The sequence below is a fragment of the Roseateles sp. P5_D6 genome (assembly GCF_054049415.1).
Genome location: NZ_JBFUMK010000006.1, coordinates 162,491 through 217,113 on the forward strand (window position 1 = coordinate 162,491; position 54,623 = coordinate 217,113).

The 54,623-nt window shown below is 68.7% G+C and carries 52 protein-coding genes (2 of these 52 running past the window's edge); 28 read left to right on the forward strand and 24 right to left on the reverse strand.

The genetic code is table 11. From position 1 onward, the window contains the following. Positions 1 to 444: the 3' portion of a PEP-CTERM sorting domain-containing protein gene (locus ACXJKM_RS10220; protein WP_457352106.1), read on the forward strand. The gene continues 225 nt to the left of window position 1, outside the view; only the last 444 of its 669 coding nucleotides appear in the window; the start codon falls outside the window, past its left edge; the stop codon is at positions 442 to 444. Between the two features lie 116 nt (positions 445 to 560). Here the strand turns inward: ACXJKM_RS10220 and ACXJKM_RS10225 are convergent, their stop codons facing one another. Further along, positions 561 to 2,750: a TonB-dependent receptor gene (locus ACXJKM_RS10225; protein ID WP_457352108.1), complete on the reverse strand. Its 2,190-nt coding sequence runs from the start codon at positions 2,748 to 2,750 to the stop codon at positions 561 to 563. 259 nt (positions 2,751 to 3,009) lie between these two features. On the opposite strand from ACXJKM_RS10225, the gene ACXJKM_RS10230 reads away from it, so the two are divergent. Beyond that, positions 3,010 to 3,948 (forward strand): MBL fold metallo-hydrolase, encoded by a 939-nt coding sequence (locus ACXJKM_RS10230; RefSeq protein WP_056200928.1) that lies wholly within the window; start codon positions 3,010 to 3,012, stop codon positions 3,946 to 3,948. A 222-nt stretch (positions 3,949 to 4,170) separates the two neighbouring features. On the opposite strand, the gene ACXJKM_RS10235 is transcribed toward ACXJKM_RS10230, so the two are convergent. Both ACXJKM_RS10235 and ACXJKM_RS10240 read right to left on the reverse strand, forming a co-directional pair. Then, on the reverse strand, positions 4,171 to 5,166 hold the full coding sequence (locus ACXJKM_RS10235; protein ID WP_457352110.1) for a hypothetical protein: 996 nt from the start codon (positions 5,164 to 5,166) through the stop codon (positions 4,171 to 4,173). An 87-nt stretch (positions 5,167 to 5,253) separates the two neighbouring features. Next, on the reverse strand, positions 5,254 to 6,411 hold the full coding sequence (locus ACXJKM_RS10240; RefSeq protein ID WP_457352112.1) for an AI-2E family transporter: 1,158 nt from the start codon (positions 6,409 to 6,411) through the stop codon (positions 5,254 to 5,256). Positions 6,412 to 6,537: 126 nt separating this feature from the next. Here ACXJKM_RS10240 and ACXJKM_RS10245 point away from each other — a divergent pair, with 126 nt between their 5' ends. Further along, the gene (locus tag ACXJKM_RS10245) at positions 6,538 to 7,413 is read left to right on the forward strand and encodes a YihY/virulence factor BrkB family protein (protein ID WP_056200922.1); all 876 of its coding nucleotides are present in this window, start codon (positions 6,538 to 6,540) and stop codon (positions 7,411 to 7,413) included. On the opposite strand, the gene ACXJKM_RS10250 is transcribed toward ACXJKM_RS10245, so the two are convergent. Further along, entirely contained in the window at positions 7,379 to 7,900 is a 522-nt protein-coding gene (locus tag ACXJKM_RS10250) for a YgjV family protein (protein WP_056200917.1), read from the reverse strand. The genes ACXJKM_RS10245 and ACXJKM_RS10250 overlap by 35 nt on opposite strands. 198 nt (positions 7,901 to 8,098) lie before the next feature. On the opposite strand from ACXJKM_RS10250, the gene ACXJKM_RS10255 reads away from it, so the two are divergent. From ACXJKM_RS10255 to ACXJKM_RS10285, 7 genes are all read left to right on the forward strand, one after another. Beyond that, positions 8,099 to 8,773, forward strand: coding sequence for a PEP-CTERM sorting domain-containing protein (locus ACXJKM_RS10255; protein ID WP_457352114.1), 675 nt, complete (start codon positions 8,099 to 8,101; stop codon positions 8,771 to 8,773). A 10-nt stretch (positions 8,774 to 8,783) separates the two neighbouring features. Further along, complete coding sequence (locus ACXJKM_RS10260) at positions 8,784 to 10,835, forward strand: hypothetical protein (protein ID WP_457352116.1); 2,052 nt, start codon at positions 8,784 to 8,786, stop codon at positions 10,833 to 10,835. A 6-nt stretch (positions 10,836 to 10,841) separates the two neighbouring features. Next, a complete protein-coding gene (locus ACXJKM_RS10265; RefSeq protein WP_457352118.1) occupies positions 10,842 to 11,618 on the forward strand; it encodes a hypothetical protein in 777 nt (258 codons plus the stop codon). 123 nt (positions 11,619 to 11,741) lie between these two features. Beyond that, positions 11,742 to 12,083: a HEAT repeat domain-containing protein gene (locus tag ACXJKM_RS10270; protein ID WP_056200906.1), complete on the forward strand. Its 342-nt coding sequence runs from the start codon at positions 11,742 to 11,744 to the stop codon at positions 12,081 to 12,083. Then, complete coding sequence (locus ACXJKM_RS10275) at positions 12,080 to 12,367, forward strand: DUF971 domain-containing protein (RefSeq protein ID WP_457352120.1); 288 nt, start codon at positions 12,080 to 12,082, stop codon at positions 12,365 to 12,367. The genes ACXJKM_RS10270 and ACXJKM_RS10275 overlap by 4 nt, the downstream gene beginning before the upstream one ends. Positions 12,368 to 12,435: 68 nt before the next feature. Then, positions 12,436 to 13,404 (forward strand): DnaJ C-terminal domain-containing protein, encoded by a 969-nt coding sequence (locus ACXJKM_RS10280; RefSeq protein WP_457352122.1) that lies wholly within the window; start codon positions 12,436 to 12,438, stop codon positions 13,402 to 13,404. Next, positions 13,401 to 13,691, forward strand: coding sequence for a MerR family transcriptional regulator (locus ACXJKM_RS10285; protein WP_457352124.1), 291 nt, complete (start codon positions 13,401 to 13,403; stop codon positions 13,689 to 13,691). The genes ACXJKM_RS10280 and ACXJKM_RS10285 overlap by 4 nt, the downstream gene beginning before the upstream one ends. 5 nt (positions 13,692 to 13,696) lie before the next feature. Here ACXJKM_RS10285 and ACXJKM_RS10290 read toward each other — a convergent pair whose 3' ends face one another. Beyond that, entirely contained in the window at positions 13,697 to 14,761 is a 1,065-nt protein-coding gene (locus ACXJKM_RS10290) for a pirin family protein (protein WP_457352126.1), read from the reverse strand. Between the two features lie 331 nt (positions 14,762 to 15,092). Here ACXJKM_RS10290 and ACXJKM_RS10295 point away from each other — a divergent pair, with 331 nt between their 5' ends. Together ACXJKM_RS10295 and ACXJKM_RS10300 are read left to right on the forward strand one after the other, a co-directional pair. Next, on the forward strand, positions 15,093 to 15,551 hold the full coding sequence (locus ACXJKM_RS10295; RefSeq protein ID WP_457352127.1) for a thiamine-binding protein: 459 nt from the start codon (positions 15,093 to 15,095) through the stop codon (positions 15,549 to 15,551). A gap of 136 nt (positions 15,552 to 15,687) precedes the next feature. Further along, positions 15,688 to 16,551: a hypothetical protein gene (locus ACXJKM_RS10300; RefSeq protein ID WP_457352129.1), complete on the forward strand. Its 864-nt coding sequence runs from the start codon at positions 15,688 to 15,690 to the stop codon at positions 16,549 to 16,551. Positions 16,552 to 17,331: 780 nt separating this feature from the next. Here ACXJKM_RS10300 and ACXJKM_RS10305 read toward each other — a convergent pair. From ACXJKM_RS10305 to ACXJKM_RS10315, 3 genes are all read right to left on the reverse strand, one after another. Beyond that, positions 17,332 to 17,784: a hypothetical protein gene (locus ACXJKM_RS10305; RefSeq protein ID WP_457352131.1), complete on the reverse strand. Its 453-nt coding sequence runs from the start codon at positions 17,782 to 17,784 to the stop codon at positions 17,332 to 17,334. Positions 17,785 to 18,056: 272 nt separating this feature from the next. Continuing rightward, entirely contained in the window at positions 18,057 to 22,157 is a 4,101-nt protein-coding gene (locus ACXJKM_RS10310; protein WP_457352133.1) for a hypothetical protein, read from the reverse strand. Positions 22,158 to 22,264: 107 nt separating this feature from the next. Next, the gene (locus ACXJKM_RS10315; RefSeq protein ID WP_457352135.1) at positions 22,265 to 23,356 is read right to left on the reverse strand and encodes a PQQ-dependent sugar dehydrogenase; all 1,092 of its coding nucleotides are present in this window, start codon (positions 23,354 to 23,356) and stop codon (positions 22,265 to 22,267) included. Between the two features lie 112 nt (positions 23,357 to 23,468). Here ACXJKM_RS10315 and ACXJKM_RS10320 point away from each other — a divergent pair, with 112 nt between their 5' ends. Further along, positions 23,469 to 23,696 carry a hypothetical protein gene (locus ACXJKM_RS10320; protein ID WP_457352136.1) on the forward strand — a complete coding sequence of 76 codons (228 nt, stop codon included), beginning with the start codon at positions 23,469 to 23,471 and terminating at the stop codon, positions 23,694 to 23,696. Between the two features lie 7 nt (positions 23,697 to 23,703). Here the strand turns inward: ACXJKM_RS10320 and ACXJKM_RS10325 are convergent, their stop codons facing one another. Then, the gene (locus ACXJKM_RS10325; protein WP_457352138.1) at positions 23,704 to 24,897 is read right to left on the reverse strand and encodes a tetratricopeptide repeat protein; all 1,194 of its coding nucleotides are present in this window, start codon (positions 24,895 to 24,897) and stop codon (positions 23,704 to 23,706) included. Continuing rightward, a complete protein-coding gene (locus ACXJKM_RS10330) occupies positions 24,890 to 25,621 on the reverse strand; it encodes a zf-TFIIB domain-containing protein (RefSeq protein ID WP_457352140.1) in 732 nt (243 codons plus the stop codon). The genes ACXJKM_RS10325 and ACXJKM_RS10330 overlap by 8 nt, the downstream gene beginning before the upstream one ends. A 151-nt stretch (positions 25,622 to 25,772) precedes the next feature. On the opposite strand from ACXJKM_RS10330, the gene ACXJKM_RS10335 reads away from it, so the two are divergent. Beyond that, positions 25,773 to 26,342, forward strand: a complete 570-nt coding sequence (locus tag ACXJKM_RS10335; RefSeq protein WP_457352142.1) for a DUF3617 domain-containing protein — start codon at positions 25,773 to 25,775, stop codon at positions 26,340 to 26,342. 6 nt (positions 26,343 to 26,348) lie between these two features. Here ACXJKM_RS10335 and ACXJKM_RS10340 read toward each other — a convergent pair whose 3' ends face one another. The 4 genes from ACXJKM_RS10340 to ACXJKM_RS10355 all read right to left on the reverse strand — a co-directional run bounded on the left by ACXJKM_RS10340 (position 26,349) and on the right by ACXJKM_RS10355 (position 30,336). Further along, the gene (locus ACXJKM_RS10340; protein WP_457321253.1) at positions 26,349 to 27,977 is read right to left on the reverse strand and encodes a peptide chain release factor 3; all 1,629 of its coding nucleotides are present in this window, start codon (positions 27,975 to 27,977) and stop codon (positions 26,349 to 26,351) included. Between the two features lie 63 nt (positions 27,978 to 28,040). After that, complete coding sequence (locus ACXJKM_RS10345) at positions 28,041 to 28,733, reverse strand: LytR/AlgR family response regulator transcription factor (protein ID WP_056200869.1); 693 nt, start codon at positions 28,731 to 28,733, stop codon at positions 28,041 to 28,043. After that, entirely contained in the window at positions 28,730 to 29,767 is a 1,038-nt protein-coding gene (locus ACXJKM_RS10350) for a sensor histidine kinase (RefSeq protein ID WP_056200865.1), read from the reverse strand. The genes ACXJKM_RS10345 and ACXJKM_RS10350 overlap by 4 nt, the downstream gene beginning before the upstream one ends. After that, a complete protein-coding gene (locus ACXJKM_RS10355) occupies positions 29,764 to 30,336 on the reverse strand; it encodes a hypothetical protein (protein WP_056200862.1) in 573 nt (190 codons plus the stop codon). Before ACXJKM_RS10355 ends, ACXJKM_RS10350 begins: the two co-directional genes overlap by 4 nt. A gap of 206 nt (positions 30,337 to 30,542) precedes the next feature. On the opposite strand from ACXJKM_RS10355, the gene ACXJKM_RS10360 reads away from it, so the two are divergent. Beyond that, a complete protein-coding gene (locus ACXJKM_RS10360; protein ID WP_162247827.1) occupies positions 30,543 to 31,571 on the forward strand; it encodes a fatty acid desaturase family protein in 1,029 nt (342 codons plus the stop codon). On the opposite strand, the gene ACXJKM_RS10365 is transcribed toward ACXJKM_RS10360, so the two are convergent. From ACXJKM_RS10365 to ACXJKM_RS10385, 5 genes are all read right to left on the reverse strand, one after another. Further along, positions 31,546 to 32,151 (reverse strand): AraC family transcriptional regulator, encoded by a 606-nt coding sequence (locus tag ACXJKM_RS10365; RefSeq protein WP_457352144.1) that lies wholly within the window; start codon positions 32,149 to 32,151, stop codon positions 31,546 to 31,548. The genes ACXJKM_RS10360 and ACXJKM_RS10365 overlap by 26 nt on opposite strands. Beyond that, a complete protein-coding gene (locus ACXJKM_RS10370) occupies positions 32,151 to 32,645 on the reverse strand; it encodes a Dps family protein (protein ID WP_056200854.1) in 495 nt (164 codons plus the stop codon). Before ACXJKM_RS10370 ends, ACXJKM_RS10365 begins: the two co-directional genes overlap by 1 nt. A 220-nt stretch (positions 32,646 to 32,865) precedes the next feature. Beyond that, on the reverse strand, positions 32,866 to 35,028 hold the full coding sequence (katG, locus tag ACXJKM_RS10375; RefSeq protein WP_457352146.1) for a catalase/peroxidase HPI: 2,163 nt from the start codon (positions 35,026 to 35,028) through the stop codon (positions 32,866 to 32,868). A 139-nt stretch (positions 35,029 to 35,167) separates the two neighbouring features. Beyond that, a complete protein-coding gene (locus tag ACXJKM_RS10380; RefSeq protein ID WP_457352148.1) occupies positions 35,168 to 35,890 on the reverse strand; it encodes a mobilization protein in 723 nt (240 codons plus the stop codon). A 68-nt stretch (positions 35,891 to 35,958) separates the two neighbouring features. Next, positions 35,959 to 36,882: a hydrogen peroxide-inducible genes activator gene (locus tag ACXJKM_RS10385; protein ID WP_457352150.1), complete on the reverse strand. Its 924-nt coding sequence runs from the start codon at positions 36,880 to 36,882 to the stop codon at positions 35,959 to 35,961. A gap of 301 nt (positions 36,883 to 37,183) precedes the next feature. Between ACXJKM_RS10385 and panB the strand changes: the two genes are divergently transcribed. From panB to ACXJKM_RS10425, 8 genes are all read left to right on the forward strand, one after another. Beyond that, entirely contained in the window at positions 37,184 to 37,990 is an 807-nt protein-coding gene (gene panB / locus ACXJKM_RS10390; RefSeq protein WP_457352152.1) for a 3-methyl-2-oxobutanoate hydroxymethyltransferase, read from the forward strand. A 2-nt stretch (positions 37,991 to 37,992) separates the two neighbouring features. Beyond that, the gene (panC, locus tag ACXJKM_RS10395) at positions 37,993 to 38,826 is read left to right on the forward strand and encodes a pantoate--beta-alanine ligase (protein WP_457352154.1); all 834 of its coding nucleotides are present in this window, start codon (positions 37,993 to 37,995) and stop codon (positions 38,824 to 38,826) included. Between the two features lies 1 nt (position 38,827). Next, positions 38,828 to 39,472 (forward strand): peptidylprolyl isomerase, encoded by a 645-nt coding sequence (locus ACXJKM_RS10400; protein ID WP_457352156.1) that lies wholly within the window; start codon positions 38,828 to 38,830, stop codon positions 39,470 to 39,472. Between the two features lie 75 nt (positions 39,473 to 39,547). Further along, positions 39,548 to 40,249: a peptidylprolyl isomerase gene (locus tag ACXJKM_RS10405; RefSeq protein WP_056200835.1), complete on the forward strand. Its 702-nt coding sequence runs from the start codon at positions 39,548 to 39,550 to the stop codon at positions 40,247 to 40,249. A gap of 133 nt (positions 40,250 to 40,382) precedes the next feature. After that, positions 40,383 to 41,279: an alpha/beta fold hydrolase gene (locus tag ACXJKM_RS10410; protein ID WP_457352158.1), complete on the forward strand. Its 897-nt coding sequence runs from the start codon at positions 40,383 to 40,385 to the stop codon at positions 41,277 to 41,279. Between the two features lie 19 nt (positions 41,280 to 41,298). Continuing rightward, a complete protein-coding gene (locus ACXJKM_RS10415; protein ID WP_457352160.1) occupies positions 41,299 to 42,339 on the forward strand; it encodes a sensor histidine kinase in 1,041 nt (346 codons plus the stop codon). Beyond that, entirely contained in the window at positions 42,336 to 43,055 is a 720-nt protein-coding gene (locus ACXJKM_RS10420) for a LytR/AlgR family response regulator transcription factor (RefSeq protein ID WP_457352162.1), read from the forward strand. The genes ACXJKM_RS10415 and ACXJKM_RS10420 overlap by 4 nt, the downstream gene beginning before the upstream one ends. A gap of 115 nt (positions 43,056 to 43,170) precedes the next feature. After that, positions 43,171 to 43,365 (forward strand): hypothetical protein, encoded by a 195-nt coding sequence (locus tag ACXJKM_RS10425; RefSeq protein ID WP_056200823.1) that lies wholly within the window; start codon positions 43,171 to 43,173, stop codon positions 43,363 to 43,365. Positions 43,366 to 43,379: 14 nt separating this feature from the next. Here ACXJKM_RS10425 and recG read toward each other — a convergent pair whose 3' ends face one another. Further along, entirely contained in the window at positions 43,380 to 45,413 is a 2,034-nt protein-coding gene (gene recG, locus ACXJKM_RS10430) for an ATP-dependent DNA helicase RecG (protein ID WP_056200820.1), read from the reverse strand. Between the two features lie 157 nt (positions 45,414 to 45,570). Here recG and ACXJKM_RS10435 point away from each other — a divergent pair, with 157 nt between their 5' ends. After that, entirely contained in the window at positions 45,571 to 47,946 is a 2,376-nt protein-coding gene (locus ACXJKM_RS10435) for a YCF48-related protein (RefSeq protein WP_457352164.1), read from the forward strand. A gap of 19 nt (positions 47,947 to 47,965) precedes the next feature. On the opposite strand, the gene ACXJKM_RS10440 is transcribed toward ACXJKM_RS10435, so the two are convergent. Beyond that, on the reverse strand, positions 47,966 to 48,718 hold the full coding sequence (locus ACXJKM_RS10440; RefSeq protein WP_457352166.1) for a substrate-binding periplasmic protein: 753 nt from the start codon (positions 48,716 to 48,718) through the stop codon (positions 47,966 to 47,968). A 137-nt stretch (positions 48,719 to 48,855) separates the two neighbouring features. Here ACXJKM_RS10440 and queA point away from each other — a divergent pair, with 137 nt between their 5' ends. Continuing rightward, positions 48,856 to 49,920 carry a tRNA preQ1(34) S-adenosylmethionine ribosyltransferase-isomerase QueA gene (gene queA, locus ACXJKM_RS10445; protein WP_457352168.1) on the forward strand — a complete coding sequence of 355 codons (1,065 nt, stop codon included), beginning with the start codon at positions 48,856 to 48,858 and terminating at the stop codon, positions 49,918 to 49,920. On the opposite strand, the gene ACXJKM_RS10450 is transcribed toward queA, so the two are convergent. Then, a complete protein-coding gene (locus ACXJKM_RS10450; RefSeq protein WP_457352170.1) occupies positions 49,872 to 50,477 on the reverse strand; it encodes an IMPACT family protein in 606 nt (201 codons plus the stop codon). The genes queA and ACXJKM_RS10450 overlap by 49 nt on opposite strands. A gap of 21 nt (positions 50,478 to 50,498) precedes the next feature. Then, positions 50,499 to 51,302: a substrate-binding periplasmic protein gene (locus tag ACXJKM_RS10455; protein ID WP_457352172.1), complete on the reverse strand. Its 804-nt coding sequence runs from the start codon at positions 51,300 to 51,302 to the stop codon at positions 50,499 to 50,501. 68 nt (positions 51,303 to 51,370) lie between these two features. Between ACXJKM_RS10455 and tgt the strand changes: the two genes are divergently transcribed. From tgt to ACXJKM_RS10470, 3 genes are all read left to right on the forward strand, one after another. Further along, a complete protein-coding gene (tgt, locus tag ACXJKM_RS10460; RefSeq protein WP_457352174.1) occupies positions 51,371 to 52,498 on the forward strand; it encodes a tRNA guanosine(34) transglycosylase Tgt in 1,128 nt (375 codons plus the stop codon). Positions 52,499 to 52,500: 2 nt separating this feature from the next. Beyond that, entirely contained in the window at positions 52,501 to 53,055 is a 555-nt protein-coding gene (gene cysC, locus ACXJKM_RS10465; protein ID WP_056200800.1) for an adenylyl-sulfate kinase, read from the forward strand. A 141-nt stretch (positions 53,056 to 53,196) separates the two neighbouring features. Continuing rightward, a complete protein-coding gene (locus tag ACXJKM_RS10470) occupies positions 53,197 to 53,706 on the forward strand; it encodes a hypothetical protein (RefSeq protein WP_457352176.1) in 510 nt (169 codons plus the stop codon). Here the strand turns inward: ACXJKM_RS10470 and ACXJKM_RS10475 are convergent. Further along, on the reverse strand, positions 53,672 to 54,623 hold the 3' portion of the coding sequence (locus tag ACXJKM_RS10475; RefSeq protein WP_457352178.1) for a radical SAM protein. It continues 518 nt past the right edge of the window; 952 of the gene's 1,470 nt are visible here — the last part of the coding sequence; its start codon lies off the right edge, out of view; the stop codon is at positions 53,672 to 53,674. The genes ACXJKM_RS10470 and ACXJKM_RS10475 overlap by 35 nt on opposite strands.

Consider the following 54,623-nt stretch of genomic DNA (forward strand, 5'->3'; position numbering starts at 1 on the left):
TGCGGACCGACGACGACGGTCGAGTTCTTCATCGTCGGCGATACGGGTGCCGGTCCCTTCGCCGGCCCTGGCCTTTCGACTCTGCCGGCGGGCTGGGTGGCGAATCTGGTCAACCCGAACTACGTGATCGCAAGCGGCCCGTCCGTCAATTTGTCGGGCTGGACCGAAAACTACCTGGGCAATATCGCCGACTCCGTCGAGGTCGACCTGTTCTTCTGGGCCGGCGCGCCCCTGCAGTCGACCATCTCCTTCGCGGCCAACTACACCCGCACCGGTGGTGGCTTGAGCCTGCACTGCCAGAGCTTCGGCGCTGGCTGCAACACGATGGACGATCCCACGGGCGTCAACTACAACCGCAGCGGCGTCCTGCCGGAGCCCGCAACGCTGGCGTTGGTGGGGATGAGCCTGCTGGGTCTGGCGAGCTCGCGCCGCCGTCGCGCCTGAGGAGCCGATCCCGCGCTGACGATCAACCCGCCGTGAGGCGGGTTTTTTCATGCAGGCGCCCAGTGACGCGCGGGGAGGGGCGACAGCATCAGATGGGCCGCGGGGGCCCGGCTGAATCAGAACTTGAACGTCCCGCCAATCGTGAACGTGCGTGGCGGGCCGTAGTAGGCGTTCAGCACGCTCAGCGCGGCGATGTTGTAGCCGTCGGTCTTGTAGGCCTTGTTGGTCAGGTTGCTGCCTTGCAGGAAGAAGCTCAGCTTGGTGTCCTTCTCCCAGATCAGGCCGGCGTTGACCAGCGTGTAGGCATCCTGTGCGAGCGCTTCGGACAGGTCGGTCGTCGGGTAGACCTTGCTGCGGTGGGTGACGCCCAGCCGCGAGCGCAGCGTGCCCATGGCCAGCTTTGCGTTGTGCTCGATGTTCAGGCCGGCCTGGACCTTGGGCGTGTTGGTGAACTTCTTCTGGTCGGCCACGTTGACGCCGCGGTCGATGTATTCGTCGTACTTGGCGTCCAGCGTGGCCAGGTTGCCGCTGATGCGCCAGGCGGGGGTCGGCATCCACAGGAACTCGACCTCGGCGCCCTGCACGGTCGCCTTGCCGGCATTGGTGAAGTCGCCGAAGAAGCCGGGCTGGCCGTTGGCCTGGGTGTAGCTCGTGAATACCGAGAGCTGCACGTTCTTGTACTTGTTGTGGAACACGGCCGTGTTCAGCTCCAGGCGGCCGCCGTCCAGGATCATCTTGGCGCCCAGTTCCAGCGAGTCGAGCTTCTCGTCGGCGAAGGGCCTGCCCGACGACGGGAAGGCCACGGTGTTGGCGCGGATGTTGTAGCCGCCGCTCTTGAAGCCGCGCGAGGCTGTCGTGTAGAGCTTGATCTCCTTGCTGGCCCTGTATTCAAGGGACAGGCGCGGTGAGGTGTTGCTGACCGAGAGGCTCTTGTCGAAATTGGCCGGCACGGCGATGGGCGTGCCGCTGAACTGATCGTTGGCGAAGGCCTGGTTCAGCACGACGGCGCGCTTGTCCTCCTTGGTGTAGCGCAGTCCCGTGCTGACGCTGAAGGCCGGGCTCAGGCGCCAGCTCCAGTCGCCGAAGACGGCCTTGCCCTCGGTGTAGACCAGGCCGTTGGTCGTGCCGAATGAGAGGTTGAAGAAATTGTTGCGCACCGTGCCGCCGGCGCGTCCGTCGAAGTAATAGACACCGACAACGCCCGAGCTGTTCTGGCCTTCGTAGATGGCCTGCAGCTCATGGCTCTGCGAGCTGTCGTGGTACTCGGCGCGCACGTCGGCTGTTCTGTTGGGCAGGCCGTCGAAGTCGATGGAGGTGCTGGTGTCAGAAGCGCGATGCGCCAGGATGTACTTCAGGCTCCAGGCCTCGCTGGCGCCCCAGTTCAACGTCAGTGATTCGCCCTCGCTGCTGGTGCCGTTGGCATTGGGCATGCCTGTCGCGATGTCGTAGCGGCCCGGGGTGGGCGGTGTCTTGGCGGGGTCGAAGGCGCTGACGTTCAGGCGCTGGAAGCCGCGCATGTGCGAGTCGTCGCGTGTGCGGTCCACCGAAACCTGGGCGTTGAAGCTCGAGCCCGTCGGGAACCAACCCAGGGACACGCGGCCGCTGGTCGTGGCCTGGTCGCTGACGGGGCTGCCGTCGGTCAGGTTCTTGCCGTAGCCCTCGCGGTTCAGGCTGGCGCCGGCGACACGGAAACGGATCTGGCCGTCATTGACGGCCGTGCCCACGCCGCCCTTGGCCGTCACCTGGCCGTAGTTGCCGACCGCCAGCGTCACCGAGCCTTCGGTCGTCGTGGGGAGCGGCTTGGACACGTACTTCACCGCGCCGCCAATCGTGTTCTTGCCGTACAGCGTGCCCTGCGGGCCGCGCAGCACCTCCACGCGCTGCACGTCGTACACATCCAGCAGCGCGCCCTGCGGTCGGGCGATGTAGACGTCGTCGAAATAGATGCCCACGCCGGGGTCCACACCCCACAGCGGGTCGGCCTGGCCGACGCCGCGGATGAAGGTCGTGATGGTCGTGTTGCTGCCGCGTGCGGCGTAGATGGTCAGGTTGGGCACCTGGCCCTGCAGGTCGCCTAGATCCTTGATGGCCAGCTTGTCGAGTTGGTCGGCGGTCAGCGCCGTGACCGCCACCGGCACGTCCTGCAGCGACTCCTCCCGCTTGCGCGCCGTGACCTTGACGACCTCCAGCGTCGTCACCGCCGGCTCGACTGCGCTTTGTGCGGCTGCCGGCAGAGCGATCGTGGCGCCCAGCGTGGCGAGGATGGCGAAATGCAGCGGCGAGGGCGCCGGCAGGCGTCGGGTCATGGCTTGTCTCCTGGTTGTTGTGTTCGGAACCAGGAGAGAAAGCGCAAAAGCCATGCCCGCGCCAAGTCGGGGCGAGTTACAGGCAAACCCTTGCGAGCTAACCCGCGAATTTGCCGTCCGTGGCGCTGAGGCCGTCCGGATTCCAGTCGTTTGCCGGCGCGGACGGTGTCCATTTTGCAGACAACGACCCTTGGGGCTGCAAGGGACCAAACCCGCAGCTATCCTGCGCCGCTTGCCCCAAATCCCTCGGAGACGATCCATGCTCAAACGCCTGCTTCCCGCAGCCATCGCCATTGGTTTCAGTGCCACCACAGCCTTCGCCGCCGGCCCGCAGCTCAAGGGCCAGGCGCCGGGCTGGTACCGCATGCAGCTTGGCGATTTCGAGGTCACGGCCCTGTCCGACGGCACGCTGGACCTGCCCGTCGACAAGCTGCTGCAGCAGCCGGTGCCCAACACGGTCAAGGCCCTGCAGCACGCCTACCTCGGCGTGCCGCTGGAGACATCCTTCAACGCCTACCTGATCAACACCGGGGCCAAGATCGTCCTCGTCGATACCGGTGCCGCTGGCCTGTACGGCCCGACGTTGGGCCGGGTATTGGCCAACCTCAAGGCTGCGGGCTATGCGCCGGAGCAGGTCGACGAAGTGGTCATCACGCATATGCACGGCGACCACATCGGCGGCACGGCTGTCGACGGCAAGGCCAACTTTCCCAACGCGACGCTGCGCGTGGACAAGCGCGACGCCGACTTCTGGCTGGCACCCGAACAGGTCGCCAAGGGCGACGGTGCCAAGGCCATCGCGGCCAACGTGAAGGCGTATGCCGACGCGGGCCGCTTCAAGCCCTTCGACGGCAGTGCCGGTGGCGTCGAGATCGTCCCCGGCGTGAAGGCCTACCCGGCCTACGGCCACACGCCCGGCCACAGCAACTATGTCGCCGAGAGCAAGGGCCAGAAGATCATGTTCTGGGGCGACCTGATGCACGTCGCCGCGGTGCAGTTCCCCGAACCGGCCGTGACCATGAGCTTCGACTCCGACCCCAAGGCCGCCGCGCCCGCCCGCGAGAAGGCCTATGCGGCTGCGGCCAAAGACGGCTACTACGTGGCGGTCACGCACGTGTCATTCCCCGGCATCGGCAAGCTGCGCGCCGACGGCAAGGGCTATGACTGGCTGCCGGTGAACTACTCGGCAAATCGTTAGAGCCTGCACCAGCACCGGCGCGCGGGTCAGGTAGTTCTCGCGCCAGCCGGCGGCCCCTCGATCGCGAGCCAGGCCAGCCGCGCCGCATCTCTGGCGGCCAGCGGCTGCTGCAACCCGCCCAACTCCACGCGCTGCGCCGCGTCGGCCAGACGCCGCAGGACTCGATCAGGGCAGGCGCGCGACATGAGCCGCATGGTGCCCCAAATGAAACGGCTTGCGGCCTCAGCGAGGGTGGCGGCGCTTCCCAACGAAGCCCGCCAGCACCAGCAGGCCGGCCGCCATCAGCGCAGGCGACGGCAGCTCGGGCACCGGGGCCGACCAGGCGCTCAGGTAATTGAAGCCCGACGATGACATGACCTGCAGGTCGGCCAGCGCGAGCGGGTTGCCGGCGGCATCGAGGGCCCCTTGGATACCGTTCCAGGCGAAGGTGTGACTGAAGTCGGCGTAGGAGTTTCCCTCGGCATATAGCGCGGCGAAGCCACAACCGCGGCAACTCACGCCACCCTGCGCCGAGGCGCCCACCGAGGCCTCCATGGTCAGCACCGTCGGCACGCCGTTGCCGACCGTCGCCACGAAGCTCCTGAGGCCAGTAGCCACCGCGCTGCGGTCGATCAGGCCGTTGCTGTTGTATTCGCTTTCGCTGCGGCCGTCGGAGAGGTTGCCCAGCGAGACATGCCAGCGCATGTCGGTGACCGTGCCGTAGCCCGACAGGCCCTGGGCGAACTGGCCCATGCTGGAGATGCTGCCGGTGACATTGATCCCGAAGGTCAAGGTCAGCGGTGCGCCGACCGCCAGCCCGGGCACGGAGAAGGTCAGGCCGTCGCTGAAGCTGGCACCGGCGTAAGCGGTGCCGCGGCCGAGGATGCGCGCAAACCAGGCGTCGCCGGGCGACAGGAACAGCCCGTTGCCGGTGCCGGTGGCCTGCAGTTGAATGCCCCCCGCCGCCACCTGCGCCCAGCTGCTGGCGCCCCCGCCGGCATCGGCCGTACCCACCTGGGCATGTCTGCCGACGCCGACGCTGGCAGTGGCCGTTCCGCTGGCCCGCGTGTCGCGCTGCTGGTCGCTCGACCCCAACACGACCGGGGCGAGTTCGTTGACCGAGGCCTGGCCCAGCGCTTGGGCGTTGACCTCGGCGGTGGCGGTGTAGGCGGCCAGGCAGGCCGGTGCGAGTCCGATGCTCAACGTGAGCGCGGCAACCCAGGGCAGGACACGGTTCATGAAAGGCTCCAGCCAGGTGAGGAGAAAGCCAGTCTAGCCGCGGCAGCGTCAGCGGAGCGTTATGCGGCGCGGCCGGCGGCCACCCGTTCAGGTACCCAGCAGCTCGCCGATGGGCTGCAGCCCCTCCACCCGGTCGCACACCGCCTTGACGCTGGCCAGGATGGGCACGGCGAGCAGCAGGCCCCACACGCCCCACAGCCAGCCGAAGGCCAGCACGCCGATGAACACGACGACCGCGTTCATGCGGCTGCTGCGGCTGCTCAAATACGGCATCAGCAGATTGCCCGACAGCGTGTGCACGCCCAGCGCGATGCCCGACACCAGCAGCGCCATGTCCATGTTGCCGAACTGCACGAAGCTCATCAGGCCCGCGCTGGTGGTCAGCACGGCGGCGCCGAGGTAGGGCACGAAGTCCAGCACGAAGGCCACCACGCCCCAGACGGCCGCGTGCTCCAGGCCCACGAGCAGGAAGGCCAGCCAGATGGTCAGGCCCACCACGGCGCTGGTGAATACCTGCACCAGCAGGTAGCGCTGGATCTGCGCACCGATCTCGTCCAGGGTCTGGACCGTCAGGCGCCGTTTGGCGAATGTCGGGCCGGCCAGGTGCACCAGCTTGCGCCGGAAGGTGTCGCCCGATGCCAGCAGGAAGAAGGCGATGAACACCACCACCATGACCGCGCCCACCGAGGCCAGCAGGCCCAGCGTGCCGGTCCAGAGATAGTCATGCAGGTTGAAACGCGGCCGCTCGACGACGACGCGTGTGACGCCGCGCGAGCTTGCTGTTGCCGGTCCCGGCGCGCCGGCCTCGGCCGCCTGCTCCAGCTGGGTGGCCGCCTTCTGCATCTGGACCAGGGCACTGCTCGATCCGGGCCGGTGGGCCGCCACGGCCGCGCGCACTTTCTCGGTGGCTGCGGGCAGTGATTCGAGCAGCTTGCCGGCGTCGTCGGAGAGCGCATACCCCGTCCAACCAACAGCGCCCACCAGGCTCAGCAGCAGCATGGCTGCGGCCACCGCGCGCGGCAGCCGCAGCCGCTGGAGCTGTTCGACCACCGGCGCCAGTGCATAGCTCAACATCAGGCCGAGCAGCAACGGCACGAAGACCGCAGCGGCCACATGCAGGGTGAACAGCACGGCCACCAGCGCCAGCAGCGCCAGCGAGAAGCTGCGCACGTCCACCGGCATGTGCAGGCGCAACGGTTCGCTGGTGGGCGGTGCAGGGTCGGTGCTGTTGGGAAGGGCGCTCATGACGGAGCAGCGTACGCGCTGTTACACCCACCCGTGCTCGCTCTTGCACGCTTCACGGCGCCGTCCGACACGGGGGCGTTGTGGCGGCCGACAAGGCGTTGCGGCGCTGGTGGCCGACCCTGTGACATGCGCCTTTTTACCCAACAGTTTGCGCGCCAGACCGCCCGCGTGCTGCACAACCCCTGGGGCTTCGCCTGGCAGACGCTCAAATCCTTCCGCGCCAACCAGGGCCTGCTGCTGGCCGGTGCGGTGGCCTATTACGCGCTGCTGTCCATCGTGCCGCTGATGATCCTCAGCGTCATCGCGCTGTCGCACTGGGTCGACCCCGCGCGGCTGCTGCAGACGGTGGGCCGCTACCTGGAATGGCTGGTGCCGGGGCAGTCGGCCGCCGTGGTGGCCGAGCTGGCGCGCTTCCTGGCCCACCGCGAGGTGATGGGCTGGGTGCTGCTGGTCAGCATGCTGTTCTTCAGCTCGCTGGCCTTCTCCGTGCTGGAGAGCGCAATGTCGGCCATCTTTCATCACCGGCGCAAGCTCAACCAGCGGCATTTCCTGATCTCGGCGCTGATCCCCTATGTCTATATCCTCTGCCTGAGCGTGGGCCTGCTGCTGGTGACGCTAGTGGCCGGCCGCTTCCAGGCCCTGGGTCAGCGCGAGGTGGAGCTCCTGGGCTTCAGCTGGTCGCTGGACGGGGTGTCCGGCGTCATGCTTTATCTGCTGGGGTTTGCCGGCGAGGTTTTCGTGCTGGCCTCGGTCTACATGGTCATGCCGGGCGGGCGGCCGTCGCTGCCGTTGGCGCTGATCGGTGCACTGGCCGCCGCCCTGCTGTGGGAGCTGTCGCGCCATGTGCTGGTCTGGTACTTCGGCACGCTGTCGCAGATCGGCACCGTCTACGGCTCCCTGACCACGGCCATCGCCGTGCTGTTGAGCCTGGAGGTCGCGGCCACGCTGCTGCTGTATGGAGCCCAGGTCATTGCGGAGTTCGAGCGGCTGGGCGAGACCTGATCATCCTTGCGATGGTGGTCAGGTTGATGACCGCAATAACCACCTCCAGCGCCGTGCCGCCGATGGAGCCTGCGATCAGGTTGTTGGCGATCCACAGCCCGGTGCCACACAGCATCAGCAGCCGCATCGGAATGCCCTGCAGCGTGAAGAGGGCAATCGTGCCCAGGCAGGACGCCGTCAGCGGCAGCCAGTCGCTGGGCCTGTGGGCCAGGCCCAAGCCAAAACCGAGGTTGGCCGCCACGATGACGACGGCCACCCACACCGAACGCGTATGCAGCGACAACAGCGAACGCAGCATGGACAGAGATGAACTCACCACCGCCGTCGGGTTGCCCAGCAGCGCGAAGTGGGCGACATAGGCAATGCACTCGCCCGTCATGAACCACTTGAAGCGGCGGTCATCGGTCTGCAAGAAGCAGCCGACGCCGAGCACAAAGGCGACATAGCCGAAGAGTTGAGCGGGCGAGAACCAGTCGGCGATGGGCATGCGGGCGGGGACGCGGAGGTCGTCGACCCCCCGAGAACTAGGGAGGCGCGGCGGTGGGCCGGAGATTGTCCCGCTGACGCCAGGAAAGCCCATCTTCGTGCATGGCAGGGCGCATTCCAGGCGGTTATGCCGCCCGCTTGAATTGGCAGGGCATTGCCGGACTAACCCGCTGGTCGCTGCACAGTGGTTTTGCAGACCATGCGACCCGCCCTCAGTTCACGCGACGCCGTCGCCCCGCCCATGACCAAGAAGACGCTGCTTGCCGGCCTGGCAATAACTGGTTTGCTGATCGGTGCAACGGCCCGCGCCGAATTGCAGCCGCGTGCCAACGGCGCCATGGTCTACGACACGCAGACCAACCTGACCTGGCTGGCCGATGCCACCACCGGCGGGCTGCGCACGCAGGCCGACGCGCTGCAATGGGCGGCTTCCTTGAGCTTTGGCGGCTTCGACGACTGGCGCCTGCCGGTGGTGGCGCCGGTCAATGGCAGCGCGCTGCAGCTGGACTATTCAGAGGACGGCTCCACCGACATCGGCATCAACAACAACGGTGCAAACAGCGAGCTGGGCCACCTCTTCTACGCCAGCCTGGGCAACACGGCCGCCGGGCCCACGCAGACCGGCTCGTTCAGCGGCCTCGTCGATCCGAACAGCCCGGTCGGGCCGGTGTTCTGGACGGGCACGGCCTCCGAACCCGGCTGGGCCTTGAGCTTCTTCATGGGCATGGGTCTGCAGGACCAGCTCGCCACCGACACCCTGGCCCAGGCCTGGGCGGTGCGCGTCGGCGACGTGGCCGCGGTGCCCGAGCCCGCCAGCGTGCTGCTGATGCTCGCCGGCCTGCTGGCCATCGCGGCACGCCGCCGTCAGGGCTGAGGAGGCCGCCATGAAAGCACTTGCTCTCTTCGCCCTGTGTCTTGGCCTGGCCACCACGGCCCATGCCGGCTACACGCCCACGCCCAACGACTGGGCCTGCACCAACAAGGTCGGTGGCACCTGGACCCATGGCCGCGCCCCTTCGGGCTGCGACGCCAACGCCTTCGGTCCCGACAGCTTCGTGCGCGGCAACTACACCGGCACCATCTTCAATGACGCGTCAGCCAACCTCGTCGACGAGCGCAAGCGCTACATGCAGGCCATGTACCCGGTCATCCGCGACGCCAGCGACCGCTACCTGCGCTCGCGCAAGCCGGCGGTGTCGGCGCGCGAGCTGGAAGCCTTCCAGCGCGGCACCTACGCAACGCTGCGCCAGGAGACCTTCTGGTCGCACTACCGCGACGCGCAGACCGCCGCCGGCCAGCCCTATGCGCTGAAGATGATGCGCGGCGACAGCGGCCACGGCCACGGAATGATGCAGGTCGACGACCGCTATCACTTCGTCCAGCTCCAGGAAGGCAAGGGCTGGAACATGATGCAGAACTTCACCTACGCGATCGACATCTACTACGCGGCGTGGGAGGCCGCACCGGCTTCCTGCATGGGTGGCGTGACGACGCCGACGGGCACGACGGCACAGGTCGACGAGTACTGGCGCGGCCGCGCGCGCTCGGCCTGGTCGGCCTACAACGGCGGCCCCACCAAGGTCTGCCGCTGGCAGAACGGGTCGGATGTCAACGTGGCCAAGGACAACGGCTACCGCGATAACTACGACGCGAAGCTCTGGCTGGTCGACATCACCGACCTCAGCAAGGCCGCCGGCATCGACGTGGCCTGCCTGATGGACAACGGCCCCAGCTGCCCCGTGCCGGTGGGCGGCAACGTCGAGCCCGGCAAGCTACTGCAGGTCGGCGCCGCCGCCTGCGTGCTGGCCGGCAACAACACGCTTGAGTGCGTGGACGACGTGCGCGACGCCGCCTGCCTGGCCGGCCGAGCCAGCTTCGACGAAGGCAGCATCACGCAGGTGTATGTCGCGCAGACGGCCAGCTACGCCCGCATCGACCACAACCGCCACCAGCTCTGCCGCGCCCAGGTGCCCGGCCTGCAGTCGCTGGCCAGCGCGATCGCCACGCTGCAGCCGCTGGACCTGCGCTCGGCGCCGGGCGGCATGGTGCTGGGCCAGGCGGCGGCGGGCACCTACCAGGTGCTGGACTTCATGGTCAGCGGCGCGCAGCAGCAGAAGCGCCTGTATCGCATCCGTGCCGACATCAATGGCGCGCTGACCGATGGCTGGGTCGACGCAGGAGATGCCGGCACGCATGCCACGCTGGCGGTAGGTGCCGCGCCAGCCGGCCCCGGCGCCATCGCCTATGCGGGCGACTGGGTCAAGGTCGTGCCCAACCTCAACATGCGCGCCACACCGGGCGGCGCCCTGCTCGTCGCCATCCCGGCCAACACCGCCGTGCAGGTCAAGGAGGTGTTCGGCACCGCGTCGGCCAACAACCTCTACTACCGCGTCGAGTACACGCACAACGACGGCGTGCTGCGCGAGGGCTGGATCTTTGCCGGCAACCTCTACCCGGCGTCCACGCTGGCCAGTTGGGCGCTGCCGACCGCTACGCCGTCGGCACAGAAGCACGCCCATTGCCCCAATGGCACGCGCTACGACAACCATCTGCGCCAGTGCATGAGCACCAGCTCCACCTACGGCCCCTTCACGGCCGCAGCGGTGCAGGCCTGCGTGGATGGCGCAGGCGGCGCGGTCTGCACGGCCAACCGTGCGACGGTCGTCGACGGCGTGGCGCTGGCGATGCCGATCTGGAGCAAGGCTCTGGCCGCCGCAGCCGCCGGCAATGGCGACTGCCCGCGGGGCGCGGCGCGCTCCATGGCGCACCGCTTCCATTGCACCGAGACCGTGACCCGCAACGGCGCCGCCGAGACCGACGTCTACGGCCCCTTCGGCACGGCCCTCGTCAACGCCTGCCTGGTGCGTTCCGGCAACGCCGCCTATTGCCGGACCAACCGCTGGCCGGCCGCGGCCTTCCTCGCGCTGCAGCCCTGAGTGGCGATGAAGGCACTGCTTGCGCTGGCCGCCGCCGCGGCCGTGGTGGCCGGGCTGTGGTGGACGCAGCGGGGCGACGCCGTGCCGGTCGCCGCCACCGCCCGGCCCGCTTCGCCTGGGGCGCTGGCGCAAGCCCCTTCCGCCAGCGCCTCGTCGCCAGCCGGGCCGCTGCCGGCTGCCACAGCCGCTGTCGAGCCCGCCGCGGTTGCATCGCTCGGCAGCGCGCCGCCGGCGCAGGCGCTGCGCACCTTGATTCGCTGCCACGCCGCCGACAGCTGCCGCCTGACCCGCGGCGAAGGCCTGGACGAGCACTTCGAGGTAGTGCGCCTGCTGCTGGAGCAGCTGGACCGCCTCACCGCCCATGGCAGCCCCGCCGACCAGGCCGCGTGGGCGCGCGAGCTGCTGGCCTTCCCCGACGGCCATGTGCAAGCCGCGGCCCTGGCGATGGCCGCCCGGCTGCCCCCGTCGGCCGAGACGGCGGCGGCGGCCGTCTCGGCACTGAGCCGCACCTATGACGCCGTGCTGCTTGCCAAGGCCTATCCGGTCCTGCAGCAGTGGCAGCAGCTCGGCCTGTCCAGCGGCTACGACGACATGTTCGTCGGCCTCGTCCACACCGGCGGCTGGCAGGCCGCGCAGTCGGTGGCCGAGAACGTCGGACCCTTCCTGAACGCCGGCAACGTGGGGCGCTTCGAGCAAGTGGCGCGGCAGCTGCAGCCCGGTACCCGCCAGCAGGCGCTGCTGCGCTCGCTGCGCGACTATCAGCTGCAGCATGCGGGTGGCTGAGCGAACCCGTCGTCGTTGACGCGCTGGCCGCTGCGCTGAGCGACACACCCGAAGTCGCCACTGCCGCCGCCCAGTCCCTCACGGAGCTGAAGGACCCGCGCTCCGGCGAACGTCTGCTAGCCCATGCCGCCTCGCCCCGCCTCCACGCTCGGCAAGCTGCGCGCCACGGCCGCCGCCACCGCGCTGCGCGAGGCCATGGCCGACGACTACTGGCAGGTCCGCCTGCGCGCCGCCCGTGCACTCGGCCGCATCGGCGACGTGCGAGCCGTACCCGAGCTGAGCGAGGCCCTCATCCACCCCGCCGGCAACTTGCGCAAGGAAGCGGCCATCGCGCTGGGCGACATCGGCGACGTGACTGCCGTTCCCGCCCTGCAAGCCGCCGCTGCCGACCCCGACCCGGAAGTCCGCAAGGCGGTGCGCCTGTCGCTGCAACGCCTGGGCGCACCGGCCGGGGTGGACCGATGAGTGATTTCCCGCAAGCCGTCGAGCTGACGCCCGCCGCGCTGAACCTGCGCTGGCCCGACGGCGCGGCCGAGCTGCCAGCCGCCCGGCTGCGCGCCGTCTGCCGCTGCGGCGGCTGCCGTGCTCGCGCCGAGCGCGGCGAGCCCGCACCCGCACCGGCCGAGCTGGTCGATGCCGTGCCGGTGGGCCGCTACGCCCTGAACCTCATCTTCAGCGACGGCCACGACCGCGGCATCTACCCCTGGACCTGGCTGAGGGAGCTGGGGCCTGTCAACGCCGCGACGTAGGAACCCGTCCGCCGCGGAAGGCGGCCCCGTCCGACAGTCCCTGCGCGCCGCAATTCCATACTCGGACCATGCGTTTTGAAGACTATTACCGGATCATGGGTGTCGCCGCCGATGCCGATGCGGCTGCCATCAAGCAGGCCTACCGGCGTCAGGCGCGGCTGCTTCACCCCGACGTGAACCAGTCCGCCGATGCGCATGCGTCCATGGCCCGCATCAACGAGGCCTACGACGTGCTGGCCGACCCGCAGCGCCGCGTCGCCTATGACGGCGTGCGCCGGCGCCATCAGGCGCTGCAGCAGGCGACCACTGGCGCCGGCAAACCCGCCGAGCCCGAGCTCCCCAGCGACTGGCAGCAGGGCTTCACCTATGAAGGCGGAGCGACCGCGGGGCGCGCTGGCCAGGGCTTCAGCGACTTCTTCACCAGCATGTTCGGCCGCGATGCCAAGCCCGAGCCGCCGGACGCCAAGCCCGAACGCGGGACCGATGAGCACGTCAAGCTGGTCATCGACGCCTCAGACGCCATCGACGGCGCCGTGCGCTCGGTCAACGTGCGTGGCCTGGCGCCGGACGAGCAGGGCCACCGTGCCGTCGTCGTGCGCAACGTGCAGGTCCGCATCCCCAAGGGCATACGCGCGGGCCAGCACATCCGCCTGCCGGCACAGGGCTCGGCGGGCCGTGGCGGCGGCGCGAGCGGCGACCTGTACCTGGAGATCCAGTTCAAGGACGTCGCCCGTGAGAAGAGCCGTGACGTACATGAACAGCTGCCGCTGACGCCCTGGGAGGCCGCGCTGGGCGGCGACGTGAGCGCCGCCACGCCTGCCGGCACGGTCAGCGTGACCGTGCCACCGGACACACCGCATGGCAAGCGCCTGCGCTTGAAGGGCCGCGGTCTGGCAGGTGAGCCGGCAGGCGACATGGTGTTGGAGGTCGAGGTCGTGCTGCCGCCCTCCACGCTGCCGGGCGCGCGTGCCGCCTACGAGGTCATGGCCGCTGCCGTCGGTCGTGACTTCCACCCCCGCGCAGAAGGCGAGCCATGAACGACGGTGATGTGCTGGTCGGCGTGGTCATCGACGAGCAGACGCTGACGCTCGAAGAGCTGGCCTGCGCCTGCGGCGTCAGCGTCGACTGGCTGAGCCAGCGGCTGGATGCCGGCCTGCTGGGCTGCCACAGTGGCGACGGCGAAAGCCGGCGCTTCGCCAGCCCGCATCTGCACCGCGCCGGCCGGCTGCTGGCCGTCGAACAGGACTTCGACGCCAACCAGGAACTCGCGGCGCTGGTGGTGGACCTGATCGACGAGATCCACCGGCTCAGGGCGGGCGGATAGAACGATCAATCCTCCTGCGACGGGAACAGTTCCGTCCGGCCGTCGGCATGCCGTGCGAAGCGGCCGGCCTCGTCACCATGCACCGGCGCCGGGTCGCTCCAGGGCCAGCCGCCGAACTGGGTGCGGCGGTAGTCCTCGAAGGCCTGGTGCAGCTCCTGCTGCGTGTTCATGACGAAGGGGCCGTATTGGGCGACGGGCTCGCCGATGGGGCGGCCCTGCAGCATCAGCAACTCGGCTGCTGTTTCTCCGCCATTGACGAGCGTGACCGCGGCGCCGGCTCGCAGCTCGATCGCGTGCCGCGTGGCCACGGCATGGCCATCGACGGTGATCCGTGCGCCGGCAAAGAAGTAGAGCTTGCGGTGCGTGTCCGCGCCCGTCGCTGGCGGCAGCACCCACTGCGCACCCGGCGCCAGGCGCAGGGTCCAGATGGCCACGTCTGCCTGCTCGCGCGAGGCCCAGGAATCAGGCGGCGGCGCCAGCGGCTGGGTCACCCCGGCGGGCGTTGGCAGGGCACCGGCGATGCAGACGACGTCGGTCGCGTGCCCGGCATCGTCGACGAAGCGGTGCCGCGGGATCTCCTGCGACCAGAACATCGTGAAGTGCGGCGCCACCATCTTGCTGGCGGCCGGCAGGTTGAGCCAGATCTGGAACAGCTCCAGCGGGTTGGGCTTGTCCGTGTGCAGCAGCGGGAACATCTCCGCGTGCACGATGCCCTGGCCAGCGGTGAGCCACTGCACGTCGCCGCCCCCGAAGCGCGCGCCGGCGCCCAGCGAGTCGGCATGATCGATGCGACCCTGGCGCACGATGGTCACCGTCTCGAAGCCGCGATGCGGGTGGGCCGGGAAGCCGGGCACCTGCTGGCCGTGATACATGCTCCAGCCGGCCTGCCCCGAGAAGTCCGAGCCGATCTGGCGGCCCTTCAGCAGTGCTTCGTCCGGCCCGTAGCGGCCATTGCCGGGCGGGTAGGCGTCGTCGTGGTGGACGCAGAACAGGAAGGGGTCGAGCGTCTCCCAGGGCATGCCCAGGGGCGAGATGGAGATGATGGTGGGTGGCGAGGCGGCTGTGGTCATGGCGACATCCTGAAGAGGCGTCAGCCTAGCGTGTGTCGGGTGACCTTGCTGCGGATGCCCTTGTTGGGCAGCCTGTCGATTTCGGCCATGCCGGCAGGCTTCTCTACACTGGCGGTCGGCCACGCCGGCAGCCACCAGGCTTTCGATGCGGCCAACCGCTGGGGGTGTTGGCGCGACCGCAAGGCGCGCGCTGACTGAGAGAGTCCCTTTGAACCTGATTGAGGTAATCCTCGCGCAGGGAAGCACGTTCAGGGGCCCGCCGGCTTTCACTTTCTTGCGCCGGCATTGCGGCCCCGAACGCTTGCCGACCTGCCATCTGCATGAGTTGCACATGGCACATCCATCGTTCTCGCATTTGCGTCGTTTCCGGCTTTCGTTCCTGTCGCTGTCGCTCCTGGCCAGCGGCGCGGCGTGGGCGCAACAGGCACAACCTGCTCCGCAGCAGGCGCCATCCGCCGCCTCCACGCCGGCCACCACACCAGCCACCAGCCGGCACATGATTGCCGAGATCCAGGTCATCCCTCGGCCGGCCGGCACGGCGGACGACCGCTACAAGCATGTCGACGCCGCCATCGCCGTCATTCAGGCCTCCGGCCTGCACTACGAGGTACACGCCATGGGCACCGTCGTCGAAGGCCCGCCCGAGAAGATCTGGCCGCTGCTGCAAGCCGTCCACGAGGCCACCCTCGAAGCCGGCGCCGAGCGCACGCTGAGCATCATCAAGGTCTCCGGCGCGGCCCAGGCCGGCGGGCCTCGCGTCGACGACCTGGTTCGCAAGTTCCGCAAGTAAGGCAACCCGAGCGCGCGGTACCGCCGCGCGCTCGGAGGAGACGCCAGGGCGTGAGCCGGAACCCGTTCAGGCTCGCCAAGAACACCTGATTCGTGGCGTTAGCATCCGCTCCCGGAAGCACCCGGGAGGTGAATCGATGCTCAAAGGACTATTGGCTGCTGCGGTCATCGCGCTGCCCTTGGCCGTGCCAGCCCAGGAAGCCGCCAAACCTGCGCAGACCATCGCGCTCATCTCCACGCTCGGCGACCAACTCAGCATCGTCAAGCAGCGCGGCAAGCGCGCCAGCAGCATGGACGACTTCTCGCGCCGCACGGTGCAGGTGGATCCGCAGTTGCTGAACATGGCCGTGCTGCGCGGCCTGGACAGCGCCCTGGCCGCCGAGGAGCCCGCCTCGCGCCGCATCATGCTGCGCTGGAGCGCCAACCCCGGGCTCGCGGAGCAGCTGAAGAACGCCTCGTTCGAGGCCCGCGATGCGCTGGTGCTCGATGCCCTGCGCGAGCGCCTGGCCCAGATACCACGGCGCGTGGAGTGGGACCGCATCGAGGCCATCCTGCCGCGCTACGTCTGGGAGTCGCGCGAGGGCATGCCCAGCCGGCTCGGCGGCATCGGCATCTACGTCAAGCCCACCGGCAACCAGTGGGAGCTGCTCGACGAGGACGGCATCGATCGCAAGCAGGCCTACGCGGACCGGGACCAGACCACCATCAACCCGCGCACCGGCGAGCAGCAGAAAGACAAGGCCTACGTGGCCCCCTTCATCTCCTTCGAGCGGGTGACGTTGGATGCCAAGACCTTGGCCATCGTCGCGCGCAAGCCGCAGTTCACGCACACCAAGTACAGCGACCCGAAGTCCAACTCCATCGACGTGATCGAGCAGTTCTCGCCGGCCGAGATCGTGACGCAACTCAACCAGCTCGTGGAGCAGGCCGCCTACCGCTCGGTGCGCGGTTCGGTGGAGGTCGGCCCGGTCAAGCCAGTGTCAAGGGGCGCAGGCGAGTAAAACCGTATCGGGTTTCGGTATTGACGTGCTGCCGGGATCGGGCAGTGAAACGGCAGTCACCTCCCAAAAGCCACCTCTAGCGGGGCGGGCGTGAGGGCGGCGGCTATCGACCCAGAGCGGAAATCGACCGAGCCGAACTAGACCGCCCTAGAGCAGACGTTCAACGCTTCACTCAAGCGGCGCCGCCAGGCGTCCGCTTCCAGGAATGGTTAGGCGTCGCCCGATGGCTGCTGTTCAAAGCGCCGTGCATACGCGCGAAAACATAGCCAAATTGACAGGGGAACCGCCAGCCATGAAAGCAACTGGCACCAGAACAATCCGATGCCGAGGAACATCTGGATATTGACTCCGCCGACGTAACAGGGTTGCAAGCCCTTCAAGTTGCCTGAGCAGTCATAGTGACCGTATGCCCACTGCGCGAGCTGCCACCAACCGACGGTAGCGATAGCTGGTATCAGAGCGACAGCGTAGCGAAGCACAGTTCTCACGCGAGCACCTGATCGGCTGTGGGGTCGATGGACGGATCGAAATTGGCGGGAGGGAAGTTCATGGCTCGGCCCTGTCTGATGCTGCGCGGGGCATGCGCGAGCCGCATTTTCGGTGCGAGCAGGGTCGCAGCGGTTTTCTGGGCTGCCTGTAAGCGGCCTCGCACCGACGACCGGAGTTGGCCGGGATCCGCCGACTCGATTTGACCCCTGACGAAGGAGAGGACGGAGCCAAGCAAAGGCCCGCGGCTGGGCGTCCGTATCGAGCGCCCTGTTAGCCAGCACCGGCGAGGGCTCAATTGGCAAGCTGTTCCCAGCCTTCGGCATCGTCATCGGAGAAGCTACCACCGGTCGATCGACCGGTGGCCAACTCGACTTCGAATGGGACCCACTCGCTGTCTAGGGACCAAGCAAAGCCTGAGACACGCTCTGAATCGATGCGCAGCCTGTCGAAGCCGTCCCACGAGAGGCGTTTCGTGTGCCATCGAATGCCATCCGGCCCCAGGCGCACCAATGCAATGCCCTGTCTGGTGAAGACCCAACCGCCGGGGTTCTGCACTTCGAATGCGGAATCAATCACCGGTAGCACGTACTCGGCGGTCTTGCGCACGGGGTTCACTACCCAGAGGTCACCCGATGCAATCACCAATGCGTCACGCCCGTTCGGGTGCACATCGGCCATGTGAATGCCTGCCAATCCGGGCCTGAAATTGGCCACCCAGGGCCCGCTCTCCGTCACGAACTCCACGACGGTGCCCTCGCGCCCAGTAGTACCCCACTCCGCTGGGAATGCCGTTGGCAAGGGCCCGTATGGCGGAAGCCCGGGCAGAAGGTTCACATGGACAGTCATCTGGCTGGCGATCGTGTTGTCGGTGGTCCCTTGCCGCCCGGAACAGCATAGCCCGCGAGCACGCGGTTGGTGGATGCCTGCGACCGGTCGTTCGTGACCGACCGCTCCTGGCACGCAGGCGTCGCCCAAGCGGCGGATGGCCGCTCAAACCTTGAGCCGGCCATCCCCAATCACTTGCTCCCCTTCGCTGAATTCTCCTCGCTGGCCACAGCCTTCGCCGGCCACGCCCCACCCACGCTGAACGCAGCCCAGGCCCAGCCCACCCAGCGCAGCAGCGACACGGCCAGCCACAGCGCCCAGGCCAGCATGGCCGCGCGGTACAGCCACACCGGCGCACTCAGTACCCACGCACCGGCCGTGTGCTCGGTGAAGCGGTCGCTCGTCCAGTTCAGCAGCGTGCTGCTCGACCCCGGCCCGGCGACGAGTAGCTCCGGGTAGCCCAGCAGGCCGGTGCGCAGCACCTCCAGCAGCGCGCCCACGGCTGCCAGCGTCAGCAGTACGAGCAGGATCTGCACGGCGATGCGCATGCCGCGCCGGCCGAGCTGGCCCCAGCGGCGGCGGGCCTCCAGCGCGCCGAACCAGCCGGCCAGTACGGCCAGCGCGCTCAGCGACACCGGCGCCACGCCCAGCGCCAGCACTATCCAGGCCGGCCGGCCCATCAGCCCTGGCAAGCCGCGCGGCGCCAGCCAGGCCAGCACGAGGACGACGCCGAGGGCGCCCCAGATCAGCACGGCCGGCCCGATCAGCGGGCCGCCCACGGCGAGCACGATGCGGTCCTCGGGTACGTGCAATGTCAGCGCGTCATTGACGCCGGGCAGGCCCAGGGCGAGGCCCTCGTGGCGCCACAGCACCCCCATGCCGGCGGGCTCGCGCCAGTGGATGTCGACAATCTGCGGGCCCGGCGTCAGCGGCAGGCTGAGCACGTTGTCGCGTGGCTGCAGGGCCAGCTTCTGGCCATTGATCTGCACGTCCAGCAGTTCGGCGCCGGCCGGCAGCTTCAGCGCGTGCGTGCCGCCGAGGCTGGCGCGCAGGCGCATCGACAGCTCCACATCGCTGCTGCGCTCGCCGGGTTTGATGGTGGTGCGCACATCGTCCAGCGTCAACGTCTGGCCGCCCACGCCGGCGGGCTTGGCGATAGCCAGTTTCAGTGTCTCGCCGGGCCAGGGTCGCCATTCGGGCAGCCAGTCGCCGCCCTGCTGCAGCGCCGTCGCCGGCAGGCCGCTGGCGTCCACGTGCCATTGCGCCGATGCGGCCAGCGTCCAGCGCTCGACCTGATGGGGCTCCTTGCCTGCCACCAGCGTCAGCGCGTCGCCCGGTGGCAGGCTGCTGGCCACCTCGACGGTGTCCTCGCCGCCGAGCTGCAGGCTGGCCACGCCGCCGTCCACCGTCACGCGTGCGTCACTGACCGCCTCGCCCGGCAGCAGCGCCCAGCGCACGCGCAGCGGTGCCCGGCTCGCGGCCAGGCGCTCGATGCGCGTGTGCACCTGCCAGCGCAGGCCCAGCGTCAGGCGACGGTCCACGCGTACCAGCGGCGGCAGCGCGTCGCGCTGGGTGCCGGCGTCCTCGGCACGCCGGCTGCCGGCCACGGCCTCGCGGCTCAGCGTGATCGCGCCCGTGCTCTGGCCGTTCGGATCCAGGCCGGCCAGCGTCCAGCCCTTGAGTTCGGTCTGCAGCGTGCGCGGCGGCAGCGGCAGCGCGATGTCCAGGCCGCTGGCGCTGCCGACATCGGCGGCGAGCAAGACCTGGTGCACGCCGGCCGGCACGGCGATCAGCAGGCGGCCCTCGTCGTCGCGTCGCGTTGCGGCGGGCTGGCCGTCCAGCAGCACGCTGCCCGGCTGCCAGCCCGTGCCCTGGCCGGGCAGCGGCACGGCCACCAGCGCCAGCGCGTGGATATCGGCGCGCAGCTGCACCGCCGAGCCCGACGCACTGATGAGCAACCGCGCCAGCTCGGCGCAGCGCGGCAGGCAGTCGGGCGGCGCGGCGAGCTTGCCGCGCAGCGCCTGCAGCTGCTCGTCGCTGGGCCACGGTGCCGAGGTAGAAGCCTGGGCTTCGCTCGGTTGGGGCGCTAGCGCCAGCGCCAGCAACAGGGCTGCGGCCGCCACACCGCCGGCCCGCTGCAAGGATGGCAGGCGCGGCAGCTTCCAGCCCGCCACGGCGGCCAGCGCCAGCGCGAGCAGCGCCACGCCGGCGAGCTTGAGCAGCGCCGTCGCCCAGGGCGGCAGCAGCCACAGGTTCAGCGTCTCCTCGGGCGTGACAGGGCCGCTCCAGCTGAGCCGATGGGCGCGCCAGCTCCAGGTCGGCAGGCCAGGGCCGGTCTGCACGCGGGCGCCGGGGTCGACGCGGCTGAGGTCGCTGCTGGCGTACGCGTCCTTGCGGACCTTGCTGCCCGAGACGACGACAGACTCCAGCCGCTGTTCGGCAGCGGGCATTCTTCGATCAGGCGGCGCAGGGGCGGCCACCTGGAATTCGGGCGGCGGCACCACCTTCTCCTCGATGATCTGCACCTCGCTTGGTGCTGCCACCTCCTTGGCCATGCCCCAGGCCATGCCGTTGTGCTCCAGGCTCGGATAGATTGCCTGGCGCAGCTCGGCCACCGCGAACACCAGCAACACCAGCGCCAGCATGGCGGCCACCGCCAATTGGCCACGCGCGAACGCGGCCCGCGCCCGCCCCGCCGGCAGCACGCGCGCCAGCGCCGTCAGCGCCAGCAGGCCGAACCACAGCGCCGCCGGCGGGCTGCCGGGCGTGTGCCAGGTCAGCGCAAGCGCGGCGCCCAGCAGCAGGCCCGTGCGCCAGCCCAGCAGCCGGTAGGCGGCCAGCGCCGCCAGCAGCACGAAGAAGAAATCCCACAGCGTCCACATCGACACCCAGGCACCGTCGGCGCGGCTGGGGCCTTGCGCGTGCAGCAGGCGCCAGCCGGGCGGCAGCTGCAGCGTGGCGCTCAGGCTGTCCACGCTGGCGCTCCAGCCGCTGGCGGGCAGGGCGCCGTTGCGCGGCCAGCGGCTGTCGGCCTCGATGCGGGCGTTGCGCTGGCGCACTTCGAAGCCGGCGGGGCCGTCGGCGGCCAGGCGGGTGATGGGCTGGTCCTGCCCGCCCAGCGCCGCGCGGCCGAGCTGGCCGGGCGCGGGCATGGCCAGGCGCGAGCTGGCCGACAGCTGGCCCTCGAACCTGTCACTGGCCGTCAGGCCTTGGCCGTCGAAGTCCAGCCACAGCCGGCGCGCCAGCGTCAGCGTGTCGGGCGCGGGCTTGGCGTTGCCGCGCTGCAGCTCGGTCAGTTTCAGCGTCTCGCCGGGCTTCAAGCGAAAGGCCGGCAGCGCGCGCCAGGCCTCGGGCATCTCGACCTGGCGCGGGTCCACGCTGGCCGGGCCTTCGGGGCGGATCAGCCGCAGCGCGGGTTGGGCCTTGACGACCCAGACCTCTTCGTCCGCTGCCGTGCCGGGCAGCGTCAGCGCCTGCACCGGCGCGCTCAGCCGCGCGCGCAACTCGACATGCCAGTTGCCGGGCCGCGCCTGCACGACGAGGCGGCCGTCATCCGCCAGGCGGGCCGGCAACGGGCTGTCCAGCTGCATGGCGCGCAGTCCCGGCAGCAGGGCCAGCGGCAGCTCCACGGCGCGGGCACGGCCGGCCACGCGCAGCTCGAAGACGGTCGTCACCGTCAGCGGCAGGTCGTCGTCGACGAGACGCGTGGTCTGCACGCTGACGCTGTCGCTGGCCTCGGCCGGGCTGGCGACGGCGCGCAGCCACAGCCGGCCTTCGCCGTCCGGCGCGCGGGCCTGCGTGGCGCCATCGCTGGTCACGACGATGGCCGCCAGGCCGGCCGGCACGGCGAGGTTCTGCGGCATCTCCGTCCAGACGATGCGGCCTTCGACGACATGCACGCCCGGCGCCAGCCAGACGGCGGGGTGCTCGTCGGCCTCGACGACGGCCAGCGCCGTGCCGCCAGCCTTCACGTCTTGCGGCCACGCGCCGGCCTCGCCGGGCAGGGCCACGCGTGCCGGAGCGCCGAAGACCCGCACCTCCAGCCTGAACGTCGCGTCACGCGGCCCGGCACCGAGCTGCAGCCGGCCCGGCCAGACGCAGACGGCCGGCTCGGCGGCATCCATGGGTGTCGGGCAGCCCAGTGGCGGCTGGCCTTGCTGAGCCCAGGGCAGCCAGTCGCGCGTGGTGGCGGGCAGCTCGGCGGTGGTGAGCGGGGCGGCCTGGGCCGAGATGGCGGCGAGCGCCAGCAGCGCGGCGCGGATCGAACGTGCGAACGGAGCATTCGGCGGCATGAGCCCTCCCTGGGTTCAGGGCCGCATGCTCGCAGAAGTACCGGTGTGTTCGACCTAGGGTGTGCGAGGCCTTGGCCGCAGCATCATGGCCTGGTTGCGGGCGCGGCTCAGGGCTTCACCCGCACGATGCGGCCGTGTGCTTCCAGCACCAGATAGAGCAGCCCGTCCGGCCCCTCGCGCACGTCGCGCATGCGGCCGGCGTCGGGGAAGAGGCGTTCCTGCTCGGCGGGGCGGTTGTCGGCATCGAGCTTGACGCGTTCCAGGTGGCCGAACTTCAGCGAGCCGATGAAGAAGCTGTTCTGCCAGGCCGGGCCGTACTTGGCGCTCTTGAGCCGCACGAGGCCGGCGGGCGCGATGGACGGCACCCACTTCACGATGGGCTGCTCCATGCCGGCCTTGGCGGCGATGCCGTCGCCGATCTTGCCGCCGCCGTAGTTCTCGCCGTAGGTGATGACGGGCCAGCCGTAGTTGAGCTTGGGCGTGATGAGGTTGAGCTCGTCGCCTCCTTGCGGGCCATGCTCGTGTTCCCACAGCCGGCCTTGCGCGTCCAGCGTCAGGCCCTGCGAGTTGCGGTGGCCATAGCTCCAGATCTTCGGCAGGGCGCCGGGCGTGTTCACGAAGGGGTTGTCGGCCGGCACGCTGCCGTCCTTGCCCAGGCGCACGATCTTGCCGAGGTGGTTGTCCAGCGTTTGCGCGCTCTGCATGCCGCTGAAGCGCTCGCCCAGGCTCAGGAAGAGCTTGCCGTCCGGCGCCTCGGCGATGCGGCAGCCGAAGTGATGTTTGCTCTCGACCTTGGGCTTCTGGCTGAAGATGACCTTGACGTCGGTGAGGCGCTTGGCGTCTTCGCTGAGGCGCGCGCGCGCCAGGGCCGTGCTGTTGGTCTTGTTGGCACCCGGCTCGGCGTAGCAGAAGTAGATCGTGCGGTTGCGCGCGAAGTCGCTGTCCAGCTGCACGTCCAGCAGGCCGCCCTGGCCGACGGCGTCCACAGCCGGCACGCCCGCGATGGGGGCGCTGGGCTTGCCGCCGGGTTGGGCCGTGCGCATGGCGCCATCGCGTTCGGTGATGAGGAGCTGGCCGCCAGGCAGGAAGGCGACCGCCCAGGGGGTCTTGAGGCCTTCGACGACGGTTTCGAGTTCTGGGGCGGCCTGGGCGAGGGTGCAGCTCAGGGCCGCAACAAGGGGGACAAGGCGCTTGCTCATCGGCTCTGTGGGGCTGGAAGGAAAAGCACATCATCGCAGCGCCCCGCTCGCCTCGCTGCCCATGAATGGCATGCCCCGCCGGCACGCTGCTTGCCAGTCCTCCACTGTGAAGATGCAGCGCTATGCCAACCGCGAGGGTGACTCGGGCGTGGTGGCCTTTGCCACTGGCCCGGCGGGCATTGCCGTGCAGTTCATCAACGGCTCGATCTATGTCTACGACGTGGAGCACCCGGGGCGAAAGGCCGTATCGGACATGAAACGGCTGGCTCGCGCGGGCCGGGGCTTGTCGACCTACATCAGCCAGAACGTCCGCGACAACTACGCGAAGAAGCTGCGCTGAGCCGGGCTCACCGGCGGCGCATCACGACGAGCAGTCCGTCGACGGCTTCGTCGCTTTCCTTGCGGATGGCGCAACGTGTCGATGATTCGACGGTGAAGCCATGGGCGGCAGCCAGGCGCTGCAGATAGGGCAGCGAATGGGCGTAGCGCCGCTTGGTGCCGAGGGCGAAGTCACCGCTTTCGCAGGCCTCGACCGAGAAGGCGAACAACCCGCCCGCGCGCAGCGCGGCCGCGGTGGCGGCGAACACGGCTTCCAGGTCGCCGATGTAGACGAACACGTCGGCGGCAATGGCGATGTCGAAGCGCTGCGGCGGCCCCTGCAGCGCCGCGACGATGTCGCCCTGCACCAGTTCGTCATACAGGCCCAGCTCGCGCGCCTTGGCCAGCATCAGGCCGGACAGGTCCACGCCGGTCAGCCTTCGGCTCACCGGGCGCAGCAGCGGCCCGCACAGGCCGGTGCCGCAGCCGAGGTCGATGACCTCGCCACCGCTGGGTGGATCGGCGCGCTGCAGTTCCGCGACCAGCAACTCGGGTGTGCGGTAGCCGAGGGTCTTGACGAGGTGGTCGTCGAAGTTGTGGGCATACATGTCGAACAAGGCCTCGACATAGCCGGCGGGCGCCGTGGGCGGCGCGGGTTCGATGCCGAGAGCGGCCAGGGCATAGCGGATCTGGTCGACGTCCTTGCCCAAGGGCAGGGCCTGCTGGAAGGCTTCGATGGCTTGCGAGCGGCGGTGCAGGGTCAACAGGCATTCGGCGCGGCCGATCAGCGCCTCAGGGTAGCTGGGCTGCAGGGCCAGGGCGGCGTCGAAGCTGGCCAGCGCGTCGACGGGCCGCTCCAGCGCGCGCAGGCTGGTGCCGCGGTTGCGCAGCGCCTTGGCGTCTTCAGGACGCACCGCCAGTGCGCGCTCGAAGGCCTGCACGGCCTCCTGGTGGCGGCCCAGGCTGCCCAGGGTGTTGCCCAGGTTGTTCAGCGCCGGCGCGCTGCCGGGGCGCTGGGCCAGGGCACGGTGCAGCAGGTCCAGCGCCTCGTCGAAGCGGTCGGTCTGGCCGCAAATGACGCCCAGCAAGTGCAGCGCGTCGAAATGCCTCGGTGCCGTGCGCAGCACGCGGCGGTACAGCAGCTCGGCCTCGGTGAGTCGCCCTTGCTGGTGCAGGGCCAGGCCCTTATCGAAGTCGCTGGGCATCCGTCGTCCTTCAGTCATCCCACAAGCTGCTGACGAGGGTGAGGCCCACAGCGAACAGATCCACCGCCAGACCTGCGCCGGTGAGCCTGGCGTCGGCCGGCCAGACGTCGAGGCGCCCCGTGCGCGAGCGCTCGCGCGTCATCGCGACCAGGGCGTCTGCCACAGCGGTTGCGGGCGCAGCATGAGCGGATGGCGCCTTGGCGTAGTTCTGCAACGCCTTCTCCACGGCCTCCGGGTCCAGCAGCGACAGCGCCGAGCGGCAGTGCGAACAACTGTCTTCCTTGCGCAGGTCCACCGGCGCGCCGCAGTTGCTGCAATTGATGACGCCAACCTTTTTGGCGATGTCGGCGATCTCGGGCTTGGTGAGCTGGCGCACGAAGCCCTTCTCGATCATGAAGGACGAGAAGCTGCTGAAGCGGCCGTGGCGGTTGTCGCAGCGGTGGGTGATGTAGCGGCCGCTGCGGACGACGTCGAAGCCTTGTGCGAGGCCGCCGCGGCATTGCGGGCAGCGCAGCCGGCCGGCGAGCGGCGCATGCGGCGCGTCGCGGTGCCGGTGCATCTCCTTGAACATCGTGGCCACCGCGGCGGGCGCCAGCTTGAGGTTCTCCATGCTGTCGAACCAGATGCCCTGGCAGCCGAAGCAGAAGTCGATCTCCACCCGGCTGTCGTACTGGCCGGGCAGCTCATGCACCTGCATGGCGTCGTTGCAGGAGGGGCAGGGGCGGGACGAGGGCGTAGGCATCGTTGAAGTGAGTGGGATTGCCGCTGGCGCATTTTGGTGCCTGAGCTGGCGTCACTGACGCGGCCGCAGCGTGACTTGCAACCGAGGGATGTCGCCGTCTCGCTCGAACTGCTGCAATGCGCGCCTTTTGCTAGCCTCCCGGCCGACATCCATGTCCCAGCTTCGTCCGATCCGTCTCAGCGTCCTGCCGGCCGCGTTGTCCCTCACCCTGTTCGCGGGCGCCTGCGGCGCTGCGCCCATCCTCGAGGTCAATCCCGGCCTGTGGACGTCCGAAAGCGAGATCTGGATCAACGGCCAATCCATCAAGCCCGGGGTCCAGACGCTGCGGGCCAAGCTGCGCAGCCGCCTGACCGATGCGCAGAAGGCGGAGATGGACCGCCAGCAGGCCGCCGAGAAGCAGGCCTGCCTGAGCCCGCAGCAAGCGAAGATCGATCTGGCCGCCTATCTGGAGTCGGCCCTCAGCGGCAGCGGCCCCTGGAAATGCGAGCTGAACGCCACCAAGATGAACACCAGCGAGGCGACGGGCAAATACGTCTGCCGCACCGGCGGCGGCGGGCTGACGCAGGGCAGCTTCGCGGCCACCTATGGCCCGAGCAGCTACAGCATCGAACTCAAGGGTCGGGGTAATGCGGTCGATGGCCGCAACGGCAATGCGGTGGGCACCGAGGAGGTGGACCAGCGCATGCTGTCCACCGGGCGCTGGCTGGGCTCGTCCTGCTGACGAGCCTCAGCCGTCCAGCCTTTGCTGGAAMACCAGCCCCGCGTGCTCGCGCAGCGCGTGGAACTTGATCTTGGGCCAGTTGCTCTCGATGGCGCGCAGCTCGGGCGCGTACTCCACCAGCACCGTGGGCGCGTCGACCGCGTCATAGGCCATGCGGTGATCGTTGGCGTCGATGAAGCGCTTCAGCTCCGCCGGGTCGTCGCAGGTCACCCAGCGTGCCACCTGGAAGCGGCTCGGCATGATGCGGGCCTTGCAGCCGTATTCATGCTCCAGCCGGTGCGCGACGACTTCGAACTGCAGCTGGCCGACGGCGCCGAGCAACAGCACGCTGCCGGCAATGGGGCGAAACACCTGGATGGCGCCTTCTTCGCCAAGCTGCGTCAGGCCGGCACGCAACTGCTTGGTCTTCAATGGGTCAGCCACTTCGACGGCGCGGAACATTTCCGGCGCGAAGAAGGGCAGGCCGGTGTATTGCAGCGCCTCGCCTTCGGTGATGGTGTCGCCCAGCTGCAGCACGCCGTGGTTGGGGATGCCGATGATGTCGCCCGCAAAGGCCTCGTCGAGCAACTCGCGGCGCTGGCTCAGGAACGACACGACGGTGTTGGGCCGCAGCTCCTTGCCCGAGCGCACGACCTTGAGCCGCATGCCGCGCTCGAAGTGACCCGAGGCCACGCGCAGGAAGGCGATGCGGTCGCGGTGGGCCGGGTCCATATTGGCCTGGATCTTGAACACGACGCCCGTGAACTTGGGCTCCTCAGGCTGCACGGTACGCTGCATGGCCACGCGCGAATCGGGTGCCGGGGCCAGCTCGACGAGGGCGTCCAGCACCTCCTGCACGCCGAAGTTGTTGACGGCCGAGCCGAAGAACATCGGCGTCTGCTTGCCGGTCAGGAACTCCTCGCGGTTGAACGCGGGGGCCGCCTCGCGCACCAGTTCGATCTCGCCTTTGGCCTGGTCGTACTGCATGCCGAAGCGCTCGGCATAGGCGGGGTTGTCCAGGCCTTCCAGCACTTCCTCGGTGCCGGCGGCGCGGTCCTCGCCGGGAGCGAACACGCGCATGCGTTGCTGGCGCAGGTCCATCACGCCGTGGAATTGCTTGCCCATGCCGACCGGCCACGTGAACGGCACGACCGTCATGCCCAGTTCGGCCTCGATCTCGTCCATCAGCGCCAGCGGGTCTTTCACCTCGCGGTCCATCTTGTTGACGAAGGTCAGGATGGGTGTGTTGCGGGCGCGGCAGACCTGCAGCAGGCGGCGCGTCTGCGGCTCGACACCGTTGGCCGCGTCGATGACCATCAGCGCCGCGTCCACGGCCGTCAGTACGCGGTAGGTGTCTTCCGAGAAGTCCTGGTGGCCCGGGGTGTCCAGCAGGTTGATGACGCAGTCGCGGTATTCCATCTGCATGACGGAGGACGCTACCGAGATGCCGCGCTGCTTTTCGATCTCCATCCAGTCCGACGTCGCATGCCGCGTGGCCTTGCGCGCCTTCACCGAGCCGGCGATCTGGATGGCGCCGGAGAACAGCAGCAGCTTCTCCGTCAGCGTGGTCTTGCCGGCGTCGGGGTGGCTGATGATGGCGAAGGTGCGGCGGCGGCGGACTTCCGTCTCGATGCGGCTGGCGGTGGTTTCGGACATGGAGTTCTGGAAGCAGGCTAGCCCGGGATTATCCGTGGGCCTCTTGCTTGAGACCCTCCCCAGCTACATGCCCTTGAACCGCCCCCGGTGCGCACGGCTCACAGGCAGCGCCTGGGCCAGCCCGCGCAGGTGCACCCACAGCTCGCCGTCGTCGCGCCGCTCGATGCGCTCGATGGCCCGCGCGTTGACCACCGAACCGCGGTGGATCTGCCAGAAAAGTTGCGGGTCCAGCTCCTTTTGCAGCTCGCCCAGCGAGGTGCGCAGCAGCAGCTGTTCACCGCCCTGGCTCAGCGCCCGCGTGTGGCGCAGCTCCGAGCGCAGCGCGGCGAGGTGGTCCACGTCCAGCAGCTTCATCGTGTTGCCGGTCCAGGCCTGCAGGAAGCGCAGATCCGACCGCTGGGGTTGAGCCGCCTGCAGCCGCTGTACCGTGGCCGCCAGCCGGGCGGGCGTGACGGGCTTGTGCAGGTAGTCCACCGCCGCGCGCTCGAAGGCAGCCAGCGCGTGCTCGGCATGCGCCGTGACGAAGACCAGGCGGGTGGCCGGCGGCGCGAGCTGGGCCAGGCCGAGGCCGTCGATGCCGGGCATGCGGATGTCGAGGAAGGCGATGTCGGGGCGCAGCTCGTCCAGCAGTCGGCGCGCCTCGGTGCCGTTGCGGGCCTGGGCGACGATCTCCAGCTCGGGCCAGGCCTCTCCCAGCAATTGCTGCAGCTCTTCGAGCAGCTGGGGTTCGTCGTCGGCGATCAGCGCAGTCGTCATGGCATCGGCAGGATGAGCGTGGCCTCGGTCAGGCCGTCAGCGTTGGTGGCGAGGCTCAGGCCGGCGCGGTCGCCGTGCAGGGCTTGCAGGCGCTGGCGCAGGTTGACCAGGGCCAGGCCGTGGCCTGCGGTCGCGTCTGCCGTCAGCGCGCAACCGTTGTTGATGACCTTGAGCCGCAACTGCCCGTCGGCCCGTTCGGCTTGCAACAGCACCTGCCCGCCGCTCTCGCTGGGCTCGATACCGTGCTGGATGGCGTTCTCCACCAGCGGCTGCAGCATCAGCGGTGGCAGGGGCAGGTCGTGCAGCTCGGGGTCGACCTCGACGCGGTAGCTCAGCCGCTCGCCCAGCCGCAGTGCCATGATGGCCAGGTAGTGCTCGACGATCTGGCACTCCTGGCCCAGCGTCGAGTCCTCGGCCTGGCGAACCCGCTCCAGCGTGGTCTCCAGCAGGCCGCTGACGGCGTCCAGCAGCGGCAGCGCGCGCTCCGAGCCCTGGCGCACGAAGCTGCGCAGCGTGGCCAGCGTATTGAACAGGAAATGCGGCTCGATCTGCGCCTGCAGCATCTGCAGCTCGGCGCGCAACCGGGCGCGCTCCTGTTCCACGCGCTGCACGGCGCGTTGGCGGCGCAGGCCTTGCAGCAGCGGCAGGCCCAGCAGCAGGGCGCAGAAGCTGAAGTGCAGCCAGGCACGGGTGATGCGGTCATTGCCGCTCAGCAGCTCGCGCGTCAGGCCCTGCTCGGCGGACCAACCGGACATCGCGCCCAGCAGCAGGGCCAGGAACAGCAGGCCAGGCAAGGCGCCGTGGTGCTCGGGCCGCATCCGCCGGGCAACCAGGCCGCACAGGCCATCGGTGATGGCGTGGCCCAGCCACAAGCCCAGGGACAGCGCCCAGGCGCCGTGATCGCGCAACCAGGGCGCCGCCAGTGCAAACAGCGCGACGCCGGCCAGCAGCGGGCCGGGCCGTTGCCAGCCCAGCCTTTCCTCTCTCAGGGCCTGGGCCAGCTCGCCGCCCAGCGTGCGCGCGGTGCGGTTCAAGGCGGGGTCAGGTTGCCGGCCTGGCGCGGCAACACCTGGATGGGGCCCTGGCCGGTCGTCGGCGTGCTGGCGGGCACGACGTCCAGCTGGAACTGCGTGGCCTGCAACTGGCCGGTGCCTTCCAGCAGGAAGCCGAAGCTCAGCGTCGTTGCGTCGGCGGGAATGTCCAGTACGACCTGCGCGGTCTGCCAGCCGAAGCTGCCGCGCAGCGGCCGGTCGTTCATGTTGTCGAACGCGGTGCCGGGCCGCTGGCCGCTGTCGGCGCGCATCCACAGGCCGGCCCACGCAGCGATCTGGTCGCCGTGGACCTGGGCGGTCAGGCGCACACGCTTGCCGGCATAGTCGGCGCTGCCGATCTGCTGCATCAGTGTCGAGAAGCCCTCGGTGTCTGGCTTGCACTCGATGTTGAAGACCTTGGCGCTAGGCGCGCCGTTGGCCGGCACCACCGAGCCTTCGCAGGTCTTGGCGCTGCCGGTCTGCAGCCAACCCGAAGGCAGGCCTGTGGGCTTGGCAAGGGCCGTGGCGAGCACGCCCACCCCGATGGCGGCAACGATGGCTGAGGCTTTCATCAATCAATCTCCCGTGACGGACACGAATCGGTCCGCACGCAGACTAGGTGGGTGAGGCCCGACTCGCCGGGCAAAGGGGGCGAACGGTCGCCGGGCGCGCGGCAAGGCGTCAAAAGTCGACATCAACGGATACCGCTCGTCCGGAAAACATGGAGCACGGATTGCCGCTGAATTATCGTGGGCGGGTTTTGCAAGACGAGAGCACGATGGATAAACAGGTTGACATGAAGCGGGTGCAGGAGCTGGTGGCCGACCTGCGCGAGCCCAACCAGGCGCATTACTTCGCCGACCTGCTGCTTTGCGCCGCCGTGGGGTGGGTGGCCTTGGTCGTCGCCGTGCTGCCGGGGGCGCCGCTGCTGCGCACGCTCGCCTTCGTCGCGGCGGTGCTGCTGCTCTACCGCACGCTGGCCTTCATCCACGAGATCTTCCACCAGCAGGGCATGAAGGCTTTTCGCCTGACCTGGCATGCGGTCTCCGGCGTGCCGCTGCTCATCCCCTTCATGCTCTATCTGCCCATCCACCAGGGCCACCACAACAAGGCGACCTATGGCACCCGTGAGGACGGCGAGTACGACCAGTTCCAGGGTCGCGCCGGCCTGGCCAGCGCCAAGCTGTTTGCGCTGAACTTCGCGCTGCCGCTGGCGCTGTGGGTGCGCTTCGCCGTCCTGACGCCGTTGGCCGCCGTGCTGCCGCCCATCCGCGAAAAGATGATCCCGGAGTTCGTCCACATGGCCCTGCGTATGCCGTTTCGTGCGCCGGCCATCAAGGAAAGCGCCCGCGCCGAGGCGATGGCGGTCGAGTGGTGGTGCTGCGCCTGGGGCTGGGCGCTGGTGGCCATCGGCGTCTTTGCGGGCTGGGTGTGGGTGGCGGCCTGGGCGCTGCTCGTCGTGCTGATTGCGACGCTGAACACCATCCGCGCGATGGGCGGCACGCATCTCTACGTCGAGGAGCTTGAAGGCCGCGATGCGCGCGGCCAGTTGCTGGACTCGCTGAACGTCGACTCCAACGGCCCGATCTCGGTGCTGCTCTGCCCCGTGGGCCTGCGCTTCCACGCGCTGCACCACGTGGCGCCCTACCTGCCCTATCACGCGCTGCCGACGGCCAACCGCCGGCTGATGGAGCAGCTGCCGGCCGACTCTGAATACCACCAGGTGAGGGTGGGCTCCGTCGCCGAGGGCATCGGCCGACTGCGGCAGGCGACGCGGGCGGTCAGGCCTGCGGCAGGAAAGGTTTGACGACGCCGAGCAGGCGCTCCACGTAGGCTTCCTTCTCGCCGACCGGCGCTGCGTAATGCAACGCGCTGCGCGCGGCGTCCAGCCCGGCGCGCGAGGCCATGACCCACGCGGCCAGGTATTGCGAGGCCAGGCAGCCGCCGGCCGTGGCGATGGGGCCGCGGGCATGAAAGGGCTCCTCGACGACGCGCACGCCGGCCTCGACGACCCAGGGCTTGGTGGTCGAGTCGGTGCAGGCGGGCATGTCCGCCAGCAGCCCGAGGCGGGCCATCAGCAGCGTGCCCGAGCACTGGCCGCCGATGAGCTGGCGCACCGGGTCGAGCTGCAGCCGGTCCAGCAGCGCGCTGTCGTTGGCGATGGTGCGGGTGTGGATGCCGCTGCCAAACAGCACGACGTCGGCCTCGTTGGCGAACTCCAGCGGCTGCTGGGCCGTGACGACCACGCCGTTCATCGACGTCACCTGCGCGTTCGGGCTGGTGATGGCGGCCGACCAGCCCTGGGCATAGAGCCGGTTGATCAGGCCCAGCGCGATGAAGCTGTCGAGCTCGTTGAAGCCGTCGAATGTGAGGACGGCGACTTTCATCACTCCTCCAGCAGGCTCCGGAGCATCCATGCGGTTTGCTCGTGCACTGTCAGTCGCTGCGTCAGCAGGTCGGCGCTCGGCTCATCACTGGCCTTGTCGACCAGCGGGAACAGCGCGCGCGCCGTGCGGGCGACGGCCTCGTGGCCCTGCATCAGCACCTCGACCATCTTCATGGCCTTGGGCGGCGTGGCGGGCGCGTCGGGCAGGCCGCTGAGCTTGGCGAACTGGGCATAGCTGCCGGGCGCCGGGAAGCCCAGGGAGCGGATGCGCTCGGCGATGGGGTCGACCGCGTTCCACAGCTCGGTGTACTGGGCCATGAACATCGCATGCAGGCTGTTGAACATCGGGCCCGTGACGTTCCAGTGGAAGTTGTGCGTCGTCAGGTAGAGCGTGTAGGTCTCGGCCAGCAGCTTGGACAGGCCGGCGGCGACTGCGGCGCGGTCCTTCTCGCTGATGCCGATGCTGATGGACGGGGCGGCGGACTTCTTGGCCATGCGGGGGGGCTCCAAAACGGTACGGGGTGAGCCTAACGGATTCGGCCCACCCCGGGGTCAACGGGGTCGTGACGTCAGCTTGCGGGCCGAGCGCAGGGCCGCTCCCAAGCCGGCCCGCCTTGGGCGATGTGCTTGCGGCTCGATGCCGCGAACATCGCCGTCCCCGCGGGGGACCGGTCAGCCACGCTCGCGTTCAGCGATGCGGGGCTGGACGAGGGGCTCACTGGATGTCAAAGCGGTCCAGTTCCATGACCTTGGTCCAGGCGGCGACAAAGTCCTTGACGAACCTGGCCCTGCCGTCGGCGCTGGCATAGACCTCGGCATAGGCGCGCAGCACGGAGTTGCTGCCGAAGATGAGGTCGGCGCGCGTGCCGCTGTACTTGACGGCACCGCTCTTGCGGTCGCGGCCTTCGAAAATCTCGGCGCTGGCGTCCGTCGGCTTCCAGACCGTGCCCATGTCGAGCAGCTTGACGAAGAAGTCGTTGCTCAGCGTGCCGGGCTTGTCGGTGAACTGGCCGTGCTTGCTGCCATCGGTATTCGTGCCCAGCACGCGCAGGCCGCCCACCAGCGCGGTCAGCTCGGGCGCGGTCAGCGTCAGCAACTGGGCGCGGTCGATCAGCAGGGCTTCGGTGGATGCGCCCAGATTGCCCTTGCTGTAGTTGCGGAAGCCGTCGGCCAGGGGTTCGAGCACGGCGAAGGATTCGACATCGGTCTGGGCCTGGGTGGCATCAACGCGGCCGGGCGTGAAGGGCACCTCCACCGTCGCACCGGCGGCCTGGGCGGCCTGCTCGATGCCGACGACGCCGGCCAGCACGATGACGTCGGCGAGGGACGCCTTGCCGGAGGCCCGCTGGATCTCCATCAGCTTGGGCAGGGCCTGGATGGCCGGCTTGTTGACGGCCCAATCCGTCTGCGGTGCCAGCGCCAGGCGGGCGCCGTTGGCGCCGCCGCGCTTGTCGCCACCGCGGAAGGTCGAGGCCGAGGCCCAGGCGACGGCGACGAGGTCAGCGACGGACAGGCCCGAGGCGGCGATCCTGGCTTTCAGGTCGGCGATGTCGCCGGGGGTGGGGTGATGGCTGGGCGCGGGCAGCGGGTCCTGCCAGATCAGGTCTTCCTTGGGCACCTCGGGGCCGAGGTAGCGCGCCTTGGGGCCCATGTCGCGGTGGGTCAGCTTGAACCAGGCGCGGGCGAAGGCGTTGGCGAAGGCCTGCGGGTCGTCGCGGAAGCGCTGGGAGATCTTGCCGAACTCGGGGTCGAAGCGCAGCGTCAGGTCGGTCGTCAGCATGGTGGGCTTGTGGAACTTGCCCGGGACGTGAGCGTCGGGGATGTCCTCGGGCGCGTTCTTGGCCACCCATTGCTTGGCGCCGGCCGGCGAGGTGGTGGCCTCCCATTCGAACTTGAACAGGTTGTCGAAGAAGTGGTTGCTCCACTGCGCGGGGGTCTGGGTCCAGGTGACTTCCAGGCCGCTGGAGATGGTGTCCTTGCCATGGCCGCCGCCGAAGCCGCTGGTCCAGCCCAGGCCCTGGGACTCGATGCCGGCACCCTCGGGCTCAAGGCCCTTGTGGTGCTCGGGTGCCGCGCCATGGGCCTTGCCGAAGGTGTGGCCGCCGGCGATCAGCGCGACGGTCTCCTCGTCGTCCATGGCCATGCGGCCGAAGGTGGCGCGGATGTCCTTGGCCGCGGCCAGGTAGTCGCCGCTGGCGTTGGGGCCCTCGGGGTTCACATAGATCAGGCCCATGTGGGTCGCGCCGACGCTGGCGACGAGGTTGCGGTCGCCCTCGAAGCGCTTGTCATCGGCCAGCCACTTGGTCTCGGCGCCCCAGGCCACGTCCATGTCGGGTTCCCAGACGTCCTCGCGGCCGCCGGCGAAGCCCAGCGTGCGAAAGCCCATGGACTCCAGCGCCACATTGCCGGCCAGGATGAAGAGGTCGGCCCAGGAGATGGCCTGGCCGTACTTCTGCTTGATGGGCCAGAGCAGGCGGCGGCTCTTGTCGATGTTGACGTTGTCGGGCCAGGAGTTCAGCGGCGCGAAGCGCTGCTGGCCACGCCCGCCGCCGCCGCGGCCGTCGGTGGTGCGGTAGGTGCCGGCCGCGTGCCAGGCCATGCGGATCATCTGCGGGCCGTAGTGGCCGAAGTCGGCCGGCCACCAGTCCTGGCTGGCGGTCATCAGCTTGACGAGGTCGGCCTTGAGCGCCGGGTAGTCGAGCTTGGCGAAGGCCTCGGCGTAGTTGAACCCGTCGCCGAGCGGGTCGGACTTGCTCGAATGCTGGTTCAGCAGGTCGACGCGCAGCTGGTTGGGCCACCAGTCCCGGTTCGTCGTGCCGCTGCCGGCGGCGTGGTGGAAGGGGCACTTGCCTTCGCTCTTGGAGGTCGGGTCGCTCATGTCAGCTCCTGGTGTCTGGGGGGAGACCGAAGCTTAATGATGACTATTGAGTTTTGGATTTGAATAGAACTAATCTACCAATAGCCAAAATCATCATCAAGCGCCGCGCGGGCGGCGCCCGATGTTGCACCGTCTCGCCCTAAACGCCCAGCCGCGCCAGCTCGCTCTCCACCAGCGCCAGCCACACGCGCAGGCGCTGGCGCTCCAGCAGGCCGAGCTTGGCGCCCTCGCCGCTGGACGCGGTTCGGGCCGACCAGAAGCTCGCGTCCGCCGCGTCGATCTTGCGCAGCACGGCGTCCTGCAGATGCTTGAGCGGCATGGTGCGGGCGCCCAGCCCTTCAGCGCGGGCGAGCTGGCCAGAGCGCTCCAGCTGCGAGAAGTCGTCGCCGCGCAGCTGGTTGAGCACCAGCACATAGCGCAGCCGGTCGCCGAAGCGGTCGAGCAGACGGGCCAGCAGGTCCACCGAGTCGCGCCCGGCGTCCATCACATGCCAATAGTGCACAGCCACGCCGGCCTCGGCCGCCAGCTCCAGCACACCGGACTCATCCATCCAGCGCGCCAGCGGCTCGTGCGTCTGCGCGGCCAGGTCCACCAGCACGCGCCGGCCCGGCTCGGCCAGCGCGCTTTCGACGATGGCGTCCAGCGCCTCGAAGTTGTCCACCAGCGCCGGTGAGGCGTAGTCGGCATAAAAGCGCAGCAGCGCGCCGTGGGAGCGGTCGGTGTCGAAGCCGGTGAAGGGGATGCCGCGGTCGATCATGTATTGCGCCAGCAGGCGCGACAGCAGCGACTTGCCGACGCCGCCCTTTTCACCGCCAACGAAATGGATGGCGCCGGCCGTGGTGTCAGCGGGAAGGGTGCTCATGGTGAAGGCGGATGTGAAGATGATGCGCAGTAGAACATTGTGCGGCGCAGCATGGCTGTATCAGGCCGTCACTGCGACAGCCGGGTGACCCCGTCCAGCTGGCAGGCGTAGATGGCATTGCGCAGCGCCGCAATGGCCTCGTAGCGCGTGAAGCTGCGCCGCCAGGCGAGCACGACGCGTCGCGTCGGAATGGGCTCACTGAACGGCACGAAGCGCAGGTGCCGGCTCGGCTCACGCGGCATGCTGAGACTGGGCACGACCGTCACGCCCATGCCTGAGGCCACCATGTGCTTGATCGTCTCCAGCGACGAGCCCTCGAAGCTGCGCCGTATGCCCTCGGCATCGCTGGAGAAGCGCGCGAACTCGGGGCAGACCTCCAACACATGGTCGCGAAAGCAGTGGCCGGTGCCCAGCAGCAGCATGGTCTCGCGCTTGAGTTCCTCGGCGCTGATGGTCTCGCGCGTGGCCAGCGGGTGCACGGCCGGCAGCGCGACGACAAAGGGCTCGTCGTAGAGCTGGGCAGTGGCGAGGCCCGCCTCGGGGAAGGGCTCGGCCATGATGGCGCAGTCSAGCTCGCCGGTGCGCAGCATCTCSAGCAGCTTSACMGTGAAGTTCTCCTGCAGCATCAGYGGCATCTGTGGGTAGAGCTCGATGGTGTGCTTGACCAGCTCGGGCAGCAGATAGGGGCCGATGGTGTAGATGATCCCGAGGCGCAGTGCACCGGCCAGCGGGTCCTTGCCGCGCTTGGCGATCTCCTTGATGGCGCCGGCCTGGTCCAGCACCGACTGCGCCTGCCGCACGATCTCGTCACCGAGCAGCGTGACCGACACCTCGTTGCCGCCGCGCTCGAAGATCTTCAGGTCCAGCTCTTCTTCCAGTTTCTTGATGGCCACCGACAGCGTCGGCTGCGACACGTGGCAGGCCTCGGCCGCGCGGCCGAAATGCCGCTCGCGGGCGACGGCGACGATGTAGCGCAACTCTGTGAGGGTCATACAGGCCTTGCCCCGGCAGCTGACCGCTCGCCATTGTTCGAAATGCTTGTCACATCAAAACCTCATGTCTTTGTCGGCGCTCACCACTCCGATCCGAAGCGCTGCATGGCCGCTGGTCTGGCGCTTCGAGCCGCTGGGGGTGTTGCTCCGCCTCGTGGGCACAAGCCCACATTCGTCGTCGCGCCTACCCAGCGGCCCGCCTCGCCAGCCCCTCGGCCATGCTCAGCCACCGGAGCAAGGCCCGAACGCTACACTGCGGCCGCCTCGGGGGTGGTCCCAGGGTTTTCACTGAGAGGTGGCCATGATTGATCGCAAGCCCATGACCCTGCCGCGCCTGGCGCAGATGCATGCCAGCGGCGAGAAGATCGCCATGCTGACCTGCTACGACGCGGCCTTCGCCAGCCTGCTCGATGAAGCCGGTGTCGACATCCTGCTGATCGGCGATTCCCTGGGCAATGTGCTGCAGGGCCGCGGCTCCACGGCGCCGGTCAGCCTGGAGGACATGGTCTATCACACCTTCTGCGTGTCACGCGGCCACAAGTGGGCCTGGATCATTGCCGACCTGCCTTTCGACAGCTATCACGTCAGCAAGGAAGAGGCCTGGAAAAGCGCTGCGGCCTTGGTGAAAGCCGGTGCCCATATGGTCAAGCTCGAGGGTGGCGGCTGGACGGCCGAGACGGTGCGCTTCATCAGTGAGCGCGGCATCCCGGTCTGCGCTCACCTGGGCTTCACGCCGCAGACGGTGAACGCTTTAGGCGGCTTCAAGGTCCAGGGCCGCGACGAGGCCGGCGCGGCGCGCATGAAGCGCGAGTCGCGGGAATTGGTGGAGGCGGGCGCGGCCATGCTGCTCTACGAGATGGTGCCGGCCACCCTGGCCGCCGAGATCACCGCTGAATCCCCCGTGCCCGTCATCGGCATTGGCGCGGGTGTGGGCACTTCGGGCCAGGTGCTGGTGCTGCACGACATGCTCAACATCACGGCGGGCAGGAAGCCGCGCTTCGTCAAGGACTTCATGGCCGGCAAGGACTCGGTGCTGGCCGCCGTGAAAGGCTATGTGGACGAGGTGAAGGCCAGGACCTTCCCGGTGAACGAGATTCACGGGTTCTGACGATGCAAGTCATCCGCACCATCGCTGAGCTTCGCGATGCCCTCGCCATCCACCGCCAGCGGGGCTTCGTGCCGACGATGGGCAACCTGCACGACGGCCACTTGCAGCTCGTCAGACAGGCGCGCGAGCTGGTCGGCCCGGCGGGCGCCGTCGTCGCCAGCATCTTCGTCAACCGGCTGCAGTTCGCGCCACACGAGGATTTCGACACTTACCCGCGCACGCTGGAGCGCGACTGCGCGCTGCTCGAAGGCGCGGGCTGCGACATCGTTTTCGCGCCGTCGGAGAAGGAGCTCTACCCCGAGCCGCAGGGCTACAAGGTGAGCCCGCCGACCGAGCTGGCCGACATCCTCGAAGGCCATTTCCGCCCCGGCTTCTTCACGGGGGTTTGCACCGTCGTGCACAAGCTCTTCAACATCGTGCAGCCGACGCTGGCGGTGTTCGGCAAGAAGGACTACCAGCAGCTGATGGTGCTGCGCCGCATGACGGCGCAGATGGCCCTGCCCATCGAGATCCACGGTGGCGAGACGCGCCGCAGCGAGCAAGGCCTGGCGCTGTCTTCGCGCAACGGCTACCTGAGCGAGGCCGAGAAGACCGAGGCGCTGCGGCTGTCCCGAACGCTGAAAGAGCTGATCGCCCGCTGGCACGCCGGAGAGCGCGACTTGGACGGGATGGAAGCCCAGGCGCTGCAGTCGCTGCGCGATGCGGGCTGGGCGCCAGACTATCTGACGCTGCGCCGGCAGCACGATCTTGGGGCAGCGGTGGAAGGTCAGCCGCTGGTCGCGTTAGGAGCTGCGAAACTAGGCAGCACCCGTTTGATCGATAACCTTGAAACTTGAAATGACAAAGATTCGACTGCGCCGCCGCCCGCTGCTGGCCCTGGCCGCCGCTTCCCTTGTGCTGACCATGGCCGCCTGCGGTGGCGGTGGCGGCAGCAGCGGTGACCCTGTCACCCCGCCGCCGCCCTCGACGCCGGTCACCCTGACCGTCACGCACAAGGTCAAGATCACGACCTCCATGGGCGACATCGAGCTGGGCCTGGACCACAACCACGCGCCAATCAGCGTGGACAACTTCCTGAAGTATGTGAACGACGGCTTCTACAAGGGCACGGTCTTCCACCGCGTCATCAGGGATTTCGTCATCCAGGGCGGCGGTGTCACGCGCGGGCCGGACGGCCTGCGGGACAAGACGCCGACCTACGCGGCCATCAAGCTGGAAAGCCAGAACGGCCTGTCCAACCTGCGCGGCACGCTCGCCATGGCCCGCACCTCGGTGCCCGACAGCGCCACCAGCCAGTTCTACATCAACACCGTGGACAACACGAGCCTGAACTACGCCAGTGCCGCCAACCCTGGCTATGCCGTGTTCGGCCAGGTGACGGCGGGCATGGACATCGTGGACAAGATCCGTGCGGTCAACACCAATGCCTCGGACGTGCCGCTCGTCGACATCACCATCACCGATGCCAAGGTGATTCCGTAACAAGCTGCGTCCGCTGTCGTCCAGACGGCGGGCCGCTTCGTTAGGCAGGCCCCTTCACCTCGCGGGTGTCCTGCCATGTTCAAACGTCTCGCCACCTTGTTGCTGGTCACCGGCTCGGCCACCCTGTTCAGCGCCTGCGGCGGCGGTGTCGAGATCGAAGTGGGCGGCGGAGGCGGAGGCGGAGGGGGCGGCACCCAATACCCGCGCCCCAATCCCAACCCGAATCCGCCCACGCAGTCATGCAGCCCCGCAGGCCTGGCCGCGTCCGCCGCGAGCCAATGGGGCACGGTCTGCATGCTGACGAGCAGCGGCGAGATCGTCGTTGAGCTCTACGACACCTACGCGCCGCTGACGGTGGCCAACTTCTACAAATACGTCTCGGCGGGCTTCTACACGAGCACGCTGATCCACCGCGTCGACCGCGACTTCGTCGTCCAAGGCGGTGGCTACACAAGCGGCATGGTCACCAAGACGCCGCTGTATGCGCCGATCAAGCTGGAAAGCAACAACGACCTGTCCAACCTGCGCGGCACCATTGCCATGGCCCGCCGCAGCGATGCGGACTCGGCGACCAGCCAGTTCTTCTTCAACGTGAAGGACAACACCAGCCTGGATTACCAGAGCGCTGCCAACCCGGGCTATGCCGTCTTCGGTCGCATCATCTCCGGCCTCAACACGCTGGACGCGATCAACGTCGTGCCGACCTACACCTACAGCTCGACCGACATCGAGCCGCGCACCGAGGTGCTGGTCTACTGGGCCCAAAGGTTGAAGTAAGGTCTGAAGTAGGCCCGTCCGTCCTGGCGGCTCGCCATTCGTCAGCGCGGCTTGCCGTTCGTCATCGGGCCCGGGCAGCCCGGCCTGGACATGGCCAACATGCCTCCATCACAACTTTGATGGAGAAGACGCCATGACCCGCAAGACCTCGTGGATCGGCCTGTTCGGCGCCGCCGTGGGCATCGCCACCGCCCTTTGGGTGAGCAACACCCAGGCCGCGACGACCGAGTTCCGTGACTTGCGCGTGGACCTGGTCGGCCAGGGCCGGCCGGTCGTCATGATCCCTGGCCTGAACAGCGCGGCCAGCACCTGGACGGAGACCTGCGCTGCCCTGCAGCCCGGCGTGCAATGCCACATCGTGCAGCTGCCCGGCTTTGCCGGCGCGCCTGCGGTGGTGACGGACAACTTCCTGGCCGGCATGCGCGACCGCCTGTTGGCCTACCTGGACGACCGCAAGCTCGACCGACCTGTCGTGATGGGCCACAGCCTGGGCGGCGTGCTGGCCCTGCAGATGGCGGCGGAGAAGCCCGGCCGCATCGAGCGCCTCGTCATCGTCGACTCCCTGCCCTTCCTGGCTGGCCTGCGCGGCATGACGCCCGAAGCTGCGCGCGGCGTGGCGGCTGGCATGCGCCAGCAGATGCTGGCCGGCACCAAGGAGCAATGGGAGGCCGGCACCCGCCAGGGCGCGGGTGGCATGAGCCGCAACCCGGCCAACGCCGAGCGCATCGTCGGTTGGGGCCTGGCCAGCGACCGTGCGACAACGGCTCAGGCCATGTCCGAACTGTGGGGCGAGGACTTGCGTCCGCTGCTGCCCAGGATCACTGCACCGACGCTGGTGCTCGGCGCCTGGGCGGCCTACGAGCCCATGGGCTCGACGCTGGAGAGCACGAAGAAGATCTTCGAGGCGCAGTACGCCGGCCTGAACGGCGCCAAGGTGTCCATGAGCCAGCGCGGCTATCACTTCCTCATGTGGGACGATGCCGACTGGCTGGTTGGCGAGGTCAAGAGCTTCCTGGCCGCCGGCAAGTAAATCGAGAGGGCTGAGGGGCATGGACACGCGCAAGCGGATGGCGGTGCAGGCGCTGCTGTGGGGCGGCTATGTGGCCATCTCGCTCGCGATGGTGTCGAGCTTCCAGCCGCTCAACGCCTCCTTCGTCTTTGTGATGGGCTGCGTCGGTGGCGGCTTGTGGGCGGCCAGCGAGGGCTTGCGCGCCCTGGCCCTGCGCCGCGCCTGGCTGGACCGTTCGCCACCCGCCCTGCTGCTGCGCCTGGCCCTGTTGCCGCCGCTGTTCGCCCTGGCAGTGCAGGTCGTGCTCTTCGCCATCAACTGGGCCGGGATCTCGCTCGGCCTGCTGCACTTCCCACCCAATGTGCCGCAAGGCTGGCTGGTGCTGCTGAGCTACACGGTCAACACCACCATCATGCTGTGGCTGTGGATGGCCGTCTGGATGGGCCTGCAGATGCTGCACCGCTGGCGTGTCGGCGAGGTCGCCAAATGGCAGGCCGAGGCCGCCGCGCGCGAGTTGGAGCTGCAGGTGCTGCGCGCCCAGATCAACCCCCACTTTCTGTTCAACGCGCTGAACAACCTGCGTGCCCTCATCAACGAGGACCCGGCCCGCGCCCGCGAGATGCTGAGCCGCCTGTCCAACACGCTGCGCCACACGCTGCAGCACAGCGCCAAGGAACGCGTGCCGCTGGCCGACGAGCTGGCCGTCGTGCGTGACTACATCGCGCTGGAGCAGCTGCACCATGAGGAGAGGCTGCGCGTGGACTGGCAGGTCGACCCGGCCACGGCGGGCGCCAGCGTGCCGCCCATGCTGCTGCAGCTGCTGGTGGAGAACGCGATCAAGCATGGCATCGCGCGCACGGCCGGTGGTGGTGTCGTGGACATCCGTATCGGGCGCGACGGCGGCAAGCTGAGCATTGCCGTCGACAACCCAGGCCAATGGAAGCCGGGGTCGACGGACAGCACCGGCCTGGGCCTGGCCAACCTGCGCGAGCGCCTCGCGCGCGCTGGCGGCGACGGCGCGGGCTGCCGCATCGCGGCGGCCGACGGCCGCGTCAATGTCACCGTGGAACTGAACGCATGAGGATCTACATCGTCGAGGACTCGCGCCTGGCCCGCCAGGAGCTGCGCACGCTGCTGGCGGCCATCCCCGATGCCGACATCGTCGGCGAGGCCGCCGAGCTGGCGCCGGCGCGCGAGGCCATCGACACGCTGCAACCGGAGCTGCTGCTGCTCGACGTGGAACTGCCCGGCGCCACCGGCTTCGACCTGCTCGACCAACTCGAACACATGCCGCTCGTCGTCTTCACGACGGCCTATGACCAGCATGCGCTGGCCGCCTTCGAGCGCAATGCACTGGACTATTTGCTCAAGCCCATCGCCGCTGACCGTCTGGAAGCGGCGCTTGCCAAGGCCCGCGATCGCCTGCGTCCCGCGCCCGTCGCAGCACCGGCGACAACGCTCAAGGGCGTCGACGACATGGTCTTCCTGCGCGATGGCGAGCGCTGCTGGTTCGTGCGCTTGGGCGAAGTGGCCGGCTTCGAGGCCTGCGGCGACTATGCCCAGGCCTGGTTCGACGGTCAGCGCCCTCTGATCAACCGCACTCTCACCAGCCTGGAAGAGAAGCTTGACCCCCAGCTCTTCTTCCGCGCCAGCCGCAGCCATCTGATCAACCTGCGCTGGATCCAGGGCATCCAGCCCTGGAGCAACGACGGCTATCGCGTCACGCTGCGCGATGGGCATCAGGTTGAGGTGTCGAGGCGGCAGGCCAGGCTGCTGCGCGAGAGGCTGGAGCTGTAGCGGCTGTCAGCGCACGGCCTGTCCCAGGCGTTGCGCAGTTCGTCGCATGCCGCGGTCACCTGCGGCGGACATTGGCGACGATCCGCCTTCCTCAACACCTGACCCCACAACTCGAATGAACCGTCTCACAAGCTCTCTCCTCGCCCTGGCTTGCGCCGCCCTGCTCAGTGCCTGCGTCTTCGCACCGCCGGCCGGCTCATCCAATGCGTTTGATGCCGACGCCATGGCCAAGAACACCGAACGCGCCGTGGCTGCCTGTGGCGCCGGCAACGTGAAGGAAGTCAACGCGAAGAGCTTCGTCTGTAAGTAAGGCCTCCCACCTTCTCAGGCCTTCAGAAACTCCGCCTTTGTTCCGAGCCAGCGCGCGACCTGACGTCGCGCCGCCTCGGGATGCTCATCCAGCAGCCTGGGCGCCAACGCGCGCGCCGCAACCAGCAGGGGTGCGTCCTCCTGCAGATCGGCAAAGCGCAACAGCTCAGCGCCGCTCTGGCGCGAGCCCATGAACTCGCCCGGGCCGCGGATGTCCAGGTCGCGCCGCGCGATCTCGAAGCCGTCGGTCGTCTCCGCCATGGCCTTGAGCCGTGACTTGCCCGTGTCGGACAGCGGCGGGCTGTAGATCAGCACGCACACGCTCGCCTTGGCGCCGCGCCCCACGCGGCCGCGCAGCTGGTGCAGCTGCGCCAGGCCGAAGCGCTCGGCGTGCTCGATGACCATCAGGCTGGCATTGGGCACGTCCACACCGACCTCGATGACGGTGGTGGCCACCAGCACGCGCATCGCACCTTCGGAGAACTGCGCCATGACGGCCGCCTTCTCGCCCGCGGCCATGCGGCCGTGCAGCAGGCCCACGCTGCAGCCCGGCAGCTCCCCGCTCAGCTCGGCGTGGGTCTCGGTGGCATTGCGCAGGTCCACCGCCTCGCTCTCCTCCACCAGCGGACAGACCCAATAGACCTGGGCCCCGTCCGCCACCGCCATGCGGATCTTGTCGACCACGTCGTGGCGCTTGGACTCGGTGAACAACTTGGTCACGATGGGGCTGCGGCCGGGCGGCAGCTCGTCGATGGTGGAAACATCGAGGTCGGCGAAATAGGTCATCGCCAGAGTGCGGGGGATCGGTGTCGCGCTCATCATGAGCAGGTGGGGCTCCAGGTCCATCGCCTTGAGCTTGTTGCGCAAGGCCAGCCGCTGCGCCACGCCAAAGCGATGCTGCTCGTCAATGATGGCCAGGCCCAGCCGGGCGAACTTCACCTTGTCCTCGATGACGGCATGCGTGCCGATGACGAGCTGGGCCTCGCCCGAGCCGGCGGCATCGAGCATCTTCTGCCGCGCCTTGCCCTTCACGCTGCCGGTGATCCACGCGACCTTCAGGCCCAGCGGCTCCAGCCACTGCACCAGCTTGCGGAAATGCTGCTCGGCCAGGATCTCGGTGGGTGCCATCAGCGCGCACTGCCAGCCCGCGTCGATGGCCACGGCCGCGGCCAAGGCGGCGACGACGGTCTTGCCTGAACCGACGTCGCCTTGTAGCAGCCGGTGCGTCGGCTGTGGCCGGGCCAGGTCCTGCGCAATCTCCTCGGACACGCGCTGCTGAGCGCCGGTCAGTTGGAAGGGCAGGGCCGCGAGCAGCTTCTCGTGCAGGCCACCAGGGTGGGCGCGCAGGGCCGGCGCAGCGAGCAGCGCGCGCTCGCGCTGCGCCTGCAGCTGAGACAACTGCTGGGCCAGCAGCTCCTCGAACTTGAGCCGCTGCCAGGCCGGGTGGCTGTGGTCTTCCAGCGCAGCCAGTGAGGCGCTGGGTGGCGGGTGGTGCAGGTAGTGCAGTGCGTCCTTCAAGCCCGGCAGCCCCTGCGGCACCACGCCGGCCGGCAGCAGCTCGCGCAGGTCCGCACGCGCCAGGCCCGAGGCCACGGCCTTGCGCAAATAGGCCTGCGGCAGTTGCGCCGAAGCCGGATAGACAGGGGTCAATGATTGGGCCAGCGGCGTGTCCTCGTCGACGACCTTGACGACGGGGTGCACCATTTCGCGGCCGAAGAAGCCGACGCGTGCCTCGCCGCGCACGCGCAGCCGGGTGGCCGCCGACATCTGCTTTTGCTGCGAGGGGTAGAAGTGCAGGAAGCGCAGCAGCAGCGTGCCGGAGTCGTCCTTCACGCGCACCAGCAGCTGGCGGCGGCTGCGCAGCTCCACCTGGCAGTCGACGACGACGCCCTCCACCTGCGCCGGCTCGTTCTCGCGCAGCGCGGCAATGGGGATCAGCTGGGTCTCGTCCTCATAGCGCATCGGCAGGTGAAGAGCCAGGTCGATGTCGCGCAGCAGGCCGAGCTTTTCCATCGCTTTCTGCGGTGCGGACTTGGCTGGCTCGGGCATGCCGGCATTTTGCGTTCGTAAAGCAGCGCGCCGACCGCCCGGCGTCGGGAGCCTCGAACCCCTCATTCGAGCGGACGAAGCCAACGCCATGCCCTCCTTTTGCATCACAATCCGGCCCGACAAAAACAGCCCGGATCGGGGCCAGGGAGGGTCTGCAATGCAGAAGTTGACGCTGCGCGTGCGCGCTTTGGGAATGGGAATGCTGGCTGCCGCCGTGCTCACGGCCTGCGGTGGTGGCGGTGGCGACAGCACGCCTCCCCCGCCGCCGGCACCCACCGTCATTCCGGAAAACCTGGCCATCACCGCCCCGGCCACGTCCGATTCGGCCACTGCCGTGGCGTTCGGCAATTCGGCCGGTACGCTCACCGGCCTCAAGTTCCAGTGGGACTTCGGCGACGGCAGCACCAGCACGGATGCCGCACCCAGCCACAGCTTTGCCAGCGGTGGCGAGTTCGATGTGGTGCTCAAGGTCACCAACGAGGCCGGCAGCAGCCGCGAGACGCGCACCAAGGTCGCGATCACCAACATCGCCAACGTGCGCGGACTCGAGTGCACCGGCGCATCGAACACCGGCTGGTGCTGGCAAAACCCCCGACCGACGGGCAATCACGTCAACACCGTCTATTTCCTGAACGCCACCACCGGCTGGCGTGGTGGCGAGAGCGGTGAAATCTTCAAGACGACCGATGGCGGTGGCACCTGGGTTCGCCAGAATTCGGGCGTCAACGCGGCCATCTACGGCATCAAGTTCTTCGATGCCCAGACGGGTTGGGCCACGGGTGCCTTCGGCGCACTGCTGCGCACGACCGACGGCGGCAACACCTGGACGGTGTCCAAGTTTGGAGACCCTTCGTACTACCTGAGCAGCGCTGACCTGGGTGTCATCACCGCCGTCGACGCCAAGACGGTCTATATCGGTCGGCCTGGTATCAGCAACGGCGGCACGGGGCTGTTCTTCACCAGCACGGACGGAGGTCTCACCTGGAAGACCATCACTTCGACGCCTTACCAGATCACGTCAAGCGGCAAGTTCTGGCTCATCCAGAACAACAGCGTCCGCGTGTCCACGGACGGTGGCCAGGCCTACACCAGCTCACTCGATCTCAAGCTCCCGCCGACGTCTTACTACTTCGAGGCTGCCACCATGCTGGCGCAGGATGACCAACATCTCGCGGCCTACACGCGGACGTCCAGCTACGACTACACGACGTACCGGTACGTCTATGCCGAGACCGTGTACACGACGGTGGATGGTGGCGCCAACTGGTCCAAGGTGGACCTGCCGGGCGGGACGACGGTGGGCATCCAGCGCCTGTATCAGGTCTCGGTCGACGCCAAGACGCTGGTGGCGAGCGGCAACAACGGCCTGATCCGCAGCACCGACGGCGGCATGACCTGGACCACGCTGGCCGGACCTCCGGCCGAGCCCTATTACTACTCCTTCTCCTACATTCCGATCGGCGGCAGCGACATCATCGCCAGCAACTACTCGACCCTGTGGTTGAGCCGTGATGCGGGCCAGACCTGGGCCAAGATCAGCATGCCGGGTGGCGTGAACTCCTTTTCCTATTCGAGTGACAGCTTCCGGCGCGTCGACACCAGCAGCCTGCTCGCCTCGGACGGCCAGGGCGCGATGTACCTGAGCAAGGACAACGGCCAGAACTGGACCAAGGTCTTCACGGCTGTCGACAGCGGCGGCTACTACGGCCAGATGGCTGTGGTGGGGTTCGGCGATGCCAAGAACGGCTTCATGACCGACGCCACCAACAAGTCCTACGCCACCAAGGACGGCGGCATCACCTGGGAAGTCAAGAGCGTCGGCTTCAACGGGGCACGCTCCGTTCAGTTCGTCAACAAGCAGACGGGCTGGTTGGTTGGCAACGATGGTCGACTCTACAAGTCGACCGACCTTGGCCAGAGCTGGACGAATGTGCCGACGGCGTCGGGTGTGAGCTTGACCGGTGCCTACTTCCAGACCGAGACGCTGGGCTGGTCGCAGCGCAATTCGGGGGCCCAGTTCGCCTACACGCGTGATGGCGGCAAGACCTGGACCGAAATGACACTGCCCAATGGCGTGATGTCTGTGCGCCTTGGCGAGCAGTCCTGGGTGGCCGTGGGCAACATGGGGGGCGTCTATGTCTCCACGGACTCTGGCGCGACCTGGAATGCTGCGTACACCGGCACCACCTCCACCCTCTATTCGCTGGCGTTCACTGACGCTAAGACGGTATGGGCCGTGGGTTCCGAAGGCACGCTGCTCAAGTCCGAAGATGCGGGAGCCAAATGGACCCTGGTCAAGCTGCCCAGCAGCAATGGCCTGCTGCGCGACATCAAGTTTGCCAATGCCAAGGTGGGCTGGATCGTCGGAGACGGCGGACTGATCCTGGCCACGCAGGACGGCGGCAAGACCTGGCGGCAACAGCCCAGCGGCACCAACCTGGCGCTGAGCTCCATTCAGGTGGTTGATGCCAATACGGCCTGGATCACGGGTGCCAATGGCCTCGTGCTGGCCACCGGCAACGGCGGCAACTGACGCCGCCGGCAGCGCTGCTTCAGCGGAAGTAGCGCTGCCTCAACCGCTCATAGCGGCCGTCGCGCTTCATCGCGTCCAGCGCTGCTTGCAGGCGTTTCACCAAGGCCGGGTCGGCCTCCGGTCGCAGGCCGTACCAGTAGGCGCGGGCGACATCCAACTCCATGACCGGCTGCAGCGTGGCGTAGGCCAGCTTGTGCTGGCGCATGGCCCAGGCGGCGGCCCAGTCCAGCAGCACGACGAACTCCATGCGGCTGGCCAACAGCTTGCGCACATTGGTGGCGTCGTCCAGCCCGTGCTCGAGCTCAATGCCCGGCCTGAGGCCGGCCGCCTGTAGCAGGCGATCGGCCGCCGAGTCGCGCACGACACCGATGCGGCGCTCGCCCAGTTCACTGAGCTGGGGCAGGCTGAGGTCGCCGCGCTTGGTGAGCCGGTAGATCAGCACGCGCCGCGGCGCGATCGGCCCGACCCACTGGAACTGTGACTCGCGCTCGGGCGTGCGCGTCAGCGAGAACAGCACGCTGGCGGGCTGGGTCTCGGCCATCTGCACGGCGCGCTGCCAAGGCAGCACCTGCAGTTCCAGTGGCAGGCCGACGGCGGCCGCCATCTTGCGCAGCAACTCGACGCTGAAGCCTCGAACGTCGGCGCCGTCCTGGTAATTCAGCGGCGCCAGGTTTTCGGTGAAGCCCACCAGCGCGCGCTCGGCCGGCGCCGCGACCGCCACGGCGGGCAGGCCGAAGACAGCGGGCAGGGCGAGACAGGTACGGCGCTTCACGGGGCCGCGAGTCTAGGGTGACAACGCTGACGTCCGTATGACCAAGCGGCCGACGGTGTGGAATAAGACGCGGTCGGCCCGATGGGACAATGCGTCCTCCCTTTGGCACGGGTCTGTCCGGCCCTCCAACGCGCCTCATGAGCTCCTCCCCAGCCGCCGCCTACACGGTCGCCGACTTCGATTTCGACCTCCCCCCCGAGCTGATCGCTCAGCACCCGGCCTCCGAGCGCAGTGGCTCGCGTTTGCTGGACGCGAGTGGCGCCGACCTCGTGGATCGCGTCTTCCGTGAGCTGCCCGACCTGCTGAATCCTGGCGACCTGCTGGTCTTCAACAACACCCAGGTCATCAAGGCGCGTCTCTTCGGCGTGAAGGCGACGGGCGGTTCGGTGGAGGCCCTGATCGAACGAGTCTTGCCAGGTACCCAGGAAGTCTGGATGCATCTGCGCGCCAGCAAGAGCCCCAAGCCGGGCAGCCGCGTGCGGTTTGCCGATGCCTTCGATGCCGAAGTGCTGGGCCGCTGCGGGCCGGACAACGGCCTCTTCCATCTGCGCTTCGCCGGCGACCCCTTCGCGTTGCTGGAGGCGCACGGCCATGTGCCGCTGCCGCCCTACATCGCCCATGCCGACGGCGAAGACGATGTGCGCCGTTACCAGACGGTGTTTGCCAAGGAGCCCGGTGCCGTCGCCGCGCCGACGGCGGCCCTGCATTTCGACGAAGCCCTGCTCGCCCGCCTGGCCGAGCGTGGCGTTGCGAGCGCCCATGTGACCCTGCATGTGGGCGCCGGCACCTTCCAGCCGGTGCGCGTCGAGCAGCTGGCCGACCACAAGATGCACAGCGAATGGTTCGAGGTGCCGCAGGCGACGGTGGACGCCGTCGCCGCCTGCCATGCGCGCGGCGGCCGCGTCGTGGCCGTCGGCACGACGACGCTGCGCGCGCTGGAATCGGCCGCGCGCGGCGGTCAGCTGGAAGCGGGTGCCCGCGAGACCGACATCTTCATCACGCCGGGCTTCCAGTTCCGCGTCGTCGACCGCCTCGTCACCAATTTCCACCTGCCCAGGAGCACGCTGATGATGCTGGTCAGCGCCTTTGCGGGCTACGAGCGCATCCGTTCGCTGTACAGCCACGCCATCGCGCAGCGCTACCGCTTCTTCAGCTATGGCGATGCGATGCTGCTCTCTCGCATCCAGGCCACACGGCCCTGAGCCGCTTCGTCGACGGCGGCTGTGAAGGCGGCCCGCGCCGTCACGGGCAAGCTGAAGCGCATGCTGACGCGCGTCTCGTGCTTCACGTCGACGAGCTGGGCACCATGCTGTTCGGCCAGCCGGCGCAGCCGGCCTTCCAGTTCGTAAGGCAGCTCGCAGCCCAGCTCCACCTGGGCCACGCGCTCGATCTTGTCGGCAGTCAGCAAGGCCTGGGCGATGCAGTCGGTGTAAGCCCGCACCAGCCCGCCGGCGCCGAGCTTGACGCCGCCCCAGTAGCGCACGGCGGTCGCCAGCACGCCGTCCAGGCCCTGATGGCGCAGCACGTCCAGCATGGGCCGGCCCGCGGTGCCGCCGGGTTCGCCGTCGTCGTTGGCGGCCGAATGCCCGCCGGCGAGCAGGGCCCAGCAGACATGGGCCGCGCCGGGGTGGGCGGCGCGCAGCTCGGCGACCCGGACCAGGGCGGCCGCGCGATCGGCGCACGGCTCGACGCGGCCGAGGAAGCGGCTCTTCTTGATGACGAGTTCGTGTTCGGCAGGTGCCGCGAGGGTCAGGGACATGTGGCGGGGATTGTCCCGTGCTCAGTCACCCGTATAGGCCGCAGCTCGGGCGCCCTTGTCGCCGAGATGGCGACGCAGGATCTCGTGGACCTTGCCCTCGGCCAGCATGGCCTGCAGCGCGCGGCGCAGCCGCTGGCGGTCGTCCTCCGGCATGCTGCGCACCATGGCCAGCGCGACGGCATTGCGCTCGGTGGGTGTGACGTCCACGGGGACGAGTTCGTCTGGGTCGTCGAAGGCGGCCATGGCGATGCCCCAGCCGCTGGGCAGGGCCAGCAGGGCGTCGGCGCGGCCGGCCTTGAACATGCGAGTGGCGGTCTTGAAGTCGCCGGCCTCAACGAGGCGGCCCTGGCTGCGCATGCGCTGCACCCAGGCGTCGATGGTCGGGCCGTGGGCGTAGCCGCGCACGTCCAGCAGCCGCAGCTCGGTATTGGCCTCGAAGGCGGCGATGGTCGGGGTGCGCGCCGCCAGCTCGCGGCGCATCAGCACCTGGTAGCGGCCCTGGGCATAGGGCACCAGTTCGGCGATCTCGCGGCGCTCCGGGCTCACCAGCGCCGACAGCGTCAGCTGCACGCCACCGCGCCGCATCTGGTCCCAGATGCGCACGCGCGACTCGACCACCAGCCGCAACTGGCAGCCCGAACGGCGCGCCAGCTCGTCGAACATGTCCTCGTCGATGCCGGCGGGCCCGGTATGCGGGTCTTCGTAATAGAAGCGGGCATAGGGGTAGAGCGCCGCTGTGTACGGGCCGCAGGCCTGGGCGGCCGCCTGCTCCCCTATCAGGGCGAGTAGCAGGCCTGCAATCAGCGGCTGGAGCGATGCGCGCATCATGGGCCGATGGTGGCGGTTCGGCAGCTTCGCGTCCAGCCCCGGCCGGCTGCGACAATCGCGCCCCCATGCTGAAGTTCGACCTCCTCAAGACCGAAGGCCGCGCCCGCCGCGGCACGCTCACGCTCAACCATGGCGTCGTGCAGACGCCCATCTTCATGCCCGTGGGCACCTACGGCACGGTCAAGGGCGTCACGCCGCGCTCGCTGCAGGAGATGGGTGCGCAGATCATCCTGGGCAACACCTTCCACCTTTGGATGCGGCCGGGCCTGGACGTCGTCACGCAATTCGGCGGCCTGCACCGCTTCGAGAGCTGGAACAAGCCCATCCTGACCGATTCCGGCGGCTTCCAGGTGTGGTCGCTCGGCGCCATGCGCAAGATCAGCGAGGAAGGCGTCAAGTTCGCGTCGCCCGTCAATGGCGACAAGCTCTTCCTGACCCCCGAGGTCAGCATGCAGATCCAGACCATCCTCAATTCCGACATCGTCATGCAGTTCGACGAGTGCACGCCGTATGAGAGCAAGGGCGTGTTGACGACCGAGCGCGAGGCCAAGCAGTCCATGGAGCTGAGCCTGCGCTGGGCCAGGCGCTGCATCACCGAGTTCGACCGCCTTGAGAACCCGAACGCCTTGTTCGGCATCGTGCAGGGCGGCATGTTCACCAACCTGCGCGACGCGTCGCTGGCGGGCCTTGCCGAACTGGACCTGCCGGGCTACGCCATCGGCGGCCTGTCGGTCGGCGAGCCCAAGGCCGAGATGCAGCGCATCCTGGAACACACCGGCCACAAGCTGCCGGCGAACAARCCGCGCTACCTGATGGGCGTGGGCACGCCGGAGGACCTGGTCGAAGGCGTGTCCCAGGGCATCGACATGTTCGACTGCGTGATGCCCACCCGCAATGCGCGCAACGGCCATCTGTTCACGCGCTTTGGCGACCTGCGCCTGCGCAATGCCCGCTACAAGGCCGACGAGAAGCCGGTCGACGAGACCTGCAGCTGCGAATGCTGCAAGGGCTTCAGCCGCGCCTATCTGCACCACCTGGACCGCTGCGGCGAGATGCTAGGCCCCATGCTGACCAGCGTGCACAACCTGCACTACTACCTGAACCTGATGCAGGAGATGCGCGACGCGCTGGATGCGGGCCGCTTTGAGGCCTGGCGGGTGCAGTTCCACGCCGATCGGGCGCGCGGCATCTGAACATGAGCGCCGCAGTGGAACGTCCTGGCGGCGCGGTGGTCTGGCTGACAGGGTTGTCGGGCGCCGGCAAGTCCACGCTGGCCGGTCGGCTTGATCAACGCCTGCGTGCCCATGGTCTGCTCACCTGCTTGCTCGACGGTGACGTTCTGCGCACCGGCCTGAACCGCGACCTCGGTTTCAGCGCCGAAGACCGGGCCGAGAACGTGCGCCGTGTGGGCGAGGTCGCAAGGCTGATGGCCGATGCGGGCCTGATCGTCATCGTGGCCTTGATCTCGCCCTTCCGGCGCGACCGCCAGGCGGTGCGCGAACGCTTCGCACCGGGTGAGTTCTTCGAGGTCTACGTGGACGTGTCGCTGGCCGTTGCCGAGTCGCGCGATCCCAAGGGGCTGTACCGAAAGGCCCGCGCCGGCCTGCTGAAGGATTTCACCGGCATCGATTCGCCCTATGAGCCGCCGGTGTCGCCCGAGCTGCACCTGCAGACCGCCACGCTGTCGCCGGACGAGGCCGCCGCCGTGGCATTCGAGCATCTGCGCGCGGCCGGCGTCATCAGCGGCTAGCGATCGCCTGCATCACCCTTGCCCGGCGGACAGATCCCCGGTGGGGGTGCCACGCAGCTGGAAAAACCGGGTCGTCCATGGCCTGGAATCGGGCCGCCGGGATTCTGGCACTGCGTCGTCGCCCTGGCATGATCCCCGACCATGTTGAAGTCGATGCTCGCTCCGCTGCGCTGGCTCGTCCGCGTCGTCCTGGCCCTGCTCATCCTGTTCGAGGAATGGGGTTGGGAGCCGTTGCGGCGCGTCTTCGCGCTGCTGGCCAAGCTGCCGCTCATCCGCCAGTTCGAGGCCCTGCTCCAGCGCCTGCCGCCGCGCTGGGCTTTCGTCGTGCTGGTGCTGCCCAGCCTGCTGATCCTGCCGATCAAGCTGGCTGCCGTCTGGCTGGTGGCCGAGGGCCACGTCATGCTGGGCGTGGGCATCGTCGTTGCGGCCAAACTGCTGGGCACGGCGCTGCTGGCATGGTTGTTCCAGCTCATCCAGCCGGCGCTGATGCAGCTGCCCTGGTTCGCCCGCTTCTATGCTCGCTGGACGGCCTGGAAGACCGAGCTGCTGGCCTGGGTGCGGGCCAGCTCGGCCTGGCGTACCGCGCGGGCGATCAAGCTGAGGGTGAAGCGGTTGTTCAGGCGCGCACGAGTGGAACCGCCTTCGGCTTGAAGTGCAGGCGCTGCTCGCGCTGCGCATCGATCTCGGCGCGGATGTGAGCCAGCTCGGCCTGGCGCTCGTCGCGATAGAACAGGTTGTAGGCCTCGAAGGGCACCATGCGGCCGTCCGGCCTGGCGATGTGGATGCAGCTCTTCTTCAGCGCGCGGATGTCCAGCGACTGGGCGTCCATGAACTGAACGATGAGCACGCGGAACACGTCGCGATAGCTGAGCTGGGGCGCGTCGATCTTGGGCAGGCAGCACAGCAGCTCGGACAGGCAGTTGGACTGGCTCTCCGGCGAGTGGTTGGTGGAGAACAGCTTGAAGACCGAGGCCTTCAGCGCCGGGTCGCCCTCGAAGACGATGGTGCTGCGGTCGCCGGACAGCAGCGTGGCGGCGTCGAGGAAGCGGGTCAGGGGCACCAGGCCCTTCTCTTTGTCCTGGCTGCGCAGCGCGTAGGCCATCGCCAGCGTGTCGGGGTTGCAGGGCACCGGCAGCACGTCGGCCAGTGTGAACACACCGCTCTGCTCGGCGATGCGGCGGCGCAGCTCGCTGACGGTGAGGCGGTGCTTCGCGGCGTCGTAGGCCTCGACGCGGCCGGCGTTCTGGATGGGCTGCAGCGTCACGCCGCGCACGCAGGCGTAGCTATGGCCGTGGCGGATGACGTCGCCGATCTCGTCGTCGTTCACACCGCGCTTGACGGTCATGACCAGCGTGGTCGAGATGCCCAGCGCGTCCAGCCTTGCCAGCGCCGCTTCGTGCGGCCCGCGCAGGTCGGCGCCACGCAGGTCCATCAGCGCCTCGCGCCGCAGCGAGTCGAACTGCAGGTACACCTCCAGCCCCGGTGCATAGCCGGCCAGCCGCTCGGCAAAGGCTTCGTCCTGGGCGATGCGCAGACCATTGGTGTTGACCATCAGGTGCTTGATGGGC

What these genes read in the sequence shown, in the direction of transcription:
- ACXJKM_RS10225 (WP_457352108.1), bottom strand. Translation starts at nt 2,750, where the DNA reads ATGACCCGACGCCTGCCGGCGCCCTCGCCGCTGCATTTCGCCATCCTC.
- ACXJKM_RS10230 (WP_056200928.1), top strand. Translation starts at nt 3,010, where the DNA reads ATGCTCAAACGCCTGCTTCCCGCAGCCATCGCCATTGGTTTCAGTGCC.
- ACXJKM_RS10235 (WP_457352110.1), bottom strand. Translation starts at nt 5,166, where the DNA reads ATGAACCGTGTCCTGCCCTGGGTTGCCGCGCTCACGTTGAGCATCGGA.
- ACXJKM_RS10240 (WP_457352112.1), bottom strand. Translation starts at nt 6,411, where the DNA reads ATGAGCGCCCTTCCCAACAGCACCGACCCTGCACCGCCCACCAGCGAA.
- ACXJKM_RS10245 (WP_056200922.1), top strand. Translation starts at nt 6,538, where the DNA reads ATGCGCCTTTTTACCCAACAGTTTGCGCGCCAGACCGCCCGCGTGCTG.
- ACXJKM_RS10250 (WP_056200917.1), bottom strand. Translation starts at nt 7,900, where the DNA reads ATGCCCATCGCCGACTGGTTCTCGCCCGCTCAACTCTTCGGCTATGTC.
- ACXJKM_RS10255 (WP_457352114.1), top strand. Translation starts at nt 8,099, where the DNA reads ATGCGACCCGCCCTCAGTTCACGCGACGCCGTCGCCCCGCCCATGACC.
- ACXJKM_RS10260 (WP_457352116.1), top strand. Translation starts at nt 8,784, where the DNA reads ATGAAAGCACTTGCTCTCTTCGCCCTGTGTCTTGGCCTGGCCACCACG.
- ACXJKM_RS10265 (WP_457352118.1), top strand. Translation starts at nt 10,842, where the DNA reads ATGAAGGCACTGCTTGCGCTGGCCGCCGCCGCGGCCGTGGTGGCCGGG.
- ACXJKM_RS10270 (WP_056200906.1), top strand. Translation starts at nt 11,742, where the DNA reads ATGCCGCCTCGCCCCGCCTCCACGCTCGGCAAGCTGCGCGCCACGGCC.
- ACXJKM_RS10275 (WP_457352120.1), top strand. Translation starts at nt 12,080, where the DNA reads ATGAGTGATTTCCCGCAAGCCGTCGAGCTGACGCCCGCCGCGCTGAAC.
- ACXJKM_RS10280 (WP_457352122.1), top strand. Translation starts at nt 12,436, where the DNA reads ATGCGTTTTGAAGACTATTACCGGATCATGGGTGTCGCCGCCGATGCC.
- ACXJKM_RS10285 (WP_457352124.1), top strand. Translation starts at nt 13,401, where the DNA reads ATGAACGACGGTGATGTGCTGGTCGGCGTGGTCATCGACGAGCAGACG.
- ACXJKM_RS10290 (WP_457352126.1), bottom strand. Translation starts at nt 14,761, where the DNA reads ATGACCACAGCCGCCTCGCCACCCACCATCATCTCCATCTCGCCCCTG.
- ACXJKM_RS10295 (WP_457352127.1), top strand. Translation starts at nt 15,093, where the DNA reads ATGGCACATCCATCGTTCTCGCATTTGCGTCGTTTCCGGCTTTCGTTC.
- ACXJKM_RS10300 (WP_457352129.1), top strand. Translation starts at nt 15,688, where the DNA reads ATGCTCAAAGGACTATTGGCTGCTGCGGTCATCGCGCTGCCCTTGGCC.
- ACXJKM_RS10310 (WP_457352133.1), bottom strand. Translation starts at nt 22,157, where the DNA reads ATGCCGCCGAATGCTCCGTTCGCACGTTCGATCCGCGCCGCGCTGCTG.
- ACXJKM_RS10315 (WP_457352135.1), bottom strand. Translation starts at nt 23,356, where the DNA reads ATGAGCAAGCGCCTTGTCCCCCTTGTTGCGGCCCTGAGCTGCACCCTC.
- ACXJKM_RS10320 (WP_457352136.1), top strand. Translation starts at nt 23,469, where the DNA reads ATGCAGCGCTATGCCAACCGCGAGGGTGACTCGGGCGTGGTGGCCTTT.
- ACXJKM_RS10325 (WP_457352138.1), bottom strand. Translation starts at nt 24,897, where the DNA reads ATGACTGAAGGACGACGGATGCCCAGCGACTTCGATAAGGGCCTGGCC.
- ACXJKM_RS10330 (WP_457352140.1), bottom strand. Translation starts at nt 25,621, where the DNA reads ATGCCTACGCCCTCGTCCCGCCCCTGCCCCTCCTGCAACGACGCCATG.
- ACXJKM_RS10335 (WP_457352142.1), top strand. Translation starts at nt 25,773, where the DNA reads ATGTCCCAGCTTCGTCCGATCCGTCTCAGCGTCCTGCCGGCCGCGTTG.
- ACXJKM_RS10345 (WP_056200869.1), bottom strand. Translation starts at nt 28,733, where the DNA reads ATGACGACTGCGCTGATCGCCGACGACGAACCCCAGCTGCTCGAAGAG.
- ACXJKM_RS10355 (WP_056200862.1), bottom strand. Translation starts at nt 30,336, where the DNA reads ATGAAAGCCTCAGCCATCGTTGCCGCCATCGGGGTGGGCGTGCTCGCC.
- ACXJKM_RS10360 (WP_162247827.1), top strand. Translation starts at nt 30,543, where the DNA reads ATGGATAAACAGGTTGACATGAAGCGGGTGCAGGAGCTGGTGGCCGAC.
- ACXJKM_RS10365 (WP_457352144.1), bottom strand. Translation starts at nt 32,151, where the DNA reads ATGAAAGTCGCCGTCCTCACATTCGACGGCTTCAACGAGCTCGACAGC.
- ACXJKM_RS10370 (WP_056200854.1), bottom strand. Translation starts at nt 32,645, where the DNA reads ATGGCCAAGAAGTCCGCCGCCCCGTCCATCAGCATCGGCATCAGCGAG.
- katG (WP_457352146.1), bottom strand. Translation starts at nt 35,028, where the DNA reads ATGAGCGACCCGACCTCCAAGAGCGAAGGCAAGTGCCCCTTCCACCAC.
- ACXJKM_RS10380 (WP_457352148.1), bottom strand. Translation starts at nt 35,890, where the DNA reads ATGAGCACCCTTCCCGCTGACACCACGGCCGGCGCCATCCATTTCGTT.
- panB (WP_457352152.1), top strand. Translation starts at nt 37,184, where the DNA reads ATGATTGATCGCAAGCCCATGACCCTGCCGCGCCTGGCGCAGATGCAT.
- panC (WP_457352154.1), top strand. Translation starts at nt 37,993, where the DNA reads ATGCAAGTCATCCGCACCATCGCTGAGCTTCGCGATGCCCTCGCCATC.
- ACXJKM_RS10400 (WP_457352156.1), top strand. Translation starts at nt 38,828, where the DNA reads ATGACAAAGATTCGACTGCGCCGCCGCCCGCTGCTGGCCCTGGCCGCC.
- ACXJKM_RS10405 (WP_056200835.1), top strand. Translation starts at nt 39,548, where the DNA reads ATGTTCAAACGTCTCGCCACCTTGTTGCTGGTCACCGGCTCGGCCACC.
- ACXJKM_RS10410 (WP_457352158.1), top strand. Translation starts at nt 40,383, where the DNA reads ATGACCCGCAAGACCTCGTGGATCGGCCTGTTCGGCGCCGCCGTGGGC.
- ACXJKM_RS10415 (WP_457352160.1), top strand. Translation starts at nt 41,299, where the DNA reads ATGGACACGCGCAAGCGGATGGCGGTGCAGGCGCTGCTGTGGGGCGGC.
- ACXJKM_RS10420 (WP_457352162.1), top strand. Translation starts at nt 42,336, where the DNA reads ATGAGGATCTACATCGTCGAGGACTCGCGCCTGGCCCGCCAGGAGCTG.
- ACXJKM_RS10425 (WP_056200823.1), top strand. Translation starts at nt 43,171, where the DNA reads ATGAACCGTCTCACAAGCTCTCTCCTCGCCCTGGCTTGCGCCGCCCTG.
- recG (WP_056200820.1), bottom strand. Translation starts at nt 45,413, where the DNA reads ATGCCCGAGCCAGCCAAGTCCGCACCGCAGAAAGCGATGGAAAAGCTC.
- ACXJKM_RS10435 (WP_457352164.1), top strand. Translation starts at nt 45,571, where the DNA reads ATGCAGAAGTTGACGCTGCGCGTGCGCGCTTTGGGAATGGGAATGCTG.
- queA (WP_457352168.1), top strand. Translation starts at nt 48,856, where the DNA reads ATGAGCTCCTCCCCAGCCGCCGCCTACACGGTCGCCGACTTCGATTTC.
- ACXJKM_RS10450 (WP_457352170.1), bottom strand. Translation starts at nt 50,477, where the DNA reads ATGTCCCTGACCCTCGCGGCACCTGCCGAACACGAACTCGTCATCAAG.
- ACXJKM_RS10455 (WP_457352172.1), bottom strand. Translation starts at nt 51,302, where the DNA reads ATGCGCGCATCGCTCCAGCCGCTGATTGCAGGCCTGCTACTCGCCCTG.
- cysC (WP_056200800.1), top strand. Translation starts at nt 52,501, where the DNA reads ATGAGCGCCGCAGTGGAACGTCCTGGCGGCGCGGTGGTCTGGCTGACA.
- ACXJKM_RS10470 (WP_457352176.1), top strand. Translation starts at nt 53,197, where the DNA reads ATGTTGAAGTCGATGCTCGCTCCGCTGCGCTGGCTCGTCCGCGTCGTC.